Source organism: Pseudomonas sp. DTU_2021_1001937_2_SI_NGA_ILE_001 (assembly GCF_032463525.1).
Classification (GTDB): domain Bacteria; phylum Pseudomonadota; class Gammaproteobacteria; order Pseudomonadales; family Pseudomonadaceae; genus Aquipseudomonas.
On sequence record NZ_CP135971.1, the window covers coordinates 2,686,671 to 2,744,341 of the forward strand.

At 63.5% G+C, this 57,671-nt stretch carries 51 protein-coding genes and 2 tRNA genes (2 of these 53 cut by a window edge); 14 read left to right on the plus strand and 39 right to left on the minus strand.

Annotated elements, in window-relative coordinates:
• From gatB to RRX38_RS11535, 3 genes are all read left to right on the plus strand, one after another.
• A protein-coding gene (gatB, locus tag RRX38_RS11525) for an Asp-tRNA(Asn)/Glu-tRNA(Gln) amidotransferase subunit GatB (RefSeq protein ID WP_315962559.1) crosses the window boundary here: on the plus strand, positions 1-1,274 show its 3' portion. The gene continues 172 nt to the left of window position 1, outside the view; only the last 1,274 of its 1,446 coding nucleotides appear in the window; its start codon lies off the left edge, out of view; it ends in the stop codon at positions 1,272-1,274.
• Between the two features lie 106 nt (positions 1,275-1,380).
• Positions 1,381-1,749: a septal ring lytic transglycosylase RlpA family protein gene (locus tag RRX38_RS11530; protein WP_295474278.1), complete on the plus strand. Its 369-nt coding sequence runs from the start codon at positions 1,381-1,383 to the stop codon at positions 1,747-1,749.
• A gap of 50 nt (positions 1,750-1,799) precedes the next feature.
• Complete coding sequence (locus tag RRX38_RS11535) at positions 1,800-2,834, plus strand: calcium/sodium antiporter (protein ID WP_315962670.1); 1,035 nt, start codon at positions 1,800-1,802, stop codon at positions 2,832-2,834.
• Positions 2,835-2,907: 73 nt separating this feature from the next.
• Here the strand turns inward: RRX38_RS11535 and RRX38_RS11540 are convergent, their stop codons facing one another.
• The 5 genes from RRX38_RS11540 to ptsP form a co-directional block, all read right to left on the minus strand.
• Positions 2,908-3,849, minus strand: a complete 942-nt coding sequence (locus tag RRX38_RS11540) for an AEC family transporter (RefSeq protein WP_295474281.1) — start codon at positions 3,847-3,849, stop codon at positions 2,908-2,910.
• 418 nt (positions 3,850-4,267) lie between these two features.
• On the minus strand, positions 4,268-5,824 hold the full coding sequence (locus RRX38_RS11545; protein ID WP_315962560.1) for an alkaline phosphatase D family protein: 1,557 nt from the start codon (positions 5,822-5,824) through the stop codon (positions 4,268-4,270).
• A 71-nt stretch (positions 5,825-5,895) separates the two neighbouring features.
• Complete coding sequence (locus RRX38_RS11550; RefSeq protein ID WP_315962561.1) at positions 5,896-7,629, minus strand: PTS fructose-like transporter subunit IIB; 1,734 nt, start codon at positions 7,627-7,629, stop codon at positions 5,896-5,898.
• A 17-nt stretch (positions 7,630-7,646) separates the two neighbouring features.
• The gene (pfkB, locus tag RRX38_RS11555) at positions 7,647-8,585 is read right to left on the minus strand and encodes a 1-phosphofructokinase (RefSeq protein WP_295474289.1); all 939 of its coding nucleotides are present in this window, start codon (positions 8,583-8,585) and stop codon (positions 7,647-7,649) included.
• A complete protein-coding gene (gene ptsP / locus RRX38_RS11560; protein ID WP_315962562.1) occupies positions 8,585-11,452 on the minus strand; it encodes a phosphoenolpyruvate--protein phosphotransferase in 2,868 nt (955 codons plus the stop codon). Before ptsP ends, pfkB begins: the two co-directional genes overlap by 1 nt.
• 443 nt (positions 11,453-11,895) lie before the next feature.
• Here ptsP and cra point away from each other — a divergent pair, with 443 nt between their 5' ends.
• The 3 genes from cra to RRX38_RS11575 all read left to right on the plus strand — a co-directional run bounded on the left by cra (position 11,896) and on the right by RRX38_RS11575 (position 15,349).
• Positions 11,896-12,879, plus strand: a complete 984-nt coding sequence (cra, locus tag RRX38_RS11565) for a catabolite repressor/activator (protein ID WP_315962563.1) — start codon at positions 11,896-11,898, stop codon at positions 12,877-12,879.
• Entirely contained in the window at positions 12,836-13,660 is an 825-nt protein-coding gene (locus tag RRX38_RS11570) for a TatD family hydrolase (RefSeq protein WP_315962564.1), read from the plus strand. Before cra ends, RRX38_RS11570 begins: the two co-directional genes overlap by 44 nt.
• 331 nt (positions 13,661-13,991) lie before the next feature.
• A protein-coding gene (locus RRX38_RS11575; RefSeq protein ID WP_315959591.1) for an IS3 family transposase occupies positions 13,992-15,349 on the plus strand; the annotation gives its coding sequence in 2 pieces (ribosomal slippage) (positions 13,992-14,465 and positions 14,468-15,349; 1,356 coding nt in all).
• Positions 15,350-15,463: 114 nt separating this feature from the next.
• Here RRX38_RS11575 and ampE read toward each other — a convergent pair.
• The 3 genes from ampE to RRX38_RS11590 form a co-directional block, all read right to left on the minus strand.
• Positions 15,464-16,300, minus strand: coding sequence for a regulatory signaling modulator protein AmpE (gene ampE / locus RRX38_RS11580; protein ID WP_315962565.1), 837 nt, complete (start codon positions 16,298-16,300; stop codon positions 15,464-15,466).
• Positions 16,297-16,863 carry a 1,6-anhydro-N-acetylmuramyl-L-alanine amidase AmpD gene (gene ampD, locus RRX38_RS11585; protein ID WP_315962566.1) on the minus strand — a complete coding sequence of 189 codons (567 nt, stop codon included), beginning with the start codon at positions 16,861-16,863 and terminating at the stop codon, positions 16,297-16,299. The genes ampE and ampD overlap by 4 nt, the downstream gene beginning before the upstream one ends.
• Positions 16,864-16,953: 90 nt before the next feature.
• Entirely contained in the window at positions 16,954-19,188 is a 2,235-nt protein-coding gene (locus RRX38_RS11590) for a DUF1631 domain-containing protein (protein WP_315962567.1), read from the minus strand.
• A 307-nt stretch (positions 19,189-19,495) separates the two neighbouring features.
• On the opposite strand from RRX38_RS11590, the gene nadC reads away from it, so the two are divergent.
• From nadC to RRX38_RS11605, 3 genes are read left to right on the plus strand one after another with little or no spacing between them, the layout of a single operon-like run.
• A complete protein-coding gene (gene nadC / locus RRX38_RS11595) occupies positions 19,496-20,344 on the plus strand; it encodes a carboxylating nicotinate-nucleotide diphosphorylase (protein ID WP_315962568.1) in 849 nt (282 codons plus the stop codon).
• A 33-nt stretch (positions 20,345-20,377) separates the two neighbouring features.
• The gene (locus RRX38_RS11600) at positions 20,378-21,469 is read left to right on the plus strand and encodes a TIGR00266 family protein (RefSeq protein WP_315962569.1); all 1,092 of its coding nucleotides are present in this window, start codon (positions 20,378-20,380) and stop codon (positions 21,467-21,469) included.
• 42 nt (positions 21,470-21,511) lie between these two features.
• The gene (locus RRX38_RS11605; RefSeq protein WP_315962570.1) at positions 21,512-22,756 is read left to right on the plus strand and encodes a VWA domain-containing protein; all 1,245 of its coding nucleotides are present in this window, start codon (positions 21,512-21,514) and stop codon (positions 22,754-22,756) included.
• A gap of 66 nt (positions 22,757-22,822) precedes the next feature.
• On the opposite strand, the gene RRX38_RS11610 is transcribed toward RRX38_RS11605, so the two are convergent.
• The 13 genes from RRX38_RS11610 to RRX38_RS11670 form a co-directional block, all read right to left on the minus strand.
• On the minus strand, positions 22,823-23,401 hold the full coding sequence (locus tag RRX38_RS11610) for a TerD family protein (RefSeq protein ID WP_295475380.1): 579 nt from the start codon (positions 23,399-23,401) through the stop codon (positions 22,823-22,825).
• A 39-nt stretch (positions 23,402-23,440) separates the two neighbouring features.
• The gene (locus RRX38_RS11615) at positions 23,441-24,016 is read right to left on the minus strand and encodes a TerD family protein (protein WP_295475377.1); all 576 of its coding nucleotides are present in this window, start codon (positions 24,014-24,016) and stop codon (positions 23,441-23,443) included.
• A gap of 27 nt (positions 24,017-24,043) precedes the next feature.
• Positions 24,044-25,081: a TerC/Alx family metal homeostasis membrane protein gene (locus RRX38_RS11620; RefSeq protein WP_295475373.1), complete on the minus strand. Its 1,038-nt coding sequence runs from the start codon at positions 25,079-25,081 to the stop codon at positions 24,044-24,046.
• A 26-nt stretch (positions 25,082-25,107) separates the two neighbouring features.
• Positions 25,108-25,557 carry a tellurite resistance TerB family protein gene (locus RRX38_RS11625; RefSeq protein ID WP_295475370.1) on the minus strand — a complete coding sequence of 150 codons (450 nt, stop codon included), beginning with the start codon at positions 25,555-25,557 and terminating at the stop codon, positions 25,108-25,110.
• Positions 25,558-25,623: 66 nt separating this feature from the next.
• Positions 25,624-26,811 carry a TerD family protein gene (locus tag RRX38_RS11630; protein WP_315962571.1) on the minus strand — a complete coding sequence of 396 codons (1,188 nt, stop codon included), beginning with the start codon at positions 26,809-26,811 and terminating at the stop codon, positions 25,624-25,626.
• Positions 26,808-27,398 carry a TerD family protein gene (locus tag RRX38_RS11635; RefSeq protein ID WP_315962572.1) on the minus strand — a complete coding sequence of 197 codons (591 nt, stop codon included), beginning with the start codon at positions 27,396-27,398 and terminating at the stop codon, positions 26,808-26,810. Before RRX38_RS11635 ends, RRX38_RS11630 begins: the two co-directional genes overlap by 4 nt.
• A gap of 46 nt (positions 27,399-27,444) precedes the next feature.
• Entirely contained in the window at positions 27,445-28,173 is a 729-nt protein-coding gene (locus RRX38_RS11640; RefSeq protein ID WP_295475362.1) for an HAD family hydrolase, read from the minus strand.
• Positions 28,173-29,123, minus strand: coding sequence for an HpcH/HpaI aldolase/citrate lyase family protein (locus RRX38_RS11645; protein WP_315962574.1), 951 nt, complete (start codon positions 29,121-29,123; stop codon positions 28,173-28,175). The genes RRX38_RS11640 and RRX38_RS11645 overlap by 1 nt, the downstream gene beginning before the upstream one ends.
• Positions 29,120-30,214, minus strand: coding sequence for a cysteine protease StiP family protein (locus tag RRX38_RS11650; RefSeq protein ID WP_315962575.1), 1,095 nt, complete (start codon positions 30,212-30,214; stop codon positions 29,120-29,122). Before RRX38_RS11650 ends, RRX38_RS11645 begins: the two co-directional genes overlap by 4 nt.
• On the minus strand, positions 30,207-30,965 hold the full coding sequence (locus RRX38_RS11655; protein WP_315962576.1) for a trehalose phosphatase: 759 nt from the start codon (positions 30,963-30,965) through the stop codon (positions 30,207-30,209). The genes RRX38_RS11650 and RRX38_RS11655 overlap by 8 nt, the downstream gene beginning before the upstream one ends.
• A complete protein-coding gene (locus RRX38_RS11660; protein ID WP_315962577.1) occupies positions 30,958-32,091 on the minus strand; it encodes a phosphoribosyltransferase domain-containing protein in 1,134 nt (377 codons plus the stop codon). The genes RRX38_RS11655 and RRX38_RS11660 overlap by 8 nt, the downstream gene beginning before the upstream one ends.
• A 57-nt stretch (positions 32,092-32,148) precedes the next feature.
• Positions 32,149-33,291 (minus strand): trypsin-like peptidase domain-containing protein, encoded by a 1,143-nt coding sequence (locus RRX38_RS11665; protein ID WP_315962578.1) that lies wholly within the window; start codon positions 33,289-33,291, stop codon positions 32,149-32,151.
• A 50-nt stretch (positions 33,292-33,341) separates the two neighbouring features.
• Positions 33,342-34,349: an ATP-grasp domain-containing protein gene (locus RRX38_RS11670; protein ID WP_315962579.1), complete on the minus strand. Its 1,008-nt coding sequence runs from the start codon at positions 34,347-34,349 to the stop codon at positions 33,342-33,344.
• 109 nt (positions 34,350-34,458) lie between these two features.
• Here RRX38_RS11670 and RRX38_RS11675 point away from each other — a divergent pair, with 109 nt between their 5' ends.
• From RRX38_RS11675 to RRX38_RS11690, 4 genes are all read left to right on the plus strand, one after another.
• Entirely contained in the window at positions 34,459-35,007 is a 549-nt protein-coding gene (locus tag RRX38_RS11675; RefSeq protein WP_295475348.1) for a DUF1523 family protein, read from the plus strand.
• A gap of 89 nt (positions 35,008-35,096) precedes the next feature.
• On the plus strand, positions 35,097-36,113 hold the full coding sequence (locus tag RRX38_RS11680) for a class I SAM-dependent rRNA methyltransferase (RefSeq protein WP_315962580.1): 1,017 nt from the start codon (positions 35,097-35,099) through the stop codon (positions 36,111-36,113).
• A gap of 109 nt (positions 36,114-36,222) precedes the next feature.
• Complete coding sequence (locus RRX38_RS11685; RefSeq protein ID WP_315962581.1) at positions 36,223-39,180, plus strand: DUF748 domain-containing protein; 2,958 nt, start codon at positions 36,223-36,225, stop codon at positions 39,178-39,180.
• A 25-nt stretch (positions 39,181-39,205) separates the two neighbouring features.
• Positions 39,206-39,502: a DUF2845 domain-containing protein gene (locus RRX38_RS11690; protein WP_295475405.1), complete on the plus strand. Its 297-nt coding sequence runs from the start codon at positions 39,206-39,208 to the stop codon at positions 39,500-39,502.
• Positions 39,503-39,925: 423 nt separating this feature from the next.
• On the opposite strand, the gene RRX38_RS11695 is transcribed toward RRX38_RS11690, so the two are convergent.
• From RRX38_RS11695 to rlmE, 16 genes are all read right to left on the minus strand, one after another.
• Positions 39,926-40,273 carry a BON domain-containing protein gene (locus RRX38_RS11695; protein ID WP_295475342.1) on the minus strand — a complete coding sequence of 116 codons (348 nt, stop codon included), beginning with the start codon at positions 40,271-40,273 and terminating at the stop codon, positions 39,926-39,928.
• Between the two features lie 295 nt (positions 40,274-40,568).
• Positions 40,569-42,674, minus strand: coding sequence for a polyribonucleotide nucleotidyltransferase (gene pnp, locus RRX38_RS11700; RefSeq protein WP_295475340.1), 2,106 nt, complete (start codon positions 42,672-42,674; stop codon positions 40,569-40,571).
• A gap of 317 nt (positions 42,675-42,991) precedes the next feature.
• Positions 42,992-43,261, minus strand: a complete 270-nt coding sequence (gene rpsO / locus RRX38_RS11705) for a 30S ribosomal protein S15 (protein WP_295475338.1) — start codon at positions 43,259-43,261, stop codon at positions 42,992-42,994.
• Positions 43,262-43,412: 151 nt separating this feature from the next.
• Positions 43,413-44,330 carry a tRNA pseudouridine(55) synthase TruB gene (gene truB / locus RRX38_RS11710; RefSeq protein WP_295475336.1) on the minus strand — a complete coding sequence of 306 codons (918 nt, stop codon included), beginning with the start codon at positions 44,328-44,330 and terminating at the stop codon, positions 43,413-43,415.
• Positions 44,331-44,333: 3 nt separating this feature from the next.
• The gene (rbfA, locus tag RRX38_RS11715; RefSeq protein WP_295475334.1) at positions 44,334-44,735 is read right to left on the minus strand and encodes a 30S ribosome-binding factor RbfA; all 402 of its coding nucleotides are present in this window, start codon (positions 44,733-44,735) and stop codon (positions 44,334-44,336) included.
• 136 nt (positions 44,736-44,871) lie between these two features.
• The gene (infB, locus tag RRX38_RS11720) at positions 44,872-47,433 is read right to left on the minus strand and encodes a translation initiation factor IF-2 (protein ID WP_315962582.1); all 2,562 of its coding nucleotides are present in this window, start codon (positions 47,431-47,433) and stop codon (positions 44,872-44,874) included.
• A gap of 27 nt (positions 47,434-47,460) precedes the next feature.
• Positions 47,461-48,942, minus strand: coding sequence for a transcription termination factor NusA (gene nusA / locus RRX38_RS11725; protein ID WP_295475328.1), 1,482 nt, complete (start codon positions 48,940-48,942; stop codon positions 47,461-47,463).
• 60 nt (positions 48,943-49,002) lie between these two features.
• A complete protein-coding gene (gene rimP / locus RRX38_RS11730; protein ID WP_295475326.1) occupies positions 49,003-49,461 on the minus strand; it encodes a ribosome maturation factor RimP in 459 nt (152 codons plus the stop codon).
• A 130-nt stretch (positions 49,462-49,591) separates the two neighbouring features.
• Positions 49,592-49,668 (minus strand) — tRNA-Met (locus RRX38_RS11735).
• Positions 49,669-49,763: 95 nt separating this feature from the next.
• Positions 49,764-49,849, minus strand: a tRNA-Leu gene (locus tag RRX38_RS11740).
• 45 nt (positions 49,850-49,894) lie between these two features.
• The gene (gene secG / locus RRX38_RS11745) at positions 49,895-50,281 is read right to left on the minus strand and encodes a preprotein translocase subunit SecG (protein WP_295475323.1); all 387 of its coding nucleotides are present in this window, start codon (positions 50,279-50,281) and stop codon (positions 49,895-49,897) included.
• Between the two features lie 4 nt (positions 50,282-50,285).
• Positions 50,286-51,041, minus strand: a complete 756-nt coding sequence (gene tpiA / locus RRX38_RS11750; RefSeq protein WP_315962583.1) for a triose-phosphate isomerase — start codon at positions 51,039-51,041, stop codon at positions 50,286-50,288.
• Positions 51,042-51,107: 66 nt separating this feature from the next.
• Positions 51,108-52,448, minus strand: a complete 1,341-nt coding sequence (glmM, locus tag RRX38_RS11755; RefSeq protein WP_315962584.1) for a phosphoglucosamine mutase — start codon at positions 52,446-52,448, stop codon at positions 51,108-51,110.
• A gap of 18 nt (positions 52,449-52,466) precedes the next feature.
• On the minus strand, positions 52,467-53,318 hold the full coding sequence (folP, locus tag RRX38_RS11760; RefSeq protein WP_315962585.1) for a dihydropteroate synthase: 852 nt from the start codon (positions 53,316-53,318) through the stop codon (positions 52,467-52,469).
• 8 nt (positions 53,319-53,326) lie between these two features.
• Entirely contained in the window at positions 53,327-55,234 is a 1,908-nt protein-coding gene (gene ftsH / locus RRX38_RS11765) for an ATP-dependent zinc metalloprotease FtsH (RefSeq protein ID WP_315962586.1), read from the minus strand.
• A 192-nt stretch (positions 55,235-55,426) separates the two neighbouring features.
• Positions 55,427-56,077: a 23S rRNA (uridine(2552)-2'-O)-methyltransferase RlmE gene (gene rlmE, locus RRX38_RS11770; protein ID WP_295475308.1), complete on the minus strand. Its 651-nt coding sequence runs from the start codon at positions 56,075-56,077 to the stop codon at positions 55,427-55,429.
• A 104-nt stretch (positions 56,078-56,181) separates the two neighbouring features.
• Here rlmE and RRX38_RS11775 point away from each other — a divergent pair, with 104 nt between their 5' ends.
• A complete protein-coding gene (locus RRX38_RS11775; protein ID WP_295475306.1) occupies positions 56,182-56,490 on the plus strand; it encodes a YhbY family RNA-binding protein in 309 nt (102 codons plus the stop codon).
• A 190-nt stretch (positions 56,491-56,680) separates the two neighbouring features.
• On the opposite strand, the gene greA is transcribed toward RRX38_RS11775, so the two are convergent.
• A complete protein-coding gene (greA, locus tag RRX38_RS11780) occupies positions 56,681-57,157 on the minus strand; it encodes a transcription elongation factor GreA (RefSeq protein WP_295475303.1) in 477 nt (158 codons plus the stop codon).
• Positions 57,154-57,671, minus strand: the 3' portion of a protein-coding gene (gene carB, locus RRX38_RS11785) for a carbamoyl-phosphate synthase large subunit (protein WP_315962588.1). Its footprint extends 2,704 nt past the window's final position; 518 of the gene's 3,222 nt are visible here — the last part of the coding sequence; its start codon lies off the right edge, out of view — the gene reads right to left on this strand; it ends in the stop codon at positions 57,154-57,156. Before carB ends, greA begins: the two co-directional genes overlap by 4 nt.

The window sequence follows — 57,671 nt, forward strand, 5'->3', positions numbered from 1 at the left end:
TGGCGGTGAAGTTCGGCCTGGCGGTCAACGCCGAGATCGGCCGGCACAACGTGTTCGCGCGCAAGAACTACTTCTACCCGGACCTGCCCAAGGGCTACCAGATCAGCCAGATGGACCTGCCGGTGGTCGGCAAGGGCCACCTGGACATCACCCTGGAAGACGGCACCGTCAAGCGTATCGGCATCACCCGCGCGCACCTGGAAGAAGACGCCGGCAAGAGCCTGCACGAAGACTTCAGCGGCATGAGCGGCATCGACCTGAACCGCGCCGGTACGCCCCTGCTGGAGATCGTCTCCGAGCCGGACATGCGCAGTGCCAAGGAAGCCGTGGCCTATGTACGCGCCATCCATGCCCTGGTGCGCTACCTGGGCATCTGCGACGGCAACATGGCCGAAGGCTCGCTGCGCTGCGACTGCAACGTCTCGGTCCGGCCGAAGGGCCAGGCCGAGTTCGGCACGCGCTGCGAGATCAAGAACGTCAACTCGTTCCGCTTCATCGAGAAGGCCATCAACAGCGAGATCCAGCGCCAGATCGACCTGATCGAAGACGGCGGCAAGGTCGTGCAGCAGACCCGCCTGTACGACCCGAACAAGGACGAGACCCGCGCCATGCGCAGCAAGGAGGAAGCCAACGACTACCGTTACTTCCCCGACCCCGACCTGCTGCCGGTGATCATCGAGGACGCGTTCATCGAGCAGACCCGCGCCACCCTGCCCGAGCTGCCACAGCAGAAGCGCGAGCGCTTCCAGAGCCAGTTCGGCCTGTCGACCTACGACGCCACCGTGCTGGCCAGCAGCCGTGAACAGGCCGACTACTTCGAGCAGGTGGTGAGCCTCAGCGGCGACGCCAAGCTGGCGGCCAACTGGGTGATGGTCGAACTGGGCAGCCTGCTCAACAAACAGGGCCTGGAAATCGACGAGTCGCCGGTCAGCGCCGAGCAACTGGGCGGCATGCTGCTGCGCATCCGCGACAACACCATCTCCGGCAAGATCGCCAAGATGGTCTTCGAAGCCATGGCCAACGGTGAAGGCAGCGCCGACGAGATCATCGACAAGCGCGGCCTCAAGCAGGTTACCGACAGCGGCGCCATCGAGGCGATGCTCGACGAAGTCCTGGCCGCCAACGCCGAGCAGGTCGAACAGTACCGCGCGGCCGACGAGGCCAAGCGCGGCAAGATGTTCGGTTTCTTCGTCGGCCAGGCGATGAAAGCCTCCAAAGGCAAGGCCAACCCGCAGCAGGTGAACGAACTGCTCAAGGCCAAACTCGAAGGCTGATCGCCGCCCCTGTGGGGGCGGTTTGCGCCGTGAAGGCCGATGCATGGCCTCTCGCGGCTGAACCGCCCCGCAGGTCACCCCAGGCGTCAACCGGGAAGGACCGCTCATGCGCCGACTGCTTACTGCCTGTACCCTGCTCACCCTGCTGGCCGGTTGCGCCAGCCACGATATCGACCCGCATGGCTATGACGAAACCGGCATGGCTTCGTACTACGGCGCCCGCCATCACGGCAAGCGCACCGCCAGCGGCGAACCGTTCAACCAGAACGCCCTGACCGCTGCCCACCGGCAGTTGCCGTTCGGCACCCAGGTCAAGGTCACCAACCTCGACAACGACCGTAGCGTGATACTGCGTATCAACGACCGTGGCCCGCACACCCGCGGCCGACTGATCGACGTGTCGCGGGCCGCCGCCGAACAACTGGGCATGCTGCGCGCCGGAACCGCCAAGGTCCGCGTGCAGGCCCTGGACTGAGGAGCCTGGCCATCCTGTTCGCAAACCTGCCCGGCCCGCCCCTGCTGCAACTGGCCAGTGGTCTGCTCCTGCTGTTGCTCGGCTCGGTGCTGTCGGTGCGCGCCGCCGTGGGCCTGGCGGCGCTGCTGCGCGTGCGCCCCCTGATCATCGGCCTCACGGTGGTGGCACTGGGCAGCAGTGCGCCACAACTGGCGGTGGGCCTGCAGGCCGCACTCGGCAGCAGCCCGGACATCGCCGTGGGCAGCGTGGTCGGCAGCCATATCTTCAATGTGCTGGTCACCCTCGGGTTCTGTGCGCTGATCATTCCGCTACGCGTACCCCTGCAGGTGGTGCGCGTGGACATCCCGCTGCTGATCGGCGCCTGCCTGCTGGTGTTCCTGCTGTCGCGCAACGGCGAACTCGACCGGCTGGACGGCATCGCCCTGCTCATGGGCCTGGCTGGCTGCCTGGCCGTGGTACTGCGCCAGGCCAGCCAAAGCGCCCGGCACGGGCATTACCGCGACGACCAGCGCCCGTCGACGCTGCGCAGCCTGGCAACGCTGGCCGCCGGGCTGCTGGCGCTGTTCAGCGGTGGGCATCTGCTGGTGGATGCCACGGTGGTCATCGCCATTCATCTGGGCCTGTCGGAGCGCATCATGGGCCTGACGCTGATGGCCGTGGCCACGTCCATGCCAGCGCTGTTCACTTCGGTAATTGCCGCGCTGCGCGGCGAACGCGACATCGCCGTGGGCAACGTGATCGGCAGCAGCCTGCTCAACCTGCTCGGCGTGCTGGGCCTGACCACCCTGTTGGCGCCACAGGCACTGTCGATCTCGCCCAATTCGCAGGTGTTCGACCTGCCGATCATGCTCGGCGTCGCCGTGCTGTGCCTGCCACTGTTCCACTCCGGCTACCGCATCACCCGGCTCAAGGCCCTGCTGTTGCTGGCGCTGTATGCCGCGTACGGGCTGGACATCATCGGCTTCAGCACGGGCATGCTGCTGGCTGAGCGCCTGGAAGGCTGGGTGCTGCGCTTCATCCTGCCGCCCCTGGCGATCCTCGTGTTGCTGGGCATGCTGCGCGCCTGGTGGCGCCAGTATCGCTAGGCCTGCTGGCTGATCGGCCGGGACCGGCTTCAGCCGGCAAGCTGTGCGCGGCTGAAGCCGCGCCTACCGGCATCTAGATCCAGCCGCCCCACTGCAGCAGGAAGATACCGATATTGGTGGTTATCGCCGCCGCCAGGGTGGTCAGCACGATGATCGCTGCCGCCAGTTCGTAGTTACCGTTGGCCGAACGGGCCATGATGTAGCTGGAGGCTGCGGTGGGGCTGGCGAAGTATAGGAACAGGATCCCCAGCTCTGCACCGCGGAAACCGCAGGCCCAGGCGGCGAAGGTGCAGATCAGCGGCAGCCAGACCATCTTCATCAGGCTCGCGCCGATGGCCATCTGCCCGCTCTGACGCAACGACGCCAGCGACAGGGTGCCGCCGATGCAGATCAACGCCAGCGGCAGGGTCATCTGCGCCAGGTAGTTGGCCGAGGTTTCGAACCAGGTGGGCATGCGCACGCCGTAGTAGGCGAACGGCGAAGCGACGATGACGCTGATGATCAGCGGATTGGAGAACACGCTCTTGATCACGCTCCAGGGGTCGGATTTGATCACCGGGCTGTACACCGCCAGGATCATGGTCGACAGCGCGTTGTAGTAGAGGATCACCATGGCCGCGAGGATCGCCCCCACCGAGATGCCATGGCTGCCATACATGCTGGCCGCCAGCGCCAGGCCCACTACACCGTTGTTGCCGCGAAACGCCCCTTGCACGTACACGCCACGGTCTTCGAAGGGAATGCGCCAGATCGCCCAGCCCCACAACAGGGCGAAGCTGCTCAGGGTGGCGACGGTGAAGAAGATCAGCAGGTCGGGCTGCAGGGCGGTGGACAGGTCGGCATGCACGATGCCCATGAACAGCAGCGCCGGCATGGTGACGTTGAACACCAGCGACGAGGCGGTGACGATGAAGCCGTCGTTGATCGCCCCGATGCGCTTGAGGAACACGCCCATGAACAGCATGGCGAAGACCGGCGCGGTGACGTTGAGTGTTTCCAGAAAGATCGCCAGCATGCCCGTGTAACCCTGTCACCTCGTGAAGTCGCCCATGATAGCCAAGTACGACATCCGATGTGACAGGGTTTTACCCCAATGCAGGTCAGTCCGACCCCGTGACGCCTAACCGAACAGTATTGGGTTTACCCCGATACAGGCCAGTTAGACCGGGTAGGAGCGGCTTCAGCCGCGAAGCGACCGTATGTTCACAACAGATGCAGTGAATCTCATTGCCCTTTCGCAGCTAAAGCCGCTCCCACCGAGCCCCGTGACGCCTAACCGAACAGTATTGGGTTTACCCCGATACAGGTCAGTTAGACCGGGTAGGCTTCAGCCACGAAGCGACCGCATGTTCACAACAGACGCAGTGAATCTCATGACCCTTTCGCGGCTAAAGCCGTTCCCACCGGGTGCTCTGGTCGGCCCCAGCAGAGGGTCATACCGAAGGCTGCAGCTTGCGTTCGTACACCGCCACGCCATCCAGGTCGCGCAGGGTGACGGTCAGTTCGCCGCTCTGCCCTTCGATGTTGACTTCACCGAAGAACTGGAAGCCCGCGAACGGCGAGGTGTTCTGCGCCGGCGGGGCCTTCTGGAACACCAGCTCCGGACCGAAGGTCATGTCCAGCTTGTTAGGCCCGAAGCTGCCGGCATTGAGCGGCCCGGCCACGAACTCCCAGAACGGCTCGAAATCCTGGAAGTGCGCACGCTCCGGCTGGTAATGGTGGGCCGCGCAGTAGTGCACGTCGGCGGTCAGCCATAGGTAGTCGCGGACCTTCTCGGCGCGCAGGAAGGCCAGCAGCTCGGCGATTTCCATCTCACGCCCCAGGGCCGGGCCATCGTTGCCGTTGGCAATGGCCTCCCAGCGCGGCACCCCAGGGCTGACCTCGCCGTCGGGCACACCCAGGCCGATGGGCATGTCGGCGGCAATGACCTTCCACTGCGCCTGGGAAGCCTTGAGTTCGCGCTTGAGCCAGTCGAGCTGCTCGCGGCCGAGGAACGCGGTTTCCGGCCCCGGCTTGTCCGACAGGTTGGCGTCGTTGCCGCCCCGATAGCTGCGCATGTCGAGTACGAAGACATCCAGCATCGGCCCGTAGGGAATCTTGCGATACACCCGCCCTCCGCCATCGGCGGCCTGCAGGCGCATCGGTGCGTATTCCAGAAAGGCCTGGCGGCCACGCGCGGCCAGCAGCTGGATGTCGCGTACCTTGTAGCGGTCGTCGAGCTGCTTGCTGGACGACCAGTTGTTGGTCACCTCATGGTCGTCCCACTGCCAGATCTGCGGCACCTGGGCATTGAACAACCGCAGGTTGTCGTCCATGAGGTTGTAGCGGTAATTGCCACGGTATTCGTCGAGGGTCTCGGCCACCTTGCTCTTCGCCTCAGTGGTGAGGTTGCGCCAGATACGCCCGTCCTCGGTGGTCAGCTGCGCGGGCACCGGGCCGTCGGCATAGATGGTGTCGCCGCTGTGGATGAAGAAGTCCGGCAGGCGCAGGCGCATGGCTTCATAGATGCGCATGCCGCCGATGTCCGGGTTGATGCCGAAGCCCTGCCCCACCGTGTCGCCGCTCCACACGAAGCGAATGTCGCGGCGCTGCTGCGGCATGCTGCGCAAGTGGCCGAACCACGGCTCGCTGGCCAGGCCCGATTGCGCGTCCTCGAAGAACACCCGGTAGAAGATCGCCTGGTCGGCGGGCAGACCACTGAGTTCGACGCGCGCAGTGAAATCGCTGCGCGCATCGACCACCGGCGACACCGCCTTGCGCGGCTGGCTGAACAGGCTGCGGGTGTCCCATTCCACCACCATGCGCGCCGGGCGATCACAGCGGCTCCAGACGATCGCCCGGTCACCCTGCAGGTCGCCGGACTGCACACCGTCGGTGATCTTCGGCCGCGCCTGGGGCGAAGCGATCACCGCCGGTGCCAGGCCTGGCAGGATCAGTCCGGCGCCGGCGGCCTGAATGACCTGGCGGCGCTTGAGTTCGAAAGTCCCCATGGTTACCTCCTCGCAAACGGGCAAAGAGGCAACCTAACAGGGCAATGTTGGCGGGACGTGACAGCCGGGTTTCAGTTCGCCTGCGGCGCCACGGCCAGTTCCATCGCCTCGGGGCGCTTGAGCGCCGCATACAGCACACCGGTGACCAGGCTGCCGGCGACGATGGCCAGCAGGTACAGCAGCGCATGGTTGATGGCGTTGGGGATCAGCAACACGAACAGCCCGCCGTGCGGCGCCATCAGCTTGCAGCCGAAGTACATCGACAACGCACCGGTGAGCGCCCCGCCCACGATACTGGCCGGAATCACCCGCAACGGGTCCTTGGCGGCGAAGGGAATCGCGCCTTCGGAAATGAAGCACAGCCCCAGCACGAAGGAGGCCTTGCCGGCCTCGCGCTCGCTCTGGGCGAACTTGCGCCGCGCCAGCACGCTGGCGATGCCCATGCCGATCGGCGGCACCATGCCGGCGGCCATCACCGCAGCCATTGGCGCGTAGCTCTGCGAGGCCAGCAGGCCAACGGAGAACGCATAGGACGCCTTGTTGATCGGCCCGCCAAGGTCGACGCACATCATCGCGCCGAGCACCACACCGAGCAGAATGGCGTTGGCGGTTCCCATGCTCTCCAGGAACTGGGTCAAGGCGCCAAGCAGGCTGGCCACTGGCTGGCCGACCACGTAGATCATCATCAGGCCGGTGAACAGGCTGGCCAGCAACGGAATGATGAGGATCGGTTTGAGCGCCTCGACACTGGCCGGCAGGCGCGCGTAGCGGTTGATCAGCAAGGCGCTGTAGCCGGCCAGGAAGCCGGCGACGATGCCGCCGATGAAGCCGGCCCCCAAGGTGCTGGCCAGCAGGCCGCCGATCATGCCCGGCGCCAGGCCAGGGCGGTCGGCGATCGACCAGGCGATGTAACCGGCCAGCAGCGGCACCATGAGTTTGAACGCGGCCTCGCCACCGATCTGCATCAGCGCCGCCGCCAGGGTGCCCTTCTCCTTGAACGCCTCGATGCCGAAGACGAACGACAAGGCGATCAGCAGGCCACCCGCCACGACCATCGGCAACATGAACGAAACGCCAGTGAGCAGATGCTTGTAGACCCCGGTGCTTTCGGACTTGGCCGACGACGCCTGGCCGGTGCTGGCCGTGCTTTCCACCTTGCCCTCGGCCAGGGCCTTGGCCAGGGTCGCGTCGGGCTGCTTGAGGGCGATGCCGGTGCCGCAACGGTAGATGCGTTTACCGGCGAAGCGCTCGGTGGCCACTTCGATATCCGTGGCCAGCAGCACCACATCGGCGTCCTGGATGGCCTGGGCACTCAGCGGTGTGCGGGCGCCGACCGAGCCTTGGGTTTCCACCTGCAACTCGTGGCCCAGGCGCTTGGCAGACTGCTGCAGCGCCTCGGCGGCCATGAAGGTATGCGCCACCCCGGTGGGGCAGGCGGTGATTGCCACGATACGCGCTGCACCCTGGCCGACGCTTGCCGGGCTGGCCGACACTTCCCAGGGCTGCGCCTGCTCGGCGGCTCGGGTGAGAAACGCATCGACATCCTGCAAGGCCTGGGCCGGCGAGCCCTGGTACAGGCGCTTGCCAGCGAAGCGGTCGAGATCCAGCGCGCCGCTGAACACCGCGACGACCAGCTCAGCCTGCTCGATATCCTGGGCCGAAAGGCGACCACCCGGCTTGTTCGGGTCGACCACTTCCACGCAGGTCGACCAGCCCAGGCGCTGCGCCGCCGCCTCCAGCAGGCGCGCACTGAGCACGCTGCTGACCTTGCCGTTGGGGCACGCCGTTACTATGGCTACTTTCATTACCAACCCCTCTCTTGTTATTCGCTCAGGCTGCGCACGGTCACGCCGTCCGCCAGTCGTTCGAGTTGCTGCGCATCGGTGATACCGAAACCGATCTGGGTCACCGCCATCGCCGCGATGGCCGTCGCGGTACGCAGGGCTTCACGCGGCTCGTCGCCACGCAGCAGACCATGCAGCATGCCGGCCAGCAGCGAATCGCCGGCCCCCACGGTACTGGCTACCTGCACCTTGGGCGGCAGGGCCTGCAGCGCGGAGTGGCCACGGAACCAGCAAACACCGTCGGCGCCCTGGGAAATCACCACATGCTCGACACCCTGGGCCTGCAGACGCCGGGCGGCATCACCTTGCTGTACCAGCGACTCGACCGCCTCGCCAAGCACATCGCCGAGTTCTTCGGTGTTGGGCTTGACCAGCCAGGGGCCGGCCTCCAGGCCGGCCGCCAACGCCGGGCCACTGGTATCCAGGGCGACCTTGACCCCCTGCTTGCCGAGCATGCCCAGCAGGCGCTTGAGCCATTGCGGGTCGATCCCACGCGGCAGGCTACCGGCCACCACCACGGCATCGAAGCCCGCGGCGATGCGCTCCAGGCGGCTGAACAGCGCCTGCTGTTCCGCTTCGCCGACCACCAGCCCCGGACCATTGATGTCGGTGATGCGCCCGGCACTCTCGGCCAGCTTGAGGTTGCTGCGGGTTTCTCCCGGCACCCGCACGAACTCGTCGACGAAACCGCGCCGGGCGATCAGCGCATCGAAGGCCTGGGGATTGTCCAGGCCCAGGAAACCGGAGACGGTCACCGCATGACCGAGGTCGGCGAGCACCTGGGCCACATTGAGGCCCTTGCCCGCGGCGTGGGTGAGCATGGCTTCGCCCCGGTTGACTTCACCCACGCGCAGCTGCGCCAGCTGTACGGTGAGGTCCAGTGCCGGGTTGAGCGTGAGGGTCAGGATATTGGCCATCAGCGAGCCTCCACGAGTGCACGAACTTCAGCGGCGCCAGCCGCCATCAAGGCATCCCGCGCCAAGGCGCGTGCCCCCTCCTGGCTCAACTCACGTACGCAGGCCTTCACTTCGGGGATGCTGCGGGCCGCGACGCTCAGTTCGTCCACACCCAGGCCGACCAGCACCGGCACCGCCAGCGGGTCGGCAGCCAGCTCACCGCACACCCCCACCCATTTGCCGTGGGCATGGGCCGCCTTGACGGTCATGTCGATCAGTTGCAGCACCGCCGGATGCAGGCCATCGGCCTGGGCCGACAACGTCGGGTGGCCACGGTCGATGGCCAGGGCGTACTGGGTCAGGTCGTTGGTGCCGACGCTGAAGAAATCCACCTCCTGGGCCAGCACCGGCGCCAGCAGCGCCGCCGAGGGCACCTCGACCATGATGCCCAGCTGCAGGTCACTGACCGGGATCTCGCCGCGCAGGCGCTCGACCATGTCCCGCGCCTGACGCCACTCTTCGACGCGGCCGACCATCGGGAACATGATGCGCAGCGGGCGATCGCCGGCGGCACGCAGCAAGGCTCGCAGCTGGGCCTCCATGATTTCGGGGCGTTGCAGGGTCAGGCGGATGCCGCGCACGCCGAGAAACGGGTTCTCTTCCTTGTCGATGGGCCAGTACGGCAGCGGTTTGTCGCCGCCGACGTCCAGGGTCCGCACCACCAGTGGCCGGCCCTGCAGGTCGTCGAGCACGCGGCGGTATTCGGCTTCCTGGGTGGCTTCGTCCGGGGCCTGGTTGTGGGCCATGAACAGCAATTCGGTACGCAGCAGGCCGATGCCTTCCGCGCCTTGCGCCACGGCTGCCGGGGTGCCGGTGCTGTCACCGATGTTGGCGCAGACCTCCACGCGATGACCGTCACGGGTCACGGCCGGCTCCAGGCGCGCGGCGGCAGCCGCCTGCAGACGCTGGGCACGGGCATCGCGTTCGGCAATGGCGCGTTGCAAGGTGCTGTCGTCCGGAGCAACGGTCAGGCGACCGCGCTGGGCGTCGAGCAACAGCGGCGTGCCCGAGGCAATGCGCAGTACCTGTTCGCCAGCGCCCACCAGTGCGGTGATGCCCAAGGCGCGGGCGACGATGGCGCTGTGCGCGGTGGCACCGCCACGCGCGGTAAGAATACCGGCGACCCGCTGCGGATCGAGGCGCGCCACATCAGACGGACCGACTTCGTCCATCACCAGTACATAAGGCTGGTCTGGCTCGGCAGCCTGCTGCACGCCGCACAGATGAGCCAGCACCCGGCGACCGACATCGCGCAGGTCGGCGGCACGCTCGGCCAGCAATGGGTCGTTGAGGGCTTCCTGGCGCAATGCCGCCGACTCGATGACCTCGTTCCAGGCCGATGCCGCACTGACGCCGCTGTCCAGGCGACGCATCACGTCATCGGTCAGTTCCGGGTCATCGAGCATTTCCTGGTGGGTGACGAAGATTTCACCAATCGCCTTGGCCTGGCTGCGGCTGATGAGCTGTTCGATCTCGCCACGCACGAAGGCCAGGGCATCCTGCAGGCGCTGACGCTCGGCGGCTGGCGATTCGCCCTGTGCCGGGTAGTCGAACACCGGGGTCAGTTGCACGTGCGCCGGCCCCATGGCGATACCCGGCGAGGCCGCCACGGCGCTGAGTACTGCACCGGCCTGCGGGGCCGGCACCGCGCGTGGAGTCGCCTGCGCAGCTTCGACCGGTGCCGGCGCTGGCATGGCACTGACCGGCTCGACCTCTTCGCCGAGGCCCTCTTGCACCGCGGCCAGCAGCGCCGGCAGCGCGTCGGCGGCGATGCCTGGCTCGGCGACGAATTCCAGGGTCTGGCCACGCCGCGCGCCCATGCTCAGCAGCTTGCTGAGGCTTTTGGCCGACACGGCGCTGTCGTTGCTTTCCAGCACCCGAACGCGAATTTCCCCCTCGAAGCCCTTGGCCAATTGCGCAAGGATCTTCGCCGGACGGGCATGCAAACCGTGGGCGTTGGCCAGCACGATCTGCGCACTGGGCCACTCGGCAGGCACTTCGCCGCCCAGGGCCTGCAGCACCACACGGCTGTTGGTGGCCTGGCCCAGCTCCTGGCCGCGGCCTTCGATGAGCAGGGCGCACAGGCGCTCCAGCAGCGCCTGGTGAGCTTCGCCCAGGCTGGCCAGGCAGAACAGCCCGGTCACCGGCTGGCCCAGGTAGCGCAGGGGCTTGTCCGGGGTGACGAAGGCCAGGCCGGGACGCTTGACGGTCTGTTCGCTGTGCAGCCACCACAGGCCATCACCCAGCGACAGCGCCTCGACCTGCTGCAGCACGGCAGCGAAGCCGTTATCCACGCAGTCGGCCTTGCGCAGCAGGCGCGCACCGCGCCATACCAGTTCTTCGAAATCCTCTACCGACAGGCCGAGGCTGATCATCTGCGCATCCAGGGCCAGCTCCTGGGGCGCGCCCTGCAGCAGCTTGAGCAGGTCTTCCGGCGTGCTGGCCGTCCGCAATGCCGGTCCCAGATCATCCTCGCCCAGGGCGCGGGTCAATAATTGCAGCAGGCGCAGGTGTTCGTCGGACTTGGCCGCGATGCCGATCGCCAGGTAGACGATCTGCCCGTCACCCCAGTCCACACCGTCGGGAAACTGCATCAGGCGTACGCCGGTGGTGTGCACCTGGTCGCGGGTCTGCGGGGTACCGTGGGGAATGGCGATGCCTTGACCGAGGAAGGTCGAACCTTGCTGCTCACGGTCTTGCAGCCCCTTGAGATAACCCGGGGCGACCAGGCCGTCAGCCACCAGGTGATTGGCGATCAGTTCAAGAGCGGTGGATTTGTCCGCAGCCACCTGGGCCATGGAAATCTGCTCAAGAGAGAGTTCGAGCATGCGTGACTCCTGTGGGCGACGGCGCGCCACGTGATTCTTGTTCTAGGTTCTGGACGAACAGCGGCTAGGTTGTGCCTTGCCTGAACTTCGCTTGCGGCTTTTGTTGCAAAACCATCGCGGCGACCTTCGCTATCGATCTGACAGCATCCTTGCCACGATATCAGCGCAAAACTTGCCTGCTGAAACGTTTAATCTAAAATCAAACGGCACGTTACTCGATTCTGGCCGCCGGTTGAAGCCCGAGTGCTCCGAATGGTCGTTCGGGGTGCAAATACTTCGACCGTTCGCTATCGCCAATGGTCTGCTGTATAGATCCCGGCACATGGGACACAATCCCACGGGTCCAATGAGGTTAGATCGCCAGTGTCTGCCCGGCTCGTGAAGGATGAAAGATCCTGAACAGGCCCGATGGCCATGAGGCAACCACAACAAAGGAACCTTCGGTGAAACTCAGTGATATCGCACGCCTGGCCGGTGTTTCCGTGACCACTGCCAGCTATGTGATCAACGGCAAGGCCGAGCAGCAGCGCATCAGCCCCGCCACCGTGGAACGCGTCCGCGCGGTGGTCGAGCAGCACGACTTCCGTCCCAACCCCCAGGCCGCCGGGCTGCGCAGCCGTCACAGCCGCACCCTGGGGTTCATCCTGCCCGACCTGGAAAACCCCAGCTATGCGCGCATCGCCAAGCTTCTGGAGCAAGGTGCGCGCGCGCGCGGCTACCAGTTGCTGATTGCCAGCTCCGACGATGACCCGCTCAGCGAGCAACAATTGCTGCAGCTGTTCCGCGCCCGGCGCTGCGACGCGCTGCTGGTCGCCAGTTGCCTGCCAGCCAGCGATGACAGCTACCGCCAGTTGCAGGCCCAAGGCCTGCCGGTCATCGCCATCGACCGGGAAATGGACCCAGCGCTGTTCTGCTCGGTGGTCAGCGACGACCAGCAGGCCAGCCGCCAGCTTACCGGCAGCCTGCTGGCCACCCGCCCCCGACACATCGCCCTGCTCGGCGCACGTCCGGAACTGAGCGTCAGCCGCGCGCGGGCCGAAGGCTTTCGCCAGGCCCTGACGGGCTTCGCGGGCGAGGTCATCATCGAGCAGGGCGAGGCGTTCAGCCGCGCCTGCGGTGAGCGGCTGATGCAAGAGCTGGCGCAGCGCCTGGGCGGCTTGCCCGACGCGCTGATCACCACCTCCTACGTACTGTTGCAGGGGGTGTTCGACGCTTTGGAAAGACAGGACAACCTGCGCCTGGGCACCTTCGGTGACACGCAACTGCTGGACTTCCTGCCCCTGCCGGTCAACGCCATGGCCCAGCAGCATCAGCTGATCGCCGACAAAGCCCTGGAGCTGGCACTGGCCGCCATCGAGAAGGACCAGTATCAGCCTGGCGTGCATGCCATCGCGCGGACCTTCAAACAGCGTATCGTCGAGGCCTGACGTGACCCTGATCGACACCCACACGCACCTGGACTTCCCGGACTTCGAAGCCGATCGCGCCGAAGTGCTGCGCCACAGCCAGGCGCTGGGGGTGCAGCGCATGGTGGTGCTGGGGGTCTACCAGCGCAATTGGCAACGCCTCTGGACGCTGTGCCAGGCCAACCCGGCGCTGCAGGCCGCCTTCGGCCTGCACCCGGTGTACCTGGCCGAACATCGCCCTGAGCATGTTCAGGAACTCGGCGACTGGCTGAACCGCCTCAAGGGCCATGCACAACTCTGTGCGGTAGGGGAGATCGGCCTGGACTACTACCTGCCAGAGCTGGACCGCGAGGGCCAGCAGCAGGTCTTCGAGGCGCAACTGGGCCTGGCGGCGGATTTCGACCTGCCGGTGCTGCTGCACGTACGCCGCAGCCATGCCGAGGTGATCGCCACACTCAAGCGCCACCGGCTCGAACGTGCCGGCATCGTGCATGCCTTCGCCGGCAGCCTGGAACAGGCGCGTGAGTACATCAAACTGGGTTATCGCCTGGGGCTGGGCGGCGCAGCGACCTGGCCGCAGGCGCTGCGCATGCACCGGGTGCTGCCGCAACTGCCGCTGGACAGTATCGTGCTGGAAACCGACGCGCCGGACATGGCACCGGCGATGTATCCGGGCCAGCGCAACAGCCCGGAATATCTGCCTGCCATCTGCCAGTCACTGGCGGAGCTGATGGGCATCGAGGCCGAGCAACTGGCCGAAGCCACGACCCGCAATGCCCGAGAGGTATTCGGCTGGAACTAGCGTGGTAAAGCGTTCATCAACCAAGCATCAGCGATGCGCAGGAATTTCTGGTACAGCGCCTGGAGCCAATACGGGTCAGTTGGGCCGGGTAGGAGCGGCTTCAGCCGCGAAGCGATCATATGTTCACAACAGATGCAGTGAATTTCCTGGCGCTTTCGCGGCTAAAGCCAATACTGGTCAGTTAGGCCGGGTAGGAGCGGCTTCAGCCGCGAAGCGACCGCATGTTCACAACAGATGCAGTGAATTTCCTGGCGCTTTCGCGAGCAAGCTCGCTCCCACAAAGTGAACTGCCCCCAAGAAGTTGGAGATTAATCCAACCCTTGGGGGTGTTATGAGTAAGTACACAGAGCCATTCAGGCTCACCGCCGCCAAAGCCTACCTGCAAGGCACAGACGGTTTACGCACGGTCGCTCGACGCTTTGATATCGATGTCAGCCTGCTTCGACGTTGGGTGGCCCATTATCAAGCCCGTTCCAGCCTGGGACCTCGCTCGTGTGGCCGACGCTACAGCGCCGCCTTCAAGCGCCAGGTCGTGGAGTACCGGCGCGAGCACCAGCTTTCCCTGCGCCAAACCGCTGCACATTTCAACCTCGGGCAGTCTTCCCAGATAGGCATCTGGGAGCGACGGTACTACAGTGAGGGTCTTTCTACCCCGAGTGCAGTCCCATCCAGAAGGCCTACAGCCGTGTCCAAGCGAATCAAGCCCCTCAAGCCCACGACCTCCGATGACAGCCAGAAATCGCGCGAGCAGTTGCTGCGTGAGCTCGAGTACATGCGTATGGAGAACGCGATCCTAAAGGAGTTGAAAGCCTTGCGAGAGGAGGAGAAACGAAGGCGCGTCAACGAGCCCTGATCGTGATGCGGCTTAAGATCCGCTTCCCGCTCGCCGCTCTGCTGCAGTGGCTGGGCCTGGCGTCCAGCACTTACTACTACCAACTCGGTTGCCAGAAAAAGCCGGATCGCGATGCCGAACTCAAGGCCTTGGTGAATGAGGTCTATCACCAGCACAAAGGACGTTACGGCTACCGCCGTATAACGTTGGCAATCAAGAAGCAGGGTGTGACAGTGAACAAGAAAGTCGTGGAGCGGTTGATGGCTGCACAAGGATTACGTTCGCGGGTACGAACCAAGAAATACCGGTCTTATCGGGGCACGGAAGGCAAGATTGCCGCGAACACGCTGCAACGTAACTTCCAGGCGCAACGACCGAATCAGAAGTGGGTCACCGACGTGACCGAGTTCAAGGTGGCTCAGCAAAAGCTCTACCTGTCGCCAGTGATGGACCTGTACAACGGCGAGATCGTGGCTTACGAAATGGCCACTCGCCCCAGCTACAGCCTGGTGGGCAAGATGTTGGAGAAGGCGCTGAGCGGCTTGGGCGACAAGCCCAGGTTGTTGATCCATTCGGATCAGGGCTGGCAATACCAACAGGCCCACTACCGTCACGCCTTGCAGCAGTGCGGGGTGAAACAGAGCATGTCGCGCAAGGGCAACTGCCTGGACAACGCGGCGATGGAGAGCTTTTTTGGCACGCTCAAGTCAGAGTTTTTCTACTTGGAGCGGTTCGAGAATATTGATGACCTGAGAGCCGGTCTGGATGAGTACATCCGTTACTACAACCATGACCGTATCAAGCTGAAGCTCAATGGCCTGAGCCCTGTGGAATACAGGGTTCAGGCTGCGAGCTAAAACTCTCCAACTTTTGGGGGGCAGTTCAAAGCCGCAAAGCGCTTAACTGGCCAGTATTGCGGCTAAAGCCGCTCCCACCGGGCCACATGCCGCTTAAGCGAACAGTACTTGCGCCTAGAGCAACAACGTCCACAGCGCAAAGGCGGCGTACCACACGATGGCCGCACGAACCAGCAACTCCCAGATCAGATCCAGGCTTTTGACCCCGGTCATGCCCAACGCCGGCTCCGGCACCTCGCTGGCCACGCAGCCGACCCGAGCGATCAGCCGGGCGGCGCTGATGTTCCAGTTCAGCAGTTCCTGGAGCATCTCGCGGCTCACCGCCGCGAAGTTGCCCACCAGGGCGAAGCTGGCCGCCAGCAGGCGCACCGGCAGCCAATCGAAGGCATGGCGCAGTTGCGCGGCCCGTTCGGCCACTGCGGGAGTAGCGGCCTTCTCGGCACAGAGCGCCAGCAGGCGGTAGGCCAGCGCCGCCACCGGCCCGAGCAGGGCGTACCAGAAGATCACCGCGAAGAAGCCCTGGTAAGCCTGCCAGAGCAGGTGCCCTTGCACGGCATCGAGCAGCTGCCGGGCATCGTCGGCCTGCACGCCCATGTCGCGCTCGGCAACATGTACCGCCGCCTGCACATCGCCGCGGCGACAGGCATCCCGGAACGGTCCCAGTGCGGCGGGCAGATCACCGCGCCCCAGGCTGTAGACCAGCACCAGCAAGTGCACGGGCAGGAGCATCCAGCCATAGGCCACCGAACCGATCACCACCAGCGCCAGGTGCACGGCCAGCAGCGGCAGCAGCACCGCCAGGGCCAGGATCAGCCAGGGATGGCCCGCGCTGCGGGGTGCGCGCTCCAGGCGCGCCAGGACCTTGAGCCAGGCCTCGTCACGCTGCACGCGGCGGCGCAACGCGGAAAACTTCTCGACCACTACCGCCAGCAACAACACCAGAAAACTCATGCTCCCTCCCCGGTCGAATCCTGAATCGACGCCCGAAAACGCGCCCAATCGAAAAATGGCCCCGGATCGGTCTTGCGACCGGGGGCGATGTCACTGTGTCCGCAGATACGCTCGACGCTGATCGCCGGCCAGGCCTGGCGCAGCTGCCGGGTCAGGGTGGCGAGCGCCGTGTACTGGGCATCGGTGAACGGCTGCTCGTCGGTGCCCTCCAGCTCGATGCCGATGGAAAAGTCGTTGCAGCCCTCACGCCCGTCGAACAGCGACACGCCGGCATGCCAGGCCCGCTCCAGGCAGGAGACGAACTGGGTGACCTCACCGTCACGCTCGATGAGAAAGTGCGCCGACACGCGAAGGTCGGCGATGCCCTGGAAATAGGGATGCGCGTCGATATCCAGACAGTTCTGGAAGAACGCCTGGACATGACCGGTCTTGAAGCAGGCCGGCGGCAGGCTGATGTTGTGAATCACCAGCAGTGAGATTTCGCCGTCAGGCCGCGCATTGAAATTGGGTGACGGACAATGGCTGACCCCGGCACACCAGCCGCTGGCGGAGTCCAATTGCATGAGCGCTCCTCGATGAAGGTGGTCGTACGGCGCTCAGTATGCCTGCCAGGGGCAACTTCACGACAGCCGTAGAACGTCTTCGAGTTGTATTCAGGCGCCCCGCGCACGGCGCAGGCTGCCCATGACCGAGGCCAGGGCGCGGTCGAACAGCAGGGTATCGTCGAGAATGCGGATCGAGCCGCGACGAAATTCGACTGCCAGCCCCATGCGGGTCTTTTCCAGGACCTTCATGCCGGTGCGGTTGACGAAGATATAGCGCCCGCCCGGCTCGACGATGGCGGCCAGCTTGCAGCGCAGCTTGTGCTCCTCGTCTTCCTGAATCTCCACCCAGCGCCCGGGGGTCAGCTGGTCAGCCTTGAGCAAGCCTGGGTCGTCGTCGGGCAGTTGCATGGCCGGCTCGTGCAGAGGGTGTTCGTCCGGCGCGATCAGCACGATCTCCTCGACCACATCGACCATCGACGGCCCTGGCGCATCGCTTGCCACCGGGGTGTCATCCACACCGTCCTGTTGCCGCGACAGACGCTGGAAAGCCTGCACATGCAGCACTTCCAGCTGACTGAAGAATTCACTGGTGGCGAATGGGTCGAAGGCCGACGCGGCCAGCCCCTCACGCAGGACCTTGAGCAGGCCGGGCACCAGTTCCAGCAGGCGCTGGCAGGCCTGCGGCTCGTCATGCGGCTCGACGCTCCAGATCAGGTCGTCCACCGCATCCAGGCCGGCCTGCCACTCCAGCGAATCCTCGCCGTGCTTGAGGCAGGTCAGCAACAGCACCTTGCTCCAGGCTTCCTGCAGCAGGCGCACCACCACTTCCGGCAGGGTCTTGCCCAGCAGGCGATGGTTGAGTTCCTGCTGCACGCGCTGGCGGGCCAGCTCGGCTCGGGCGCGTCCCTCTTCGGCATCGCGGGTGCGCTGCTCCAGCAGCTCGCTGCGGCGCCGTTCGTCGCTGGTGAAGGCCAGGAAGTCGGCCAGCAGCTCGGCGAAGATTTCCGTGTCGTCGACGAAATCGTTGAGCAGGCGCTGGACGATCTGCTCGACCCGCAGGTACAGCGAGTCCCGCTGGTAGTCGTCGCGCCCGCCCCAGCCCAGGGCGGCCGAGGCGATTTCGTTGAGCAGGCGGCGCGCCGGATGGCTGCCACGGCTGAAGAAGCTTTTGTCGATGACCGCGACCTTGAGCATCGGAATCTGCAGGCGCGCGATAAGGGCACGCAGCGAGGCCGGCAGATTGCGGTCGTCGAGGATGAATTCGAAGAGCATGGCGACCAGATTGATCACGTCCTCATCGCCGCCATGCACGATGCGCGACTTGCCGCTGCGCACACTGACCCGGGTCAGCAGTTGCTCGAGCTGCTGGCGCAGGTCGAAATCCTGGACTTCTTCGGACGACGGTACGTATTGCTGCAGGTGCGACAGCAGGCGCAGCAGGTCCTGGCTGGAAATCGGCCGCACTTCGGCGTTCGGCTCGTGGCGCGGCGCCACGCGCCCGCGCAGGTGGGTCAGCAGCGCCTGCATGGACTCGAAGACTTCCTGCACGCTCTGGTCGAGCTTTTCGGCGACCTGGGCCAGCGCCGGGTCATCGATCCGGGGTGCCTGGCGGCTCGGCTGGGCACGGTCGCTGACGCGTCGACTGGGCAGGGCCTTCATGTCCGGCAGGATGCCGGTGGCGATGAGCAACTGGTTGGCTTCGCCATACAGCTGGTCGGCGCAGGCCAGGACGTATTTGTCGAACAGCTTGAGAATGATCAGCTTGACGCGGATCTCGACCCCCAGGCTGCGCGCCGACTGCAGGAAGAAGTCGCACAGCAGCATCGGCCCCAGCGGGTTGCTCTGGTCGGTCATGGCCTGGGGCACCAGCTCGTTGAGGCGCGCGGTAAGCTGCCCCAGGGCCAGGCCGTCGCGGCTCATGACCTTGGCGACCATCGCATCGACCGCGACAGTGCGCTCCAGGTCGTCGTTGTGCACCAGCTCCAGCTTGTCGAAGGACACCGGTCCCGGCAGCACCGGCTCGGCGACCTGGTACTGGCCCAGCACCAGGAACGCCTCGTAGAACTTGTCGATGAACGCGCGCTCGATGCTCTTGCGCTTGAGGCGCAGGTCACGCATCGCTTCGAAGAAGAGATTCTGCTCGGTGTTGTTGTGCGCCCGGTCGGCCATCTCGAAAAGCGTATCGTCGGCATTGTCGAACAGCACCTGGAGGGCGTCCTTCAGCTGCTGCGCGGCCTTGTCGCGCACCTGCAACAACACGACGGGCAAGCGGGCCAAGGGCGTCTGGGTCGCCTGTGCAGGGACCGCCTTGCTCAATGGCACTACCTTATCGTCGCTCTGCATCACCCCTCCAGAAGGATTCAACCATGAACACCATGTACTGCCTCATGGCGCGTTCTGCGCTCGCAACCCATACGTCAAATGTGTGACGTCAATTACAAGTCGGCATTATCTTGCAAAAACCATTACCAATTCCATAGGGGAATCCCTGCCCGCGGAGATAGACCACAAGAATCCCGTTCTGTCGCATCCGGCGCTCTAAAACCGACAGAATGTCGTTCTTGAATAAAATGCCAGGCTGCTCTGGCCATGGGTGGGTTGCGGCGGTGGCGTACCTTATAATCGGCCCACTTTGTAAGTGGAGCCCGCTATGCCGAACGTACGACTTGCCGACCTGACTGCCGAAATCGAAGCCAATGTGCGCCGTGCACTGCTCGAAGACGTCGGCAGTGCGGACATCACTGCCCAGCTGATCCCCGGAGAGCGCCTGGCCAAGGCCACGATCATTTCCCGGGACGCCGCCGTGATCGCTGGTACCGCCTGGGTCGATACCGTGTTCCGCCAGCTCGACCCGCGTGTCGCGGTGCATTGGCAGGTTGCCGATGGTGACCGTGTGGTTCCCGACCAGGCGCTGTTCCACCTCGAAGGTCCCGCCCGCTCGCTGCTGACCGGCGAGCGCAGCGCGCTGAACTTCCTGCAGCTGCTGTCGGGCGTTGCGACCCGCGCCCGCTTCTTCGCCGACCTGGTCGAAGGCACCCAGGTCAAACTGCTCGATACCCGCAAGACCCTGCCCGGTCTGCGCCTGGCGCAGAAGTACGCGGTGACCTGCGGCGGCTGCCACAACCATCGCATCGGCCTGTACGACGCCTTTCTCATCAAGGAAAACCACATCGCCGCCTGCGGCGGTATCGCCCAGGCCGTGGCCGCCGCTCACAAGATCGCACCCGGCAAGCCGGTGGAAGTGGAAGTCGAAAGCCTCGACGAACTGCGCGAGGCCCTGGAGGCGGGCGCCGACATCGTCATGCTCGACGAACTGAGCCTGGACGACATGCGTGAGGCCGTACGCCTGACCGGTGGACGCGCCAAGCTGGAAGCCAGTGGCGGTATCAGCGAGCAGACCCTGCGCGTGATCGCCGAGACCGGCGTGGACTACATTTCCATCGGCTCGATGACCAAGGACGTCAAGGCCGTCGATCTGTCCATGCGCCTGAGCCTTTGACCCCCCGCTTTCAACCTGAAAGGAGCCGCGACCGTGGAACAGTGGTACGTCGTCAACGCAGGCAAGCAACTGGGACCGATGGACGCCGCCGCGGCGCGGCTCATCGCCCGTGAAGCACCGGGGGCCTGGTGCTGGACGCCCGGCATGGCCGAATGGCAGCCGATCTACCAGGTGCCGCAGGTGCGCGCACTGAAGAAAGATGGCGTGACGCCCTTCCCCGACCCGACGCCGGACATGATCCAGCCGCGCCCCGGCGCCCTGCCGGCCCAGCCAGCGAGCACTGCTCCGGCACCGACGAGCCGGCCCCGTCCTGCCTTCGCTCCGGCACCGGAACCGCCCTCTGCGGCGGACGCCTCGCGTGGCTATGGCTCATCGACTGCCACCGATGGCGTGGACTTCAAGCTGTTCGGCAGCGAGACACAGTTCGTCGAGATCGAACTCGATCGCGGTGAAAGCGCTGTGGCCGAGGCCGGGGCGATGATGTACAAGACCTGCGACGTGCAGATGGAAACCCTGTTCGGCGACGGCAGCAGCCAGTCGTCGGGCCTGCTGGGTTCGCTGCTCGGCGCCGGCAAGCGCCTGCTGACCGGTGAAAGCCTGTTCACCACGGTGTTCTCCCAGCAGGGCACGGGCAAAGGCCGGGTGGCTTTCGCCGCGCCCTACCCTGGCACCATCCTGCCGTTGAACCTGAGCGACTTCGGCGGTCGGCTGATCTGCCAGAAAGACAGCTTCCTGGCCGGCGCCAAGGGCGTGTCCATCGGCATCCAGTTCCAGAAGAAAATCCTCACCGGCCTGTTCGGCGGCGAGGGCTTCGTGCTGCAGAAGCTCGAAGGTGACGGCTGGGTATTCGTGCATACCGGCGGCACGGTGCGCCGTATCGAACTGGCCGCAGGCGAGTCGCTGGACGTTGACACCGGCTGCCTGGCGGCCATGACCCAGACGGTCGACTACGACATCCGCACGGTGGGCGGCATCAAATCCATGCTGTTCGGTGGCGAGGGCGTGTTCTTTGCGCGCCTTACCGGGCCAGGCACCGCATGGTTGCAAAGCCTGCCCTTCTCGCGCCTGGCCGGGCGGATGCTGGCAGCGCTGCCCAACGCGGGGGTCGCCAGGAGCGAACGCTGATCGCTGTGGTCAAAGCGGCAACCGAATCGCGGAGGCCCCACCATGTTGCTGACCCAGGGACAACGCGTCCCGCTCTCCAGCCTGATCGATGGCCAGGAACTGACCCTGGCCATCGCCATTGACTCGCCCCATGTCATCGATCACGTGTGCTTTGGCCTCGATGCCAATGGCAAGCTCTCCGACGACCGCTACATGATTTTCTTCAACCAGCCGTCCAGCCCCTGTGGCAGCCTGCAATTGCAGGGCAATGCGTTCCACATCCGCCTGAACGGACTGCCAGCCACCCTCGAACGCCTGGTGTTCACCGCCTCCATCGACGGCCACGGCACCCTGCGCGACATCCGCGCCAGCCATTTCAGCGTCCGTGGCAGTGGTGGCGAGGCCGCACGCGGCGAATTCTCTGGTGCCAGTTTCGCCGCCGAGAAAGCCATCATGGTCGCCGAACTCTATCGGCGTAACGGTGAGTGGCGCCTGGCGTCGAACCTGCAAGGCTACAACGCCGGCCTGCAAGCGTTGGTGGAACACTTTGGCGGCGAGGTCATCGATGCACCCGCACCAGAGCCCGAACCGGCCGCTGCGCCGCGTATCTCGCTGGAAAAGAAAATCGCCGAGGCCGCCCCGCAACTGGTCAGCTTGGCCAAGAAAGCACAGATCAGCCTGGAGAAAGCCCGGCTCACCGATACCCGCGCGCGGGTCGGCCTGGTGCTGGATGCCTCTGGCTCGATGAACGGCCAGTATTCCAGGGGCCATGTGCAGGAAGTGGTCAACCGCCTGCTGCCCCTGGCCGTGCACTTCGACGATGACGGCGCGCTGGACTGCTGGGCCTTCGCCGCCCGCTCGACGCAACTGAGCCCGGTCACCCTGAGCAACTTCCGCGACTTCATCCAGACCGACCAGGGCGGCTGGCGCGACTGGAAGCTCGGCGCCAGGGTCAATAACGAACCCGAGGTGATGCGCCGGGTCATCGACTTCTACAAGGAGTCGGGTGACCGCACGCCGGTGTACATACTGTTCATCAGCGACGGCGGGGTTTCGCAAAACCGCGAGATCATCAAGCTGATGACCGAAGCGGCGCGGCTGCCGATCTTTTGGCAGTTCGTCGGGCTGGGCGGCCGGGGCTACGGCATCCTGGAAAAGCTCGATGACATGGACGGCCGGGTGGTGGACAACTGCAACTTCTTCGCCATGGACCGCCTTGACGAGATCAGCGAAGAGAAGCTCTACGACCTGCTGATGGAAGAGTTCCCCAGCTGGCTCAAGGCCGCCAAGGCAGCCGGCATCCTTTAGGCAACGCGTTCATCCGACCAAAAAAAACGCCATCCGAGGATGGCGTTTTTTTGTAGCGGATCGGGATCAGCCGATCGACACACCGTGGGCTTCAGCCAGTGGCTTCAGGCCGCCAGCAAAACCTTGGCCGATGGCCTTGAACTTGAACTCGTCGTTGTGACGGTACAGCTCGCCAAAGATCATCGCGGTTTCGGTCGAAGCGTCTTCGGACAGGTCGTAACGGGCGATTTCCTTGCCGTCGGCCTTGTTCAGTACGCGGATGTAGGCGTTGGACACCTGGCCGAAGCTCTGCTTGCGGGCATCGGCGTCGTGGATGGTCACGGCGAACACCAGCTTCTTCACTTCGGCAGCCAGGCCGGTCAGCTTGACCTGCACCGACTCGTCGTCGCCTTCGCCCGCACCGGAGCGGTTGTCGCCCAGGTGTTCCACCGAGCCATCGGCAGATTTCTTGTTGTTGTAGAAAATGAAGCCGGCGTCGCTCAGCACCTTGCCGTTTTCACCGACGATGAACACCGAAGCGTCGAGGTCGAACTCGGTGCCGTCGGTGACGCGTGGGTCCCAGCCCAGGCCCACGGTCACTTCGGTCAGGCCAGGGGCTTCTTTGGACAGCGAGACGTTACCGCCTTTGCTCAGACTTACAGCCATTTGCGTATTTTCCTTTTTAGAAATCAGTGAAAGGCCGAATCAGAAGTTCAGGCCATAGGAGTTGGCAACCGCACGCAGGCCACCTGCATAGCCCTGGCCCACGGCACGGAATTTCCACTCGCCGTTGTTACGGTACAGCTCGGCGAACAGCATGGCGGTTTCGGTGGACGCGTCTTCGGCCAGATCGTAGCGGACGATCTCGCTGCCGCTCTTCTCGTTGACCACGCGGATGAACGAACCGCCAACCTGGCCGAAGTTCTGCTTGCGCGCATCGGCTTCGTGGATGGTCACCACGAAGACGATCTTGTCGACGTCCGCCGGTACACGGGTCAGGTCGACCTTGATCACTTCGTCGTCGCCGTCACCTGCACCGGTGCGGTTGTCGCCGGTGTGCTCGACCGAGCCATCGGCGCTCTTGAGCTGGTTGTAGAAGATGAAGTCCGCTTCGCTGCGGACCTTGCCGCTGGCACCGAGCAGGAAGGCACTGGCATCCAGGTCGAACTCCTGGCCGTCAGTGGCACGAGGATCCCAGCCCAGGCCGATCAATACGTTGGTCAGGCTAGGGTCGGTCTTGGACAGCGAAAGGTTGCCGCCTTTTTGCAGAGTCAAAGCCATGATGGGTCGTCTCCTTTATTCCGATGTTTATGCGTCTTTCGCCGGTTCTTCTTCCTTGGCAGGGAAGATCACGCTGGCGACGATACCGATAGCCAGCACGACCATTACCACGATCAGGCTGGTGTTGGGGCTGATGCTGAAACCATGATGGAACAGGTGATCGGTAGCGTTCAGGCCCAGCTTGAAGGCAATGAAGAACAGCAAGGCGATGACCGCTTTTTCCAGATGCACCAGGTAACGCTTGAGGGCTTCGAGCACGAAGTACAGGGTCCGCAGGCCGAGGATCGCGAACAGCATCGCCGAGTAGACGATCAGCGGCTCACGGCTGACGGCGATGATGGCCGGCACGGAGTCGAAGGCGAACAGCACGTCGGAGATTTCCGCGACCACCACGCAGAGGAACAGCGGCGTGGCGAACAGCGCGCCCTTGGCCGCCAGGGTGATGCCGGCGTTTTCCGGTTTCTTGATCTCCTGCTCGAGCACCGAACGGCGCACGAAGAAGTTATGACCATGCAGCTTCGGCCAGACCGGGAACAGCTTCTTGGCGAAGCGGTAGGCCATGTGCTGCGAGTAGTCGACCTCTTCGTCGTCATCGTCGCCGGCACGCAGCATCATCACGGCGGTCCAGGCCACGATCAGCGCGAAGATCACTTCGACCCACGGCCCGAGGGCCAGCAGGCTGGTACCGATGGCCACGAAGATGCCGCGGAACACGATGGCCCCCATGATGCCCCAGTACAGCACGCGGTGACGCAGGCCATCGGGAATCTTGAACCAGGCGAACAGGGCCATGAACACGAACAGGTTGTCGACGCTGAGGACCTTCTCCAGCGCATAGCCGGTGAAGAACAGCGAAGCCACTTCCGAGCCGTGCTGGAAGTAGAGGAACACGCCGAAGGCTACGGAAATGGCCACCCAGAAGATCGACCACAACGACGCCTGCATCAGGGTGATGGGCTTGTTGCCGCGGTGCGAGACCAGGTCGATGATCATCGCGCCGACGGCCAGAGCGATGAACACGGTCATCGTGAGCGGCGGGAAGCCAATAGCAGTGCTGCTTTCCATTTAACAGAATTCCTGAAGGGTAAAGGTTACAGGTCGAAATCGGCCGGGCTCAGGCCCAGCTCGCGACAGATGAGCCGGCAGACCTGACGCTCGCCTTCGTCGAAGCTGCCATCGGCACCGCCAATCGCGCAGCAGACCCGCACCAGCAGCCGCGCGGCATCTTCCTTGTGCTTGATCTTGCCAATGGTCTTGAGCGCCTCGGCGCGGCCGATTTCGACGTCGAACTCGAACTTGGCACAGGCATCCTGGAAGGCCTTGATGACATCTTTCATGTCGAAGGCTTTCAGTTCCTGGGAGTTCTGGATGAAACCGGCCATTTTCTGTTTCTCGGCCGAGCTGATGTCGCCATCCGCCGCCGCCACCAGGGCACAGCCGGACACCACAGCGTCGAGAAACTCACGGTTCTTGAACTTCGAAACTTCAGCGGCCAGCTTGTCACGGGCGGCCGTTGCATTGGATTTCAACCAGTCCAGCATTTCTTCCCCCTTGGGACGGCCACGCCGCCCCGTATCTATCGTTATAGGTTCACTGACAACGGCTGTTCATTTCGAGCCGGCCGCCCAACGCATGCCCCAACCATAGGCCTTGTCCATGTGACTGTGGCCGTTGTGGAAATCCACGCGCCGCGTCACCTTCACCGCTCCGTTGTCGTTCTCCAGCAGGGCGATGGCGCACATGCCCTGGCGCCCACCCTCTTCGTTGAGGCGCACTTCGATGGGCGGCTGGCCCGGCACGTGGATGGTGATCACCCCGTCGGTTTCCTTCCAGTTGGGTGCGCCCTCGTAGATGAAGGCGTAGATCAGGATGCGGCGCATCTTGTTCCAGTGGCTGCCGTTGATATGCAGCCACTCGCCTTCACTGACCGAACCGGTACGGTCGTCGCCCATGAGCTTGATATAGGGTTCCTCATGCAGGGAACCAAAGGCATTGCCCAGGGCCTGCACGGCGCCTTTGTAACCGTCCTGCAGCTCGAACAGGCAACCGACGTCGAGGTCGATGGCGGTGTTCTTGCGCATCGAAAAGAAACCGCCCTTGTTTTCACTACGGCGGTTCCAGTTCAGGTTGACGCGAATTTCGCCGAACCCGGCACTGGTCTTTTCCAGGCTGATGGACGAGCGAGTCTTGTCCAGGGTGATCTTGCTCAGGCTGACGGTCGCCTTGGCCGGCGGGGCCGGTTCGGCAACCGGGGCAGGCGCCGGCGGCGCCACCGCAGGCGGCGCCTCGGGCGCAGCAACCTCGACGCCGAAGTTCTTCGCCAGCGGCTCCAGGCCGCCGGCAAAGCCCTGGGCCACGCAGCGGAACTTCCAGGCGCCCTGGCGCAGGTAGAACTCGCCAAGGATCAGCGCGGTCTCCTGCATGCCGGCCGTGGCAATCGGTGCCTCAAGGCCGCCGCTGATAGTGACCACCAGCCGCGACACCTTGTCGAAGGCCGCCTTGTTTTCGTAGATGGTCGCGGTCAGTGCAACCTTCTCGATGGCTGCGTCGAGCCGCGACGGATCGAGGCTGAAGCGCGCCTTGCCCACGGCGCTGTCGGTCAGCTGCAACGCTCCGCCACTGACGCTGGTCTGGCCGTAGAAGCACATGTCCTGGTCACCCCGTACCTTGCCGGCACTGGTCAGCAGGAAAGCGGAAACATCGATATCGGCGCCGGCCAGCGGCGAGTAGTCGACTTCGACGGTCAACGGGCCGGTGGCCACCGCGGCATTGGCGCCAGGAACGAGCAGGGTCATGCGCGGATCGCTCCGACCGCCAGGTCAACCAGATCATCGGCAGTGCGGCCGTTGGTGACCTGGCCCACTGCGGTGAAGTCCCAGCCGCTGCCGGTACGGGTCAGGTACGACATGATCACGCCGGTATGGTGACCCTTCTCGGACAGGTCGAAGCGGCCCAGCTCGTTGCGGGTCGCGTCGTCGACGATACGGCAGTAGGCGTTGGCGACCTTCTCGAAGGTCTGCCCGGTGAAGGAATTGACGGTGAACACCAGGTACTTGACGGTACCCGGCAGGCGCTCAAGGTCGACACGGATGGTTTCGTCGTCGCCGTCGCCCTCACCGGTACGATTGTCGCCGGAATGCTGAATGGCACCGTCACGCGACTGCAGTTGGCGAAACCACACCACGTCCAGCGGCTTTTTCTCCGCATCGAGCATGATGCACGAGGCATCCAGGTCGATCTCACCGCCGCCGCCCAGCAGCTTGCCGAAGAAGCCGGTGGCTTTCTCCGGATCCCAACCCAGCCCCATGCTGACCTTCTTCAGACCGCTGCCAGCGGTTTTCTCCAAAGAGATCGTCTGGTTCTTTGCCAAAGTCAGTGCCATTTTTTCGCTTCCTGTGAATAGGTCGTCGGATTAAAAGCGTGAAGCCTCACCGCGATGGCTCATCAATGCCATCCCGATTGTGTAACTTGGCGTTAATCACCGGCTTGGCCGGGCCCTTGTAGCGCCCGCGTCGCCAGGCCGGATGGAAGTGCCGCCAGTGCGCGTCCTGGGCGGCGGCGAGCAGTTCATGGTCGCCACTGGTGTCGCCCCAGGCGCGCACGCGGAACTGGCTCAAGGGGCCGTACACGCCTTCCAGGCGGCTGACCTTGGAGTCGCGCCGGCAATTGGTGCCCTCGATCAGCCCGGTCAGCTTGCCATCGATGACTTCCAGGCTGGTGCCGATCAGCTCGACACCCAGGCGATTGGCGAATGGCTGCAGGACGATTTCCGGCGAGGCCGAACAGAGCGTCACGATGGCACCCTTTTCCAGCTCGGCGGCCACCGAGACCAACGCCGTGGGGCGCATCAGCCGCTCCCACCAGGCATCGCAGAAGGCCTGCGCCTGTTCTTCGACCCAGCGCGCTTCCACACCGCTGAGGAAGGCCTTGATCAGCCGGGCCTTCAGCTCGTCACGGGTCACGCGCCGGGCCAGGTAGCCCAGGCTGGGCAGCACCATGCGCGCCATGCGCCGGGAAAAGGTGCGCTGGCCGAAGGCGAATTTGAGAAACGGCACGAAGCTGTCGTGCCGGGTCAAGGTGCCGTCGAAATCGAACACCGCGAGCAGGCGTTCCTGCACTTCTACTTCGAGATCGGGTTCTATCACTGGCTCTGTCATTAGCTAACTGCCTCAGCGAGTCGGATGCTGGCATCCACGATCGAAGCCGGTGCCGGCAGCACGCCATGCCATTTGGCGCGCTCCATGATGTGGGTTGCCCATTTGTGGTGTGTGGCGGGTTCGCACATCGCATCGTTGTACTTGAACACCGCCGCGGCCGAAGAGTTCAATATCTGCCGCGCAGAATTCACATCATCCAGGCTCACCCGCAAGGCGTTCTGGATGATCGTGACCTGGGAAGGATGAATGGCGGTCTTGCCCACCAGCCCATGAGAAATATCCAGTGCCAGTTCCTGTTCGAGAATGTCCGGCGTGGCCAGTTGCTCGAACACCGGCGCGGTGAGGGCAAAGCCCAGCGCGCCCATGACCCCGGCCAGCATCGGGATGACATAGCCCATGGGCGTCGCGTAGAGAGTCAAGGCCGGGTTGCGACGCAACCCCAGGCAACCCATCAGGTCGTTGCCACCGATGCGCAAGGCGACGATGCGCGGCTCCAGGCTGCCCTTGAGCGCCTGCCCCAGCTCGGTCATGGCCATCGGGTTGAACACCTCGGCCGTTTCCAGGGTCGGCATCAGCGCCAGCGCGGGGTTGCCGACCGCCGCCTCCCAGTGGCGCAGATTACTCAATGCCAGCTTGGGCAGCACGAAGCCATCGACATGACGGATCAGCGGCCAGTCGTTGAGCTGCGCGGCCATCTGCGCATCACGGGGGCGCACGAACAGCAGCGGCCCGCTTTCCGGGCGCCCGCCCACCGACTCGATGCGCAGCAGCACCTCGCGCAGGTTGCCCAGCGCAGCGTCGACGTCCAGCGGTGCTACTGCATCTTCCAGGCACACCACCAGCGAGCGCAACTCGGTGAGTTTCTTGCCGAAGACCACATCGAGGATGTCGTCACGGGTCGCCGGCATGTAGAGCGTAGCGCCAAGGGCGTAAGGCGAGATTCGGGTCATTGGCCAAGACTCCGGATGATGGTGGCCGCCCGGTACGGACCGAGGGCCGCGCCGACCTGCTCCACGGGCACCCCGGCCCGCTCGGTCAGGTGCAGCAGCAGTTGCACGTCGCTGTCGTTCAGGTCACGGACCAGCACATGATCGGGCACCCGGCGCATCACGGCGCGGGTGGCCTCGGCAATGCCTGGCTTGATGCGATTGGGGTTGGTGATGTCGAAGCGCTGCGCCAGCCCGGCGACCACCTGGGTGGCCGCCGCCTGCAGTTGTTCGCGCTGGGTGACGCTCCAGGGCTGCGCAGCGGCGACGTCGGTCAGCTCATGGCGCAGACCGTCGATCTGCTCGATGAAGCGGGCGGTGACATCGTAGGGCTGCAGGTGCTCGTAGACCACACAGCCATGCAGGCTGCCGGGCTCGGACCAGATGGACCGCGACACCAAGCCGGACACCGTGGCGCCGAGGATGCCCGAGGGGATCAGCCAGTCCTGCGTCGAAGCCGCCAGCCAGGCCTGCCCGCAAGGGTCGGCGAGCACCACCAGGCGCGGTGCCGTGGTGAAGCGCGGGTCACCGGCCAGACTGCGGCGCACCTCACCGGCGATGGCGCCCTTGCCGGTCCAGCCGTCGACGAACACGATGCGCTCGGCGCCGTGGGCCTGGATGATCGCGTCCAGAGCGACAGGGTCGATGCCCCGGTCGCGGATGATACTGATGCCATAGTGATGAGTCTCGCGACCCAGGCCCTGCAGGGCCCGGCGCAGCAGCACGCCCAGTGGCAGCCCGGCGCGCACGAAGGACACCAGGACGATTTCGCCCTCGCACGCGACATTCAGGGCCTTGGCCAGGGCCTGCACATCGCCGGCCATGCGCAGGCCGTTCTGCGTCATGGCGCGCTGGAACAGTTGCCGGTGCGCGTCGCTGGGCGCCTGCTCCAGGCTGATCATTTCCGAGTAATGCTTCTGCCGGGTCTGGATCAGGCGCTCCTTTTCTTCGACATCGGTCACCTCGATGTCGACGCTGCGCAGCAGGAAGTGCACATCGTCAGCCAGATAGCTGCCGCTGCCGACGGTGTTCAGGCCCCGCACCCGGCTATTCACCGGCAACCTCCTGAAAGGCCTTGGCCAGCTGGCTGCGAGCCGGGGTCGCCCACCAGTGGCATTCGCCCATGAAGCCCAGATCAGTCAGGCTGTCACCAAACCCCAGCACGGGGCGCTCGCCATGTACCGCCCGGTCGCGGCGCAACCATTCCTGCACCGCATGACGCTTGTCCAGCCCGGCCGGCAGGAACGCCAGGTTGTTGCCATTTCCATGCACGTGCATGCCGTCGAGCAGGCCGCGCTCGCGGACCTCGGCCAGGACCCGCTGCAGGATGCCGTCGTCGCTCTCGTTGTGCTTGGTGACCACGTAGTGGAACAGCCCCGCCTCCTCGACCACCCAGCCTCGCAGCGAATGCCCCAGTGCCTGGCCAATCGCCAGGGTCGCGGCGCTCAGCTCGTGCAGGCGCGTCTGGTAGGCGGCCAGGGTCTCGCTCATCTGCGCACGCCAATCCTGGTCCAGGCGGCCGTCAGCGCCGAGTATCACGCCGCCGTGCGAACAGATGGCTCCGCAGGCAAACGGCAGTTGCACCCGGCTGCAGGCCTCGACACTGCGCGCGGTGACCGGCACCACATCGGCATGCGCCAGCAGCCAGCCGACGAAGGCGTGCTGCACACCGGTCATGTAACCGTTGGGCTGGCCGGCCACATCCACCGTGGCCGGGTGTTTCTCGCTGCCTGGCGGCATCTTGCGCGCGGTCTGGAACAGGGTGTCATCCAGGTCCACGAGGATCAGCGGGCGGACTTCATTCATCGCAGATCACCTCGGCCTGCAGGGTTTCGACCAGTTCGGGCGCGACGGCGCGGGCCGGCGTCTCGGTGCAGATCAGCACCCGGTCGAACTGGCCGGGCCGCACGTTGTAGAGAAAGTTGGGAATGCCCAGGCCGTAGTTGTCGGCGAACGACAAGGCATGGCCGATGGCATGCCCCAGGGCGATGGGAGAACGGCTGGTGGAGCCGAAATGCACGTCGGCACCCTGCTGCTCCAGGCGCTCGGCGAGCAGGAATGGGCGCCAGACGAACTCGCTGGTACCCACCACCAGCACGCGCTCGCCCGGCTCGACACGCAGCTGCGGCGCCAGGCTGTCGGCCACCGCACGCACCCCCAAACGGCCCCAGTCGTTGCGCGCCGATACCGGCCAGTCGCCGCGGGCCACGGTACCGACCTCGGGCATGTCCGGCAGCGGCGCCTGCGGGTCTTCATCGAAACGATAGGCGCCCTGCAACAGCGAAACCTGCTCGGTCGCGACATTCATGTTGCGGCTGACCGCCCCCGCTGACCAGTCGGTCAGCACACAGGTCACCAGCCGTTCGATACGTGTCAGGCCCGCCTCGGCCAGGGCGCGGTGCAGGTTGATGAAGGTCTTGCCGGTCGAGGCTTCGTCATCCACCAGCACCAGCGAGCGGGCGGCGAACATCCGTTCGCGCAGGGCCGGGTCGGTGGGCAGGTGAATCAGATGCGCACTGGCGTGGCTGTGCTCCTCTTCGAAACGGGCGAACACCTCGGTGCCCGTCGGGTGCCGGGTGCTGACCAGGTACAGGGTGTCGTCGCGCTCGCGGCTGTATTCACGATGCACACCGGCGCCCAGGCCTACGGCGGTTTCGGCCATGCCGATGAACAGCACCGGCCCGGGCAGGTCGGTCGGGATGCGCTGCGCCAGAGCCTGGAAGCTCTCGCGCATCACCGAAGGACGCACCGGAATATGCCGACCCAGTACCCGAGAAACGAACAGGAAGGCACGCTTGGGATTGCGCCGCTCGGCAAAACCGAACAACGCCTCGGGTGCGACGGCGCTGGCTTGCACGGTTACGTCGAGGCAACCACGCAACAACTCGGCACGCAGTCGGGTCGGAGGAAGCAGTGCCTGGCGGCTGTTCATCGAGTGATTCCTGGTTGGACGAAAGACGAGTGTGTCGAGGCGCGCCTGAGAAAACGGTCAGCCACGCGAGGCTTCGACAAGCCATAACGACGATTGTGCGGTACGGGAGATTTCCGTCGTGCTGTAGGTTCTGTCCGGACGCAACAGGGTGGTCGGCACCCGGCAGGCCTGCAGGAAAGCCACTAGCAACGCAGACTTCACCGCGAAGTTCATGTTCTGTGCATCCGGCACGCTGGAGGTGACCATACCCACCACTGCCCCGCCGCTGTCGAACAGCGGGCTGCCACTGGAACCCGGCTGGATCGGTGCGGTGAACTGCAACAGGCTGGCATCGCTGTGCAGGCCGAACAGGCTGGAAACTCCGCCTTGGGTCACCTGCAGGTTGCCGCCGGAAATCGACGCCAACGGGTAACCCAGCGCCACCACGTTATCCCCCGCCTCGCAGCCGGGGCCTTCGCGAAACGGCAGGGCCGCCAGCGGTGCGGCACCCTGCACCCGCAGCAGGGCAATATCGTTGCGCCGGTCCACCACCACCGGCTCGACCTGATAACGCCCGTCCAGCGAGCTGATGTACAGCACGTTCATGTCTTCGATGACATGCGCACAGGTCATCAGGTGCGCCGGGCCGACCACGAAGGCGGTGCCGGTGGCCGACTGATGACGCTGGCCGTCGCGCGGCCCGCCATCGCCGCGCCGGCGCGGGTGGCCATCGGCAATGTCCAGGCCGATCTTGCGCCCGAACGCCGCCAGGCCGTAGGCCGAGCCTTCGCTGAGGGCGCGGAATTTCCATTGTTCGTTGCGGCGGTAGAACTCGCCGATGATGATCGATGCCTCGCCATGCTCGCGCAGGTCGATGCGGTATTCGATGTCGCTGTCGACCTGCAGGCACAGGCTGCCGGCTTCGCTGATCGGCCCCGCCGCCGCGTAGACATAGACCATCAGCAGCACGCGGTCGCTGCCGCCGGGCAAGTCGGCCAGGCGCAAGGTGCAGCCGACGTTCTGCGGGCCGCCACTCCACGCCATCCAGGGCTGCTCGTGATGCAGCAGGGCCGGATCCCCGGTGGGCTGGCGCTTTTCGTTGACCGGCAGCAGCGCGACGGCCGCGTAGTCACCGAAGATCGAAGCCTTCCCCGTGTCCAGATTCCAGGAACACTGTGAGTTGACCAGGGCAACGTTGACACCAGGCGCCAGCACTTTCATGCCGGTTCTCCTTGAAGGGCTGAAGGTCGATGATTAATAGCAAAAATCTATTATTGCAGCGAGGGGCGCGAACATACCGCAACGGTGATGGGCTTCACCCGAATATCCGGTAACCAATGTGTTTCCGGTTCTTTCAGACCCAGGCGCCGGGTGGCGAAAATCCCCGGCAGGTTCACGCCAGCCTGTTGGGTATAGCCGATGCCCCCCGAATAGCGCGGGTTGATTTCCAGCAGGTGCGGCAGGCCCTGCGGGTCATCGCGGGTCTGTACGTTGACCAGGCCGTCGCAGCCGAAATGCTCGGCGGCGCGTACGGCCAATTGCACGGCAGCCCCTTCGCGCTCGAACGTCTGGTGCAGACCCTGTTTGCGCCGCCCGACCGCCGCGACCACCCGCCCCTGCTCGCAGACGATGTCCACCGAGCATTCGCTGCCGGGCATGTACGGCATCACCAGCAGCGCCGGGCGCTCGCCGGGCTGGCGATAGGCATGCAGGTAGGCTTCGAAGGAGGTTTCCCGGGCATCGGGGTTGGCGAAACAGCGAAAGGCATCCACACCCTCCTTGAAGCGCCAGAAGCCCTGGCCGTAGATACCCACCGTGGGCTTGACGCACACCGCCCCCTGCGCACTGAGGGTGGCGTAAGCCTGCTGCAGCTGCTCGGCATCGCTGACCGTGATCGCGGGTACACAAGCCAGCCCTGCCTGCTCGGCGGCGGCGGTGAAACGGCTCTTGTCGTCTACCCTGTCGAAGGTCTCGATCGACAGCCCTCCGGTGACCAGGTCGATACCGGCATCGACGAAGCGCTGCCGATGGCGCTCGTAAGACGCCCCCATGCGTCCGGCGACCACCACCCTGACGCCCAGCGGCCGGGCGTTGTCGATGACCCAGTCGATGCGCTCGGCGTCGTCCTGCGGCTCCAGCAGAGCCAGGTCGGCCTGACCGGTGATCTCGCCGCGCGGCTGGCGGTGCGAGGCAACGATGCGCAGCGAGGCTGGCAGCGCCGCCCGTGCCCCCATGATGACTTCACGCTGGCTGGACTGCCCTTCAAGGAACCAGATCATGCAACTCTCCGTCTAGGGATGGTCTTGTCGAATTTTGTAATAACTGTTTTGCTTCAAGCGCGCTGCCGATTAGGGCAAAGTCACGCAATTTTCATAGAGGAACAATGGCATGAAGTGGCTCAGGCGGTCGATCTGGCTGGTGGTGATTCTGGTCCTGACAGCGGGCGGGCTTGGCCTGCACTACCTGCTGCCGCGGCATGACGTGGTGTTGATCACCGGGGTTGAAGTCAAGCGCATGGACGCCGATGGCGTGATCAACGCGGAAAACCCGGCCGACGGTCCGACCCGCGACGTGTATTTCATCAACACCGAAAACCCCGACACCAAGAAAGTGGTGGTGTACCGCAACGAAGACACCGGCTGGAGCTTCCCCTGGTACTTCAAGTTCGACTCGGCCGACCTGCAGGCCAAGGCTCAGGGCTATTCCCGTGATGCCCAGCAATTGGTGCTGATCCGCTATTACGGGTGGCGTATCCAGATCTTCTCGGTATTCCCCAACATCACCTCGGTGGAAGCCACCACCAGTCGTGATCAGCCTTTCCCGGTGTTCAACACGATCTTCTTCAGCATCCTGGCACTGCTGGTGCTGTTCACTGCACTGGCCATCCGTCGTCGCCTGCGCCGGCAGCCACGTGTCGATGGCGTAGTCCGCTCCTGACCGCGCCTGCGGGGCGTCGGCGCCACGGCCGATGCTCCCGATCTGCTAGAATCCCGCGCCTCCTTACGATCCCTCCCGAGGCGCCGCACATGTCTTCCCTCACCCAGGCGCTCCGCGTCGCCCTAGACCGCCGCCAGCCACTGCTGGACGAACTGCATGCCCAGGGCACCGACTGCTACCGGCTGTTCCATGGCAGCCAGGAAGGCGCTGCGGGCCTGACCCTCGACCGCTATGGCCCACAATTGCTGGTTCAGAGCTTTCACCACAGCCTGGAGCGCGAACCGCTGCTGGAGCTGATCGACACCGTTCAGGCGCACCTGCAGCTGAATCTGCTGCCGGTCTACAACGACCGCTCGCGTGGCAACTCGCGTATCGATCGCCAGGACAGCGTGCACCAGCCTGATGACGCCGCGCTGCAGGACCTGGTCGGTCACGAGTGGGGCCTGAACTATCGGGTGCGGGGTCGTCATGCCGGCCAGGATCCGCTGCTGTTCCTCGACCTGCGCAACGCCCGTGGCTGGGTACGCCGGCACAGCCAGGGCAAGCGCGTACTCAATCTGTTCGCCTACACCTGCGGGGTCGGCCTCAGCGCGGCGGCCGGTGGTGCCCGTGAGGTCTGCAACCTGGACTTCGCCGAAGGCAACCTGGCGGTCGGTCGGGAGAACGCCGCCCTCAACCCCGAGTTGCCGGACATGCAGTTCATCCAGTCGGACTACTTCCCGGCGATCCGCCAGCTGGCCGGTTTGCCGGTCACTGCGCGGCGCGGGCAGAAACTGCCGGCCTATCCACGCCTGCAAGCCCGGGAGTACGACCTGGTGCTGCTCGATCCGCCGGCCTGGGCCAAGAGCGCGTTCGGCACCGTGGACCTGCTGCGCGACTACCAGAGCCTGCTCAAGCCGGCGCTACTGGCCACGGCGCCCGACGGCGTGATGATCTGCTGCAACAACCTGGCGAAGGTGCCCATGGAGGAATGGCGCGAGCAGGTGCTGCGCTGTGCTGCGAAGAACGGCCGCCCGGTGCGCGAGTGGCAGGTGATCCAACCGGCTGCGGACTTCCCCTCTCAGGACGGCCAACCGCCGCTCAAGACACTGGTCCTGCAGTTCTGACCGAGCAAACATAAGGATTTTTCCTACAAGGCGGAACGACACCGCCTTATGAACCGAATCGACATGCCATACTCCAAGCACCTCCGATTCGAGAGAGACGCAGCACCAAATGCCCAAAGGTCTTAAACGTGTTATTGGCGCCCTGGTGGCGGTCTTCGTCCTTTACAGCCTGCTGGGTTTCTTCATCCTGCCCGGTGTCGCCCTGCGCATCGCCAACCAGCAGCTGGCGCAATATGCCAGCGTACCGGCACGTATCGAGCGCCTGGAGCTCAACCCCTACACGCTGGAACTGAGCATCTGGGGGCTGAACATCGGCACGCCTGGCCAGGAGCAACTGGCGCTGGAAAAGCTCTACGCCAACCTGCAGCTCGACAGCCTCTGGAGCGGCGCCCTGCACCTGCTGGACGTAGAGCTGGTCAAGCCAAAGACCGAAGTGCTGTTCGACCCTAAGGGCCAGTTGAACCTGACGCGGTTGTTCAAGCTGCCGGCCGCCGAACCGACACCGGAAAAGCCTGCGGCAGACAAGCCCTTCGCCCTGCGCATCGACCGCATCAAGCTGGTCGACGGCTACCTGCACTTTCGCGACCAGCGCCCCAGCGACCCTATCGAATTTCTCTACGACCGCCTGAACCTGGAGCTGAAGAACCTCAGTACCCTGCCCGAAGACAACGCCGATGCGGTGCTGGTCGCCGCCGGGCCGGACGGCGGCCAGATCGACTGGCAGGGGCGCCTGAGCCTGGCGCCGATCAGCTCTGAAGGCACGCTGAAAATCACCGACAGCAAGATGAAACTCTGGTGGCCCTATGTGCGTGACGCCGTGCCACTGGCGCTGCAGGATGGCCGTCTGACCCTGAGCACGAATTACACACTCAACCTTGCCAGGCAGACCGAACTGCAACTGCGCGGCACCCAGGCCAGCGTGGCGGGACTGGCGCTCAATGCGCCGGATGGCCGCTCGCTGGTCCGCCTGCAGCAGCTGGAGGTCAGCGATACCTCCCTGGACCTGGCCAGGCAACAGGTGGTGGTCGGCAAGGTGCGCAGCCAGAAGCTGGAAACCTGGGCCGCACGCGAGGCGGACGGGCAACTGGACTGGCAGAAGCTGTTCGCCGGCGAGGCGCGTGCCAAACCGGCCAGCAACGCCAACCCGCCCAAGGATGACAAGGCAGCCCAGCCACCGGCCAAACCGGCCGAGACGCCTCCTGCGGCACCGGCCAAGCCCTGGCAGGTGCAGGTCCGCGATGTGCAACTGCGCAACTATCAGGTGCATCTTGCCGACCGTGCGGTCAAGGAGCCAGTGGCCCTGGAAGTCGGCCCGCTGAACCTCGACCTGCATGACTTCGACAGCCTGAACAAGTCGCCCTTCAAGCTGCGCCTGGACACCGGCATCGGGCGCCAGGGCAAGCTGGCCGCCAGCGGCGAGGTCAACCTGGCACCGGTCAATGCACGCCTGAAGGTCAGCAGCGAAGACATCGACCTGCGCATTGCCCAGGCCTACATCAGCCCGTTCATCCGCCTGGAACTGCGCAGCGGCATGCTCGGCAGCGACCTGGCCGTGGACCTCAAGAGCACCGAGCCGCTGGCCCTGAGCGTGACCGGCAAGGCCCAGGTCACGCAGATGCACACCCTGGACACCCTCAAGCAGCGTGATTTCGTCAAGTGGCAGCAGTTGACCCTCGATGGCCTGAACTACCAGCATGGCGAGAGCCTGTCGATCGACCGTGTCGACCTGCAGCAGCCCTATGCGCGCTTCATGATCAACGAAGACCGCACCACCAACGTCGATGACCTGCTGATTCCGCAACCCGCCGATGCCAAGCCGCAGCCAGCGGCGCAGCGCCAGGCGTCAAGCCGCAGCGAAAAACCGTTGGGCATCCACGTCGGCGAGGTGGCCATCAACGACGGTTCGGCGTACTTCGCCGACTTCACCCTGACACCGAACTTCGCCACGGCCGTGCAGCAGCTTAACGGGCGTATCGGCACCATCGACAATCGTCAGGCCAAACCGGCACCGGTGAATGTCGAAGGCAAGGTCGACCGCTACGCACCGGTGACCATCAAGGGCAGCCTGAACCCGTTCAACCCGATGGCCGCCCTGGATATCGCCACCAGCTTCCGTCGCGTCGAGCTGACCACCCTGACGCCCTATTCCGGCAAGTTCGCCGGCTTCCGCATCCGCAAAGGGCGCCTCAACCTCGACCTGCACTACCTGATTACTCAGGGCAAGCTCAAGGCGCAGAACAAAGTGCTGGTGGAACAGCTGCAATTGGGTGAGAAGGTCGACAGCCCCGATGCCGTGGACCTGCCGATTCGCCTGGCGGTGGCGCTGCTCAAGGATCCACAGGGGCGCATCTCGCTGGAGCTGCCGGTCGAGGGCGACCTGAACAACCCGCAGTTCAGTGTCATGCCCATCGTCTGGCAAACCCTGCGCAACCTGGTGGTGCGCGCCGCGCAGTCGCCCTTCAAGTTCATCGGTGGCCTGGTGGCCGGCGGCGGTTCGCAAGACCTGGGCAACATTCGCTTCGAACCGGGGTCACGGGCGCTGAACGATGAATCCCGGGCGGCGCTCGACAAACTGGCTGCCGGGCTCAAGGAGCGCCCGACCCTGCGCCTGGAAATCGAAGGCACCAGCGCCGCCAGCAGCGATGGACCGCTGCTGGCCCGCGAGCGTCTGGAGCGCGAGTACCGGATCACCTACTACAAGATCATGCAGCGCCGTGGCGACAAGGTGCCGCCACGCCCTGACATGCTGCAGGTGCCCGAGGACGAGAAGGCGCCGATGCTCGAAGGCATCTATCGCACGCGCCTCAAACAACAACCCCCGGCGCAATGGACCGAGCTGGGCAAGGAAGAGCGCCAGAACCGGATGCGCGACGCTGTACTACAGTTCTGGAGTACCAACGACGCCCTGCTGCGTGAGCTGGGCCAGGACCGCGCCAGCAGCATCAAGGACTATCTGGTCGGCAAGGCCGGGCTGGAAGACGACCGTATCTACTTCATCGACGCCCAGCTCGGCAAGGCCGAAGCCGATGGCCGGGTCGTCACCCCTCTGCATCTGGACAGCGAGTGAACCGTTGAAGAACCCCATTCCCGTCATGCTCATCCTCGGCCTGCTGGCCGCCGCGCAAAGCAGCCTGGCCGAGTCGTCGACCATGCGTTGTGGCAGCCAGCTGATCAGCCTCGGTGACCACGGCTTCGAAGTGCAACGCAAATGCGGGGCTCCGGTCAGCCAGGCAGTGATCGGCTCCAAAGAGAGCTTCAGCCGCAATTACCGCAATGCCGAGCAGGTGATGATCGAGGAATGGATCTACGGGCCCGACCACGGCATGTACCGCTACCTGCGCTTCGAAGGCGGCCGCCTGGTACGCATCGACAGCAAGCGCGGGCAGTAGCCATAGGGGCTATACCGCTCGGTTAGGCCGGGTAGGAGCGGCTTCAGCCGCGAAGCGACCGCATGTTCACAACAGATGCAGTGAATTTCCTGGCGCTTTCGCGGCTTTGTGGGAGCGAGCTTGCTCGCGAAAAGCTGGCAAAGTCGCTGGGTTTGCTGTGACCGTGACGCAGCCTTCGCGAGCAAGCTCGCTCCCACGGACTGAACTGCATGGCGGCTGAAGCCAACGCCGTTCGTTCAGCTCGCGCCAACAAAGCGGAGAGCACCTGAACGCTCGTTACCTTTGGAATGAATAGAACAGGCCCCGACTCGAAAGCCGGGGCCTGTAATGGCCACATCCCTGTGGCCGGTCGCATGAACCTTCTTCACATCTCACCCGCCTCCCTGGCGAATGCGATGCTTCAGACGGTCACAATCGAGTCGATTACTCGGCTTTCAGGGCTTCGGCGGTCACCGACTTCACGCCCTTGATTTTCTTGGTGATATCTACAGCCATTTTCTTCTGGGCTTCAGTCACCTTGACGTCGGACGACAGGGCTACCACACCGTTCGAGGTTTCGACCTTGATGTCCGAACCTGGAATGCCTTTCTCGGTCAGCAGGTCTGCTTTGACCTTGGTGGTGATCCAGGTATCGCTACCTTCTTGCTTGGCGTTCTCCACGGTGGAGTTGGCGGCCAGCATCATGGGAGCCTGGTTGGCGGTCTGGGCAAAGGCACCACCGGCCATGGTCAGAGTCAGGGCAGTGGCAGCAGCGATAGCGAACTTCTTCATACGATTAACTCCTGTTTTCCTCGAAATCTGCACCAGCGTGTGGCTGCAGGTTGCAAGGTATATCGCAAGCGCTATGCCAGCTTTTGAAAGAACAAAAAATATATACATATCAAACACTTAAAATATTTTTAAAATTGCCGCATCGTGCAGATTGCCCGCTTGGGCGTGAAATACGCTTGCAAGATGCAAGTCAGGTGGGGTGGTAATCGACGGCCAAAAAAAATCCGCCCCCATCGCTGGTGGCGGATTTTTCAGGTTGTCAGGCTTCACGGGGAAGCCTGGCTGACCGGGTGGATCAGACGCCGGAGGCCTTGGCCGCCGCTACATCCTTGATCGACAGTTTGATACGGCCGCGGTTGTCCACGTCCAGTACCAGCACTTCGACTTCCTGGCCTTCTTTCAGCACGTCGGTGACTTTCTCGACGCGTGCATCGCTGAGCATCGAGATGTGCACCAGGCCGTCCTTGCCAGGCAGGATGTTGACGAACGCGCCGAAGTCGACGATGCGCTCGACCTTGCCGACGTAGATCTTGCCGATCTCGGCTTCGGCGGTGATACCCAGAACGCGCTGGCGAGCAGCCTCGGCAGCTTCCTTGGTTTCGCCGAAGATCTTGATCGAGCCGTCGTCTTCGATGTCGATCGACGCCTTGGTTTCTTCGCAGATGGCACGGATGGTCGCGCCACCCTTGCCGATCACGTCGCGGATCTTGTCGGTGTCGATCTTCATCGCCAGCATGGTCGGCGCATTGGCCGACAGTTCGCTGCGCGACTGACCGATGATCTGGTTCATCTGGCCGAGGATGTTCAGACGAGCTTCCAGGGCCTGGCCCAGGGCGATCTCCATGATCTCTTCGGTGATGCCCTTGATCTTGATGTCCATCTGCAGCGCGGTGACGCCCTTGGCGGTACCGGCTACCTTGAAGTCCATGTCGCCCAGGTGGTCTTCGTCACCGAGGATGTCGGTGAGGACGGCGAACTTCTCGCCTTCCTTGACCAGACCCATGGCGATACCGGCAACCGGTGCCTTGATCGGTACACCGGCGTCCATCAGCGCCAGGGAAGCGCCGCAGACCGAAGCCATGGAGCTGGAGCCGTTGGACTCGGTGATTTCCGAAACCACGCGGATGGTGTACGGGAATTCGCCGTCGCTTGGCAGCATGGCCTGTACGCCACGACGTGCCAGACGACCGTGACCGATTTCACGACGACCGGCACCGCCCATGCGACCGCACTCGCCCACCGAGAACGGTGGGAAGTTGTAGTGCAGCAGGAAGCCGTCGCGCTTCTCGCCTTCGAGGGTGTCGAGCAGCTGCGCGTCACGGGCAGTACCCAGGGTGGCAACCACCAGGGCCTGGGTTTCGCCGCGGGTGAACAGCGCCGAACCGTGGGTCTTCGGCAGTACGCCGACTTCGATGTTCAGCGGGCGTACGGTACGGGTGTCACGACCGTCGATACGTGGCTTGCCGTTGACGATGTTCTCACGCACGGTGCGGTATTCGATTTCACCGAAAGCAGCCTTGACCTCGGAAGCCGACGGGCCGTTTTCTTCGACGGCCAGACGCTCGACGACCTGGTCGCGCAGCTCGCCCAGGCGGGCATAGCGGTCAGCCTTGACGGTGATGGTGTAGGCCTGCGAGATGGCCTCGCCGAACTCGCTGCGGATCGCGTTGAGCAGGGTGGTGTTCTCGGCCTCAGGCTGCCAGTTCCAGGTCGGCTTGGCGGCTTGGGCGGCGAATTCCTTGACGGCGTTGATCACGACCTGGAATTCGTCATGGGCGAACAGTACGGCGCCCAGCATCTGGTCTTCGGTCAGTTCCTTGGCTTCGGACTCGACCATCAGCACCGCTTCTTCGGTACCGGCCACGACCATGTCCAGGCTCGAGGCAGCCAGTTGCTCGTAGGTCGGGTTCAGCAGGTAACCGGTTTCGGCGTGGAAGGCCACGCGGGCAGCACCAATCGGGCCGTCGAACGGAATGCCGGAGATTGCCAGGGCCGCCGAGGTACCGATCATCGCGGCGATGTCCGGGTCAGTCTTCTTGCTGGTGGAAACCACGGTGCAGACGACCTGCACTTCGTTCATGAAGCCTTCCGGGAACAGCGGACGGATCGGACGGTCGATCAGGCGCGAGGTCAGGGTTTCCTTCTCCGAAGGACGGCCTTCACGCTTGAAGTAGCCACCGGGGATCTTGCCGGCTGCGTAGGTCTTTTCCTGGTAGTGCACCGACAGGGGGAAGAAACCCTTGCTCGGGTCGGCCTGCTTGGCCCCTACCACAGTCACCAATACGCTGACGTCGTCGTCAACGGTGACCAGCACGGCGCCGGAGGCCTGACGGGCGATACGGCCTGTCTCCAGGGTGACGGTCGACTGACCGAACTGAAACTTCTTGATTACCGGGTTCACGGTTTCCTACCTTTCGTTTGTGGCTCTTGGGGGAACGGTTTTGCTCACGCTACACAGCGCGCCGCGGCTCGATGAGCACTGCCTGAAGGGCAACGCCCGGCTCGACGACGGGTCATGCAACGCCTTGCGAATGCTTGGGCCAGGCGGGGAATCGGCCCCGACCGCAGTCCAGATAAAACTTGAGGCTGGAAGCCCGCCAGGCACACCGGATGGACCGATGCGCCTGACAGGCAACCAACCTCAGATTTCTTCCCGAGACGACGCCAGGCCTCGCGCACGAGGCCTGGGCTGCCGGGAAGAGAGTCACCACGCCGTGATTAGCGACGCAGACCCAGACGACCGATCAGGGTGCTGTAGCGGTTCACGTCTTTGCCTTTCAGGTAGTCCAGCAGCTTGCGGCGCTGGTTTACCATGCGGATCAGACCACGACGGGAGTGGTGGTCCTTGCCGTTGGCCTTGAAGTGGCCTTGCAGCTTGTTGATGTTGGCGGTCAGCAGTGCGATTTGCACTTCTGGCGAACCAGTATCACCGGCAGCTTGCTGGTAGTCGGTAACGATCTGAGCTTTTTCTTCAACGCTGAGTGCCATGTGGGCATTCCTTCAAGTCGAGGAAACCGTCCTTGCGGGACGATTCCAACAGGCCGAGGCCAAGGCCCCGTATTTAAAAAAAGAGGTGTGACCGTGCCTGTTGACAGCCACCCTCGCCCGCCGGCCTGACGCCAGGCCTGCGGGGTTCCGGTCACTCTGACCGAATCAGTCGACGCGGCGCAATACGCCCGTCATCGCTCACTTCACCGATGCCGATGAAGCGGCCCTGGTGATCCTGTACACGGACCATGCCGAACTTCGGTGCATCCGGCGCACGTACCGGCTGACCGTGCAGCCAATAGAACGCGCTGTGCTCCGAAAACTTCAGCAGAGGCCAGTCTTGCAAACCGCTGTCCGATGGCATCAGGAAGCGGTCTAGCGCTTCGTTGCCACCTTCGGCATGGGCCTGTTCCAGCTCTTCCAGCGTGACCGTCTGGGCCAGGCTGAAAGGACCGGCCTGGGTACGCCGCAGTTCGGCGACATAGGCACCACAGCCCAGGCGCTCACCGATATCCTCCACCAGGGTACGGATATAGGTGCCTTTGCTGCAGTCCACGGCCAGCCGTGCGGTCTCGCTTTCGCACGCCAGCAATTCCAGGCGCGCAATAGTAACAGAACGCGCCTCACGCTCCACTACTTCCCCTGCACGTGCCAGTTTGTAAAGTGGCTGGCCGTCGCGCTTGAGAGCCGAGTACATCGGCGGTATCTGGCTGATCTGCCCACGGAATTCGGGCAATACCGCCTCGATGTCGGCGCGACCAACGGTCACGGGGCGGGTTTGCAGCACCTCGCCCTCGGAGTCGGCGGTGGTGGTGGTCTTGCCCAGCTGCATCAGCGTTTCGTAGGACTTGTCCGAGTCCAGCAGGTACTGGGAAAACTTGGTCGCCTCGCCGAAGCACAGCGGCAGCACGCCGGTGGCCAGGGGGTCGAGGCTGCCGGTGTGGCCGGCCTTTTCCGCATTGAGCAACCAGCGCACCTTCTGCAGGGCGGCATTGGAGGTGAAGCCCAGGGGCTTGTCGAGCAGGATGATGCCGCTGACGTTACGGCGAATGCGTTTGACCTGAGCCACCGGTCACTCCTTCGAATCGTCTGCGGCAGAAGCTGGCTGGTGCTGGCTGTCTTCGGCCACGGCACGCTCGATCAGCGCCGACAGGTGCGCGCCACGGGACACGCTCTCGTCGTAATGGAAGTGCAGCTGCGGCACGGTGCGCAGTTTCATTTCGCGGCCGATCTGCATGCGCAGGAAGCCGGCGGCGGTGTTCAGCACCTTGAGGCTCTGCGCGACGGCATCGCTGCCATCCGGGCCCATGACGGTGACGTAGACCTGGGCGTGGCCGAGGTCACGGCTGACGTCCACGGCGGTAATGGTCACCAGACCCAGGCGCGGGTCCTTGACTTCGCGACGGATCAGTTGTGCCAGCTCGCGCTGCATCTGATCGCCGATGCGTTGGGTACGGCTATATTCTTTGGCCATGCTTGATACCTGTTACTGACCCGGATCTGAACCCTGACGGTCTGAAAGCGGCAAACGCCCGGTCCGACGCATGTCAGACCGGGCGTTGCGTTCAGCATAAGGCACGGCGCACCGCGCTGTGCCTGGAACCCGCGACTTAGAGGCTGCGGGCCACCTGGACTTTCTCGAAGACCTCGATCTTGTCGCCGACCTTGACGTCGTTGTAGCTCTTGACGCCAATACCGCACTCCATGCCAGAGCGGACTTCGGAAGCATCGTCCTTGAAGCGACGCAGGGATTCCAGCTCGCCTTCGAAGATCACGATGTCCTCGCGCAGTACGCGGATCGGACGGTTACGGTGGACGGTCCCTTCGATCACCATGCAGCCGGCGATGGCGCCGAACTTCGGCGAGCGGAACACGTCACGAACTTCGGCAACACCGAGGATGTTCTCGCGAACATCGCTGCCCAGCATGCCGGTCAGGGCCTTCTTGACGTCTTCGATGATGTCGTAGATCACGTTGTAGTAACGCATGTCCAGACCTTCCTGCTCGACGATCTTCCGTGCGCCGGCATCGGCACGCACGTTGAAGCCGAACAGCACGGCGTTGGAGGCCAGTGCCAGGTTGGCGTCGCTCTCGGTGATACCACCGACACCGCCACCGATGACCCGCACCTGCACTTCATCGTTACCCAGACCACCCAGGGCACCTTGCAGCGCTTCCAGGGAACCACGGACGTCGGACTTGAGGACGATGTTGAGCGTCTTCTTCTCTTCCTGGCCCATGCTTTCGAAGATGTTTTCCAACTTGCCGGCGTGTGCGCGGGCCAGTTTGACTTCGCGGAACTTGCCTTGGCGGAACAGCGCGACTTCACGGGCCTTCTTCTCGTCGGCCAGTACGGTCAGCTCGTCACCGGCTTCCGGCGTGCCATCCAGGCCGAGGATCTCGACCGGGATCGACGGGCCGGCTTCCTTAACAGGCTTGCCGTTCTCGTCGAGCATGGCGCGGATACGACCGAAGTTCGAGCCGACCAGAGCCATGTCGCCCTGACGCAGGGTACCGTCCTGAACCAGCACGGTGGCCACTGGGCCGCGGCCCTTGTCCAGGCGCGATTCGACCACCACACCACGGCCAGGCGCCGACGGCGTGGCAGTGAGTTCGAGCACTTCGGCCTGCAGCAGAACGGCTTCGAGCAGTTCGTCGACGCCGGTACCCATCTTCGCCGAGACCGGTACGAACGGAGTCTCGCCGCCCCAGTCTTCCGGGGTCACGCCATGGGTGGCCAGTTCGCTGCGGATACGGTCCATGTCCGCACCCGGCTTGTCGATCTTGTTCACCGCGACCACCAGCGGTACACCGGCCGCCTTGGCGTGCTGGACCGCTTCGATGGTCTGTGGCATCACGCCGTCGTCCGCCGCGACCACCAGGATCACGATGTCGGTGGCCTTGGCACCACGGGCACGCATGGCGGTGAACGCCGCGTGGCCTGGGGTATCCAGGAAGGTGACCATGCCGCGCTCGGTTTCTACGTGGTAGGCACCGATGTGCTGGGTAATGCCACCGGCCTCGCCTGCGGCAACCTTGGCACGACGGATGTAGTCGAGCAGCGAGGTCTTACCGTGGTCGACGTGGCCCATGACGGTCACCACCGGAGCACGAGCGAAGCTTTCGCCTTCGAACTTCAGGGACTCGGCCAGGGATTCTTCCAGGGCGTTGTCGCTGACCAGGGTCACCTTGTGGCCCAGCTCTTCGGCGATCAGGTGCGCAGTGTCCTGGTCCAGAACCTGGTTGATGGTCACCGGGGTGCCCATCTTGAACATGAACTTGATGACCTCGGCCGCCTTGACCGACATCTTCGCCGCCAGCTCGCCAACGGTGATGGTCTCACCGATGGTCACGTCACGAATCACCGGCCCGGATGGAGCCTGGAAGCCGTGAGCGTTACGCTTCTTGAGCTTGGACTTGCCACGGCCGCCGCGACGGAAGCCATCGCTCTCTTCGTCGGTGGTACGTGGGGCGACACGGGCATTCGGCGCCTTTTCCTTGCTCGCAGGACGAGGGGCCGCACCTTTGCGCTCGCCATCGCCGCTGCGCGAACCGCGCTCTTCGCCGCGATGGGTCTTTTCCGAGCGACGATCGTCACGCTTGCGCACTTCGATAGTCGTGGTCGCCGGCGGATTGCTGGTCGGCGTCGGGGCCGGAGCTTCACGCACCGGCTCAGGTGCAGCGGTACGCTCGGCAGGCGCTTCGACCGGCTGCGGCTTCTCGGCCACCGGTTCTGGCTTGCTTTCGGCAGCCGCCGGCTGACGACGCGCTTCTTCTTCGGCGCGGCGCTTGGCTTCTTCGGCCTCGGCCTTCTGGCGCACGGCAGCTTCCGCCGCACGGCGCTCGTCCAGCTCGCGCTTGCGCTCGGCTTCGATTTCTTCGGCGCTGCGCTGCACGAAGACTTTTTTCTTGCGTACTTCTACGCTGATGCTCTTGCTACCAGCCACACGCAGGGTGCTGGTGGTCTTGCGCTGCAAGGTAATCTTGCGCGGTTCTTCCGCCTTCGCCTTGTGACCGCTCTTCAAATGCGCCAGAAGCGCCTGTTTTTCGTTGTCGGTCACTACTTGCTCGGCGGCGGTGTGCGGCAGGCCTGCCTCACGCATCTGCTGCAGCAGGCGCTCTACCGGTGTGTCGACCACTTTGGCCAGTTCTTTCACCGTGACTTGCGTCATGCACTTCTCTCCTCAGGCCGCGCCTTGTTACTCGAACCAATGGGCACGGGCGGCCATGATCAACTTGCCGGCACGATCGTCGTCGATGCCGTCGATGTCGAGCAGGTCGTCAATCGACTGCTCGGCCAGGTCTTCGCGGGTCAGCACGCCGCGTACCGCCAGTTCCATCGCCAGGTCCTTGTCCATACCCTCAAGCGAGAGCAGGTCTTCGGCCGGCTGGGCATCTGCCAGTTTTTCCTCGGTAGCGATGGCTTTGGTCAACAGGCGATCCTTGGCCCGAGCACGAAGCTCGTCGACGATCTCCTCGTCGAAACCATCGATGTTGAGCATCTCTTCCAGCGGTACGTAGGCAATTTCTTCGAGGCTGGTAAAGCCTTCGTCGACCAGCACCTGTGCCAGCTCTTCATCGACTTCCAGCTCTTCGATGAAGTTGCGCAGGATGTCGCCGGTCTCGGCCTGCTGCTTGGCCTGGATGTCCGACTCGGTCATCACGTTCAGTGTCCAGCCAGTCAACTGGCTGGCCAGGCGTACGTTCTGACCGCCACGACCAATGGCTTGCGCCAGGTTGTCCGCGCCAACGGCGATATCCATTGCATGGGCATCTTCATCGACGATGATGGCCGCGACTTCAGCAGGGGACATGGCGTTGATCACGAACTGTGCCGGGTTGTCGTCCCACAGCACGATATCCACACGCTCACCACCCAGCTCACCGGAGACAGCCTGGACTCGCGAACCACGCATGCCGATGCAGGCGCCTTGCGGGTCGATACGCTTGTCCTTGGAGCGCACGGCGATCTTGGCGCGCGAACCCGGGTCACGGGACGCGGCCATCACCTCGATCAGCCCTTCGGCGATTTCCGGTACTTCGATACGGAACAGCTCGATCAGCATTTCCGGCGCGGTACGCGACAGGATCAACTGCGGGCCGCGGTTCTCGGTGCGGATTTCTTTCAGCAGTGCGCGCAGGCGAACACCGACCCGGAAGGTTTCCCGGGAAATGATGTCTTCGCGTGCCAGCAGTGCCTCGGCATTGTTACCCAGGTCGACGATGACATTGTCACGCGTCACCTTTTTTACAGTGCCGGAAATGATTTCGCCCAGACGCTCGCGATAGGCATCGACGACCTGGGCGCGTTCCGCCTCACGGACCTTCTGGACGATGACCTGCTTGGCGGTCTGCGCGGCGATACGACCGAACTCGATGGACTCGATCTTCTCTTCGATGACATCACCGGCCACGGCGCCAGGCTTGTGGGCCTGGGCCTGGTCGACGGCGTACTGGTGCGCCGGGTCATCCAGATCTTCGTCCTCGACCACGGTCCAGCGACGGAATGTTTCGTAGTTGCCGGTGTGACGGTTGATTTCAACGCGCACATCGACTTCGTCTTCGTAGCGCTTCTTGGTAGCGGTGGCCAGTGCCAGCTCCAGCGCTTCAAAAATTACACCTGCCGGTACGCCCTTTTCATTGGACACCGACTCAACAACCAGCAGTACTTCTTTGCTCATCGTACGCCTCGCCTTTCGCAAGCCATTGGATCCGCGGGATCCGCAGTATCTGGCACGTCTTCAGTCAAACGTGGGAATGATGTTGGCTTTGTCGATCAAGTCGATCGGCAACAGGTATTCGTGGTCATCGACCTGCACCACGACATCCTGCTCCTCCACCCCGCGGAGAAAGCCCTGAAAGTTGCGCCGTCCTTCGAATGGCGAGCGCAGCTTTATTTTCACTTGGTCCCCAGCGTGCAAAGCAAACTGTTCAAGGGTGAACAGCGGGCGATCCATGCCAGGAGAAGACACTTCGAGCGTGTATTCAGAGCTGATCGGATCTTCGACATCCAATACACCACTGACCTGACGGCTGACGATTTCACAGTCATCCACCAGAACGCCGCCTTCTTTATCGATATAAACGCGCAGCATCGAATGCCGGCCCTGGGAAACGAACTCGATTCCCCAACATGTGTAGCCAAGCGCTTCGACCACTGGGGCCAGCATGGCCTGCAACTGTTCTAGCTTGCTCGACACCTGAACCCCCTCGTGCATGCTTTAAAAATAAAAAAATGGGCAAAAGCCCATCCGTGAGAACGCCGCTGAACACCGGCGTCATGTTCTGTCCAGCTAACAAAAAGCCCCTCAAAAGGGGCTCCGCTAATACTGGTTGCGGGGGCTGGATTTGAACCAACGACCTTCGGGTTATGAGCCCGACGAGCTACCAAGCTGCTCCACCCCGCGACAAAGCTGGGGCCGGATTATACGATTGATCCCTTGACAGGTCAACCGAACATCGACCTACAAGAAAGCCCGCTGATGCGGGCTGCCTTGTTTATTGGTACCGAGAAGGGGACTCGAACCCCTACACCCTATGGGCACAACCACCTCAAGGTTGCGTGTCTACCAATTCCACCACCTCGGCTTTACAACACATTTGACGATCTCTGATACATCGTCGAATTCTTGCTTACTTCTTCTGCTCTGGAGCCTGAGGTACATCAGCAGGAGCCGTAGCGGCTGGTTTGCTGCCATCAAGCATTGGAACATCATCGGATGATGGCTTTTGCTTGACTTCCATGACAGCTGGATCTGGCAAACCGATCTGGTTAATTACTTGAGCCTTTTCCTTAGCAAAGTAACCTAAGCCCAGGCTGGTCAAGAAAAAACATGCAGCGAGTATAGCAGTAAACTTACTCAGGAAGGTAGCACTTCCTTGGCTTCCGAAGACAGTATTTGATGCACCTGCACCAAAAGAAGCACCTGCTTCAGCACCTTTACCCTGCTGCATCAGAACCAGGGCAACAACACCCAGGGCACCCAGCAGATGAAAAACGATCACGACTGTTTCCAGCATCTTTTCAGTTTCCCGCGGCGCGACAGATCGCACCGAATTCATCTGCATTCAGGGAAGCTCCACCTACAAGCCCCCCATCGATATCCGGCATGCTGAACAGCTCAGCCGCATTGGCCGCCTTCACGCTGCCGCCATAGAGAAGCCGCACACCTTGCGCGACTTCAGAATCCTCTTTGGCCAGTTGCGCACGAATCGCTGCGTGCACGTCCTGCGCCTGCTCGGGCGTTGCGGTCAATCCGGTGCCAATGGCCCATACAGGCTCGTAGGCAACAACGGCATTGACGAAAGCCTGGATACCAAACGCCTTGATGACACTGTCAAGCTGCTGCCCGACCACTTCAAGGGTTTGCCCTGCCTCGCGCTGCTCCAGCGTCTCACCAATACACAGTACCGGTGTCAGGCCACTGGCCTGGATGGCTGCGAACTTGCGGTTCAGCACTTGATCGGACTCGCCCAGCAACAGGCGGCGTTCGGAGTGCCCAACCAGCACCAGCTTGCAACCGGCGTCGACCAACTGCACCGCAGCGATCTCGCCTGTCAGCGCACCCTGCTCGGCCTGTACAGCCGCATCCTGTGCACCGACCATGATCAGCCCGCTCTGGAGCCCATCAACCACCTGACCAATGTGCAGGCTCGAAGGAATCACAGCGACATCAACGTTGCCAGGCAACACCTGCGCCGCCAGACCCTCGATCAGCTCAGCGACGCTGGCGCGGGTACCGTGCATTTTCCAGTTACCAGCTACCATAGGGCGACGCATGCTTTACCTCGTCGGTCAAAGTGGGCGCAGATCTTACCCAACACTTTCAACACTGACAAGCCCGTCTCAGGCACAAACTTCAGCGACCAGCTTGGCCAGCTCTTCAGCATAACCGCGCACCTGAGCCTCGTCCTCACCCTCGACCATCACCCGTACCAGCGGTTCGGTGCCGGATTTACGCAGCAATACCCGCCCACGCCCAGCCATTTCGTCGGTTACACGGGCGCAGGCTTCCTGCACGGAAGGATGGGTCACCGGATCGACACCACCGGCAAACCTGACGTTGATCAGCACCTGCGGGCACTTGCGGATCTGTTGACGCGCCTCGGCCAGGGTCTGGCCTGCACGGCGCAGCGCCATCAGCACCTGCAGGGCAGCAATGATCGCGTCCCCCGTCGTGGTGTGCTGCAGGCATACCACGTGCCCGGAGTTCTCGCCACCGAGCAGCCAGTTGCGCTCCAACAGTTCAGCAATGACGTAGCGGTCGCCGACGTTGGCACGCACGAAAGGGATCCCCAGGTCGGCCAAGCCCAGTTCCAGGCCCAGGTTGCTCATCAGGGTACCGACCACACCACCGTGCAGACGGTCACGCTGGTGCATGTCGCGGGCGATGATGTACATCAGCTCGTCGCCATCGACCACCGTACCCGTGTGATCGACCATCAGGACCCGATCGCCATCACCGTCGAAGGCAATGCCCAGATCGGCCTTCTCGGCCACCACAGCGGCCTGTACGGCCTCGATATGGGTCGAGCCGCAGCTCTCGTTGATGTTCAGCCCGTTGGGCTGTGCCGCCAGCACGCTGACCTGCGCACCCAGCTCGCGGAATACGTTGGGCGCGATCTTGTAGGTGGCCCCGTGGGCGCAGTCGACCACCAGCTTCAGGCCGGCGAAACTGGTACCGGTCGGCACGCTGCTCTTGCAGAACTCGATATAACGACCCGCCGCGTCGTTGATTCGCGACACTTTGCCCAGACTGGCCGATTCCACGACGGTCATCGGTGCATCGAGCAGTTCCTCGATCATCATTTCGATCTCGTCAGGCAACTTGGTTCCTTTGCCGGAGAAGAACTTGATGCCGTTGTCGTAGTGCGGGTTGTGCGAAGCGCTGATCACGATGCCCGCCTCGGCATGGAAAGTGCGGGTCAGGTAGGCGATCGCCGGGGTCGGCATGGGGCCCAGGAGCATCACGTCGGCGCCAGCGGCGGACAGGCCGGCCTCCAGCGCAGACTCGAACATGTAGCCGGAGATCCGCGTGTCCTTGCCGACCAGGATGCGGCAGGCACCCATGCGGCGGAACGCCATACCGGCGGCCCAGCCCAGCTTGAGCATGAAGTCAGGGGTGATGGGGTATTGCCCAACGCGACCGCGAATACCGTCGGTGCCGAAATATTTCTTGGTAGTCATGGATGCTCCAGAATGTTCTTATTCAGCCGACTCGACGGCTGTGATCATGCGCACGACATCCACTGTCTCGGCCACATCGTGCACACGCAGAATTTTCGCGCCCTTGGTCATGGCCAGTGCAGCCAATGCCAGACCGCCAAACAGGCGCTGATCGACCGGGCGACCCAGCACACCGCCAATCATGCTCTTGCGCGAGACGCCGACCAACAGGGGGCGTCCCAATGCGTGCAAGGCTTCCATGCGTTTGAACAGGCTGAGGTTGTGCTCCAGGGTCTTGGCGAAGCCAAAGCCGGGATCCAGCACGATACGCTCGGCAGGTATGCCAGCCTGCTCACAGGCCTGCATGCGCTCGGCGAGAAAGCCGCTCACTTCCCCCACCAGGTCCTGATAATGCGGATTATCCTGCATATCACCGGGCTCGCCCAGCATGTGCATGATGCACACCGGCAGGCCAACTGCGGCTGCCGCTTCCAAGGCTCCAGGCCGACGCAGCGAACGCACGTCGTTGATCAGGCCAGCGCCCAGGCGGGCCGTATCGGTGATCACCTGCGGCGTGGAAGTATCCACGGAAATCACCACATCGAGGGACTGCGCGACGCGCTCGACCAGCGGTGCGACACGATCCAGCTCCTGCTGCACGGAAACCGGCAGCGCACCGGGACGCGTCGACTCGCCGCCGATGTCGATCAGCGTGGCGCCCGCCGCAACCATGGCTTCTGCATGGCGCAACGCGTTGTCCAGCAGGCTGTAGCGGCCACCGTCGGAGAAAGAGTCGGGGGTTGCGTTGAGGATACCCATCACATGGGTACGGGATAAATCAAGAACCCGGTTGCCGCAAGGCAACCGGGTCGGGTACAGCGTCGAAGTCATGTCAGACCTTAGTGTTCAGCAGCAGGACCGCCAATAGGCGCCTCGGGACGGGAATCCGGAGTGACCGGCGTACCGTTATTGGTGCCCGAACCACCTTCCCAGTCACGCGGCTCGCGCGGTGTGCGGCCGGCCATGATGTCGTCGATCTGGTCGGCGTCGATGGTCTCGTACTTCATCAGCGCTTCGGCCATGGCGTCGAGCTTGTCGCGGTTGTCGGTCAGCAGTTGCTTGGCCGTACCGTAGCAGTGGTCGATGATGCTGCGCACTTCCGAGTCGATAAGCTTGGCGGTTTCACCCGAGAAGCTGGTGTTCTGGCTGGCGCCACGCCCCAGGAAGCCCGAATCTTCGTCTTCGGTGTACATCAGCGGGCCGAGCTTCTCGGACAGGCCCCACTTGGTGACCATGTTCCGGGCGATCTGGCTGGCGCGCATGATGTCGTTGGACGCACCCGTGGTGACACCATCGAAGCCGAGGGTCATTTCTTCGGCGATGCGGCCGCCGTACAGCGAGCAGATCTGGCTGATCAGCGCGCGCTTGGACAGGCTGTAGCGATCTTCTTCGGGCAGGAACATGGTGACGCCCAATGCACGACCACGCGGGATGATCGACACCTTGTAGACCGGGTCGTGCTCTGGCACGAGGCGACCGACGATGGCGTGACCGGCTTCGTGGTAAGCGGTGTTCTGCTTCTCTTTCTCGGACATGACCATGGTCTTGCGCTCGGCGCCCATCATGATCTTGTCCTTGGCCAATTCGAATTCCTTCATCTCGACCAGACGCTTGCCGTTACGTGCAGCGAACAGCGATGCCTCGTTGACCAGGTTGGCCAGGTCAGCACCGGAGAAGCCAGGCGTGCCACGGGCGATGACCGCCGCGTTGACGTTCTCGCCCATCGGCACCTTGCGCATGTGCACCTTGAGAATCTGCTCGCGACCGCGAATGTCCGGCAGGCCGACCACCACCTGGCGGTCGAAACGACCAGGACGCAGCAGTGCAGGGTCGAGTACGTCAGGACGGTTGGTAGCGGCGATGACGATGATGCCATCGTTCATTTCGAAGCCGTCCATCTCGACCAGCAACTGGTTGAGGGTCTGCTCCCGCTCGTCGTGACCGCCGCCCATGCCGGCACCACGGTGACGACCGACGGCGTCGATCTCGTCGATGAAGATGATGCAGGGCGCGTGCTTCTTGGCCTGCTCGAACATGTCGCGGACGCGGCTGGCGCCAACACCCACGAACATTTCCACGAAGTCGGAACCGGAAATGGTGAAGAACGGCACCTTGGCTTCGCCCGCGATAGCCTTGGCCAAAAGGGTTTTACCCGTACCGGGCGGGCCGACCATCAGCACGCCGCGAGGGATACGACCGCCCAGACGCTGGAACTTGCCTGGGTCGCGCAGGAACTCGACCAGCTCGCCAACTTCCTCCTTGGCCTCGTCGCAACCGGCGACGTCGGCCAGGGTGGTCTTGACCTGGTCCTCGGAGAGCAGGCGCGCCTTGCTCTTGCCGAAGCTCATCGGGCCGCCCTTGCCGCCCGCTCCGCCCTGCATCTGGCGCATGAAGAACATGAACACGGCGATGATCACCAGAATCGGGAAGCTGGCGACCAGCAGCTGGGTCCAGATGCTCTGCTGCTCAGGCTGCTTGCCTTCGATGACCACGTTGTTGTCGACCAGGTCGCCGATCAGGCCGTTGTCCTGGATCGCCGGGCGGATGGTCTTGAAGGTGTCGCCATCGGTGCGCTTGCCGGTGATGACGTAGCCGTCGACGGCGACCTTCTCGACCTTGCCGCTCTTCACCTGCTGGATGAATTCGGAGTAGTTGAGGGTCTGCGGCTCGTTCGGGCTGGAGAAGTTGTTCATCACCGTCACCAGGACCGCCGCGATGATCAACCACAGGATCAAATTCTTTGCCATATCGTTCAATTAGCTACCCTCTGAAGCAAGCTCCACGCAGCAAGCGTGCCTCGCATGATAATCACCGCCCTAACTTACTACAGAACCCCCGGATGTGGCAGGCACCGTCTGTAACCCTTTGTGAAACATTCGCTACAGCATGTTCGTCCAGGCGGCACGCACGCGCCATTTGAAAAAAGCTATCACCCCGCGTCAAAGACGCTCATCGCTGGCCGAGCCCTCGATGCCGCGAAAGCCCCGTGCCAGCAGGTATTGCTCGCGAGAACGGTCGCGCGACGATAGCGGCTTGCGCATCTGGACCTTGTCGAACAGCCGACGGACATCCTTGTGGAACGTGTCGAAGCCCTCACCCTGGAAAATCTTGATGAGGAAATCGCCACCGGGGCGCAACACTCGCCCTGCCAGATCCAGCGCCAGTTCGCAGAGAAACATGGCGCGCGGCATGTCCACGGCGCTCAATCCACTCATATTGGGGGCCATATCGGAAATCACAAGGTCTACCTGCGTATTACCTACCGCTTCGAGAATCTGCGCCAGCACGGCGTCTTCGGTGAAATCGCCGCGAATGAAGGTGACATCAGGGATGCTGTCCATCTCCAGGATGTCCGAAGCGATCAACCGCCCCTGGCCGCCGATCAGACGGCTGGTGACCTGCGACCAGCCCCCCGGTGCCGCACCGAGATCGATGACCGTCATGCCTGGGCGAATGATCTTGTCCTTGTCCTGGATCTCCAGGAGCTTATAGCTGGCACGCGAACGATAGCCGTCCTTTTGCGCCATTTTTACGTATTTGTCGTCGAAATGTTCTTTCAGCCAGCTATGGCTTGACTTGGAACGGGCCACTGGGCACCTCAAAAATAAACGGGTCGCGATTAAGTGAGCGGCCCCGAACGTGCTCGGGTAAACTGGCCGCCGTTTTTCACCAGACCAGACGCAGGGGTCAGATTATGCCGCTCACTCAAGAGCAGAAGAAACAATACAAATCCATTGGCCATCACCTGAAGCCGGTCCTGATCGTGGCCGACAACGGGCTGACCGAGGGTGTGCTCGCCGAGCTGGAACGTGCGCTCAACGACCACGAGCTGATCAAGATCAAGCTCAACATCCTGGACCGCGAAAGCCGCCTGCAGACCATTGCCGAGCTGTGCCAGAACGGCTCTGCGGAACTGGTCCAGGTGATCGGCAAGATGGCTCTGATCTATCGCAAGAACCCCAAGCCGAACAAGAACCTGTCCAACGTACACCGCGCCGGCTGATCGCCGCCTCGCCGGGGGCGTGCGTCGCGCGCCCCGCCATATCCGCTTCTTTCCCGCCTCATCAGACACCGCTTGCCAGCGCAATGACCGGCAGCCCGTAGTGCCCGCGAAACGGTCCTGACCTAGATGAAACAGGCCGTTCACCCTTCGATGAACAGCCTGTTCGGTACGGCAAGAGCGGCTCGAAACGTCAGATGTGACGGACTTCGATGATCTCGTATTCCACCACGCCACCGGGTGTGGTCACCGCTACGACGTCGCCTTCGCTCTTGGCAATCAGCGCACGGGCAATCGGCGAGGTCACGGAGATCTTGCCCTGCTTGATGTCCGCTTCATCCTCACCGACGATCTTGTAGACCACGCTTTCGTCGGTGTCGACGTTGGCGATCTCCACGGTGGTGCCGAACACCACCTTGCCGGTGTGAGGAATGGTCGTGACATCAATGACCACGGCATTCTGCATGCGGCCTTCAATGTCACGGATCCGCGCCTCGACCATGCCCTGCTGTTCGCGGGCGGCATGGTATTCGGCGTTTTCCTTCAGGTCACCCAGCTCGCGCGCTTCGCCGATGTCCTGACTGAGTTTCGGGCGGACCACCTTGGTCAGGTGATTCAGCTCTTCTTCGAGGGCGCGAGCGCCCTCGACGGTCATGGGGTATTTATTCATCCTTTCAATCCTGCATGCAGATCCTGCAGGCGACGAACGGTCTTCTCGGGACCGAATTTCAGCGCCTCGCAGACAGCTTCACCGGCCGCAATGGTGGTGGTGCAGTAGATCTTGTGCTGCAACGCATTACGGCGAATGGAATAGGAGTCGGCAATCGACTGACGACCTTCGGTCGTGTTGATGATCAGGGTGACTTCGTCGTTCTTGATCATGTCCACGACGTGCGGACGGCCTTCGGTCACCTTGTTGACGCGACGCACCTTCAGGCCAGCCGCCTCGATCACCTTGGCGGTGCCAGCCGTGGCGACGACCTCGAAGCCCAGGCTGATCAGGTCACGCGCAACACCGGCCACCAGCGGCTTGTCATCGTTGCGTACGCTGATGAAAGCAGTGCCACCGGTTGGCAGGGTTTCGCTGGCGCCCATCTGAGCCTTGGCGAACGCTTCGCCGAAGGTATCACCCACACCCATGACTTCGCCAGTCGACTTCATTTCCGGGCCAAGGATCGGGTCGA

Bases quoted from the DNA above. Each gene is read 5' to 3' on its own strand.
- RRX38_RS11530 (WP_295474278.1), top strand. From the start codon at position 1,381: ATGCGCCGACTGCTTACTGCCTGTACCCTGCTCACCCTGCTGGCCGGT.
- RRX38_RS11540 (WP_295474281.1), bottom strand. From the start codon at position 3,849: ATGCTGGCGATCTTTCTGGAAACACTCAACGTCACCGCGCCGGTCTTC.
- RRX38_RS11545 (WP_315962560.1), bottom strand. From the start codon at position 5,824: ATGGGGACTTTCGAACTCAAGCGCCGCCAGGTCATTCAGGCCGCCGGC.
- RRX38_RS11550 (WP_315962561.1), bottom strand. From the start codon at position 7,629: ATGAAAGTAGCCATAGTAACGGCGTGCCCCAACGGCAAGGTCAGCAGC.
- pfkB (WP_295474289.1), bottom strand. From the start codon at position 8,585: ATGGCCAATATCCTGACCCTCACGCTCAACCCGGCACTGGACCTCACC.
- ptsP (WP_315962562.1), bottom strand. From the start codon at position 11,452: ATGCTCGAACTCTCTCTTGAGCAGATTTCCATGGCCCAGGTGGCTGCG.
- RRX38_RS11570 (WP_315962564.1), top strand. From the start codon at position 12,836: ATGCCATCGCGCGGACCTTCAAACAGCGTATCGTCGAGGCCTGACGTG.
- ampE (WP_315962565.1), bottom strand. From the start codon at position 16,300: ATGAGTTTTCTGGTGTTGTTGCTGGCGGTAGTGGTCGAGAAGTTTTCC.
- ampD (WP_315962566.1), bottom strand. From the start codon at position 16,863: ATGCAATTGGACTCCGCCAGCGGCTGGTGTGCCGGGGTCAGCCATTGT.
- RRX38_RS11590 (WP_315962567.1), bottom strand. From the start codon at position 19,188: ATGCAGAGCGACGATAAGGTAGTGCCATTGAGCAAGGCGGTCCCTGCA.
- nadC (WP_315962568.1), top strand. From the start codon at position 19,496: ATGCCGAACGTACGACTTGCCGACCTGACTGCCGAAATCGAAGCCAAT.
- RRX38_RS11605 (WP_315962570.1), top strand. From the start codon at position 21,512: ATGTTGCTGACCCAGGGACAACGCGTCCCGCTCTCCAGCCTGATCGAT.
- RRX38_RS11610 (WP_295475380.1), bottom strand. From the start codon at position 23,401: ATGGCTGTAAGTCTGAGCAAAGGCGGTAACGTCTCGCTGTCCAAAGAA.
- RRX38_RS11615 (WP_295475377.1), bottom strand. From the start codon at position 24,016: ATGGCTTTGACTCTGCAAAAAGGCGGCAACCTTTCGCTGTCCAAGACC.
- RRX38_RS11620 (WP_295475373.1), bottom strand. From the start codon at position 25,081: ATGGAAAGCAGCACTGCTATTGGCTTCCCGCCGCTCACGATGACCGTG.
- RRX38_RS11625 (WP_295475370.1), bottom strand. From the start codon at position 25,557: ATGCTGGACTGGTTGAAATCCAATGCAACGGCCGCCCGTGACAAGCTG.
- RRX38_RS11630 (WP_315962571.1), bottom strand. From the start codon at position 26,811: ATGACCCTGCTCGTTCCTGGCGCCAATGCCGCGGTGGCCACCGGCCCG.
- RRX38_RS11635 (WP_315962572.1), bottom strand. From the start codon at position 27,398: ATGGCACTGACTTTGGCAAAGAACCAGACGATCTCTTTGGAGAAAACC.
- RRX38_RS11640 (WP_295475362.1), bottom strand. From the start codon at position 28,173: ATGACAGAGCCAGTGATAGAACCCGATCTCGAAGTAGAAGTGCAGGAA.
- RRX38_RS11645 (WP_315962574.1), bottom strand. From the start codon at position 29,123: ATGACCCGAATCTCGCCTTACGCCCTTGGCGCTACGCTCTACATGCCG.
- RRX38_RS11655 (WP_315962576.1), bottom strand. From the start codon at position 30,965: ATGAATGAAGTCCGCCCGCTGATCCTCGTGGACCTGGATGACACCCTG.
- RRX38_RS11660 (WP_315962577.1), bottom strand. From the start codon at position 32,091: ATGAACAGCCGCCAGGCACTGCTTCCTCCGACCCGACTGCGTGCCGAG.
- RRX38_RS11665 (WP_315962578.1), bottom strand. From the start codon at position 33,291: ATGAAAGTGCTGGCGCCTGGTGTCAACGTTGCCCTGGTCAACTCACAG.
- RRX38_RS11670 (WP_315962579.1), bottom strand. From the start codon at position 34,349: ATGATCTGGTTCCTTGAAGGGCAGTCCAGCCAGCGTGAAGTCATCATG.
- RRX38_RS11675 (WP_295475348.1), top strand. From the start codon at position 34,459: ATGAAGTGGCTCAGGCGGTCGATCTGGCTGGTGGTGATTCTGGTCCTG.
- RRX38_RS11680 (WP_315962580.1), top strand. From the start codon at position 35,097: ATGTCTTCCCTCACCCAGGCGCTCCGCGTCGCCCTAGACCGCCGCCAG.
- RRX38_RS11685 (WP_315962581.1), top strand. From the start codon at position 36,223: ATGCCCAAAGGTCTTAAACGTGTTATTGGCGCCCTGGTGGCGGTCTTC.
- RRX38_RS11690 (WP_295475405.1), top strand. From the start codon at position 39,206: ATGCTCATCCTCGGCCTGCTGGCCGCCGCGCAAAGCAGCCTGGCCGAG.
- RRX38_RS11695 (WP_295475342.1), bottom strand. From the start codon at position 40,273: ATGAAGAAGTTCGCTATCGCTGCTGCCACTGCCCTGACTCTGACCATG.
- rpsO (WP_295475338.1), bottom strand. From the start codon at position 43,261: ATGGCACTCAGCGTTGAAGAAAAAGCTCAGATCGTTACCGACTACCAG.
- rbfA (WP_295475334.1), bottom strand. From the start codon at position 44,735: ATGGCCAAAGAATATAGCCGTACCCAACGCATCGGCGATCAGATGCAG.
- infB (WP_315962582.1), bottom strand. From the start codon at position 47,433: ATGACGCAAGTCACGGTGAAAGAACTGGCCAAAGTGGTCGACACACCG.
- nusA (WP_295475328.1), bottom strand. From the start codon at position 48,942: ATGAGCAAAGAAGTACTGCTGGTTGTTGAGTCGGTGTCCAATGAAAAG.
- secG (WP_295475323.1), bottom strand. From the start codon at position 50,281: ATGCTGGAAACAGTCGTGATCGTTTTTCATCTGCTGGGTGCCCTGGGT.
- tpiA (WP_315962583.1), bottom strand. From the start codon at position 51,041: ATGCGTCGCCCTATGGTAGCTGGTAACTGGAAAATGCACGGTACCCGC.
- glmM (WP_315962584.1), bottom strand. From the start codon at position 52,448: ATGACTACCAAGAAATATTTCGGCACCGACGGTATTCGCGGTCGCGTT.
- folP (WP_315962585.1), bottom strand. From the start codon at position 53,318: ATGACTTCGACGCTGTACCCGACCCGGTTGCCTTGCGGCAACCGGGTT.
- ftsH (WP_315962586.1), bottom strand. From the start codon at position 55,234: ATGGCAAAGAATTTGATCCTGTGGTTGATCATCGCGGCGGTCCTGGTG.
- RRX38_RS11775 (WP_295475306.1), top strand. From the start codon at position 56,182: ATGCCGCTCACTCAAGAGCAGAAGAAACAATACAAATCCATTGGCCAT.
- greA (WP_295475303.1), bottom strand. From the start codon at position 57,157: ATGAATAAATACCCCATGACCGTCGAGGGCGCTCGCGCCCTCGAAGAA.